Raw genomic sequence first — 57,671 nt, 5'->3', positions numbered from 1 at the left:
GGTAGTCTTGGACGGCAAAAAACGGACGCGCGTAGTTGTACCCGGCGTGCCGAGCATGGTGTCGCAAGCTTCCTCGATGCGCTGCTGCATCGCGGTAGCCAGAGATGCCACGTCCTTATCGTCAAGCGCGATAGCCTCGACCTTAAAACGGACGTGCGAATCGTCGGAGCCTTGGACGCGGGCCTCGACATGCTCGACCATCACGCGGTTGTCGCGCTCGGCAGCAGCCCTGGCGCACGAAGAAAGCGCCGCGAGGGTAACCTCGATATTGCGCTCCCCCGCCGGATGCACGCAGGACGGTTCGCGACGGGCGAACATCAGGCGGAAGAAGCTTACCAGCACGCCGATCGCCACGACGCCGGCGCACGCCGTGACGACGATGCGCGGCAGGGGGTCGCGCATCAGCAACATAAAGCGATACGTATACGGCCCCCAAAACTGGCAGACAAGCGTACCCAGCGCCACGATGGTGGCGGCAAGGTACACGATCGCTAGGGCTCGTTTGAGTACGCGCACGCGGCGCTCCCTTCAAATCTCGGCTCTCGAAATGCAAAACGGTTCGCATCATTATAAAAGAGCCGGGTCCGGTGCTCTACGCACGCGGATCCGGCTCATCTATTCCACGAGGCTTGCATGCTCGCTTCATTATGCCCAGATATGCACGGCTTAACCCGTGCGGGCGCTACTCCTCCTCGAGGGCAGCGATGACCTCGTCGGTCATGTCCATGGTGCTGTAAACATCCTGGACGTCGTCGAGCTCCTCAAGACGGTCGATGAGGCGCTGAACCTTCTTGGCGTCGGCGCCGGAGACCTCGGTCGGGGTGGTCGGGACCATGGTGGTCTCGGAGCCCTTGACCTGGACGCCCTGCTCCTCGAGCGCCTTGGAGACAGCCATAACGTCGTTGGCAGCAGTCCAGACGATCCACTCCTCGCCGGCGTCCTCGTAGTCCTCGCCACCGGCCTCGGCGATGGCCATCATGAACTCATCCTCGTCACCGGCAGCACCGTTGGCGATCATGGTCTCCTTCTTGGCGTTCTCGTCCAGGATCTCCTTGGCGACGACGATCTGGCCCTTGCGCTCAAACTGGAAGGCGACGGAGCCGGAGGTGCCCAGGTTGCCACCAGCGTGGGAGAAGGCGGAACGGACATCAGCGGCAGTACGGTTGCGGTTGTCGGTCAGGCAGTCGACGTAGACGGCGACACCGGCGGGACCGTAGCCCTCGTACACGATGTTCTCGTAGACGGCAGCATCGGCGCCCGAACCAAAAGCCTTGTCGATAGCGGACTTGATCTTGTCCTTAGGCATGGACTGAGCCTTGGCCTTGGCAACGGCAGCGGCGAGGCTGGCGTTGTTCTCGGGCAGCGGGTCACCGCCGAGACGGGCAGCAACGGTGATGTTGCGGCTGAGCTTGGAGAAAAGGGCGGAACGCTTGGCGTCCTGCGCGCCCTTACGATGCTTGGTTGTGGCCCACTTAGAGTGTCCGGACATACGTGTCTCCTATCGGTTTCGACCTAAAGCCCAGCGCAGATGCTCGGGCAATATAAACAAACGTCGTTATGATATACCTACTGGCCTGCGAGATAAACCCCAAAATGAAGGCGTCGTGATGATGCCACCCTTTGGTGCAAAGTAACCTGACCCCAATGCACCAAGTTAGGACCAGAGGAAGTCGCTGCGGGTGACGGTGGCGCCGATGGCGAAGGGCATGCAGGCGATGGCCGGATACAGGTAGCGCATGTAGGTCGACCCGTTGCACGGGCCAATCAGGCACACGGCGAGCACACCCATCAGTGGCACCCAAATCGCCAGCGCACGCCATGAATGACGACGCAGCAGGTAGACCACCGCGGCGATCATGATCCACACATAAGTGGCCGAGCTCATGGTGAGCGAGATAAACGGGATGCGCTGCACCGCCACGCGATACAGGTTGATCAGGTGGTCGCACCAGCGCACAACCTTGCTATCGACCGGATGGAAGTCGAAGTACTTGAGATTGTCGGGACGCGCCATAATCTCGGCACTGCGCGCCGTGCTGTAGACCCACGCATCGCGGGCACTCGGATAAAAGTAGCCGTAATAGTTATTGATGAGCGCCGAGATATAGCACTCGGGATCCTTTTTGAACATCTGGGCCCACACCTCAAAATAGGCCTTGATGTCCTCCTGCGAGGCGTATTCGTTAAAGCAATTTTTGACGGCATCCGACTTATCCGGGTTATAGCGGCGGCCCAGATTCTCGTACTTGAGCACACGGTCGATCACGGCACGCTCTTCGTCGGTCACCAAGCCGTCGCAAGGAGCCTCCACGATGGTGCCGTCCTCCTTAACCGTGGGGTTGACGCCCGAGTTGAGGCCGTCGTGCTTTTGGACGAAACGAGCCGTCTGCTGGAACGGAATCGAGAGGATTTCGCGCTTGGAACCAGGCGTGATGTCGTGCGCCGGCATAAAGACCTTGGTGAAGTACATATTAGAGGCAAGGCAGAGCGCGAGCACCGCGAGAACGCCAACCCAGCGGAAACGCGGGATGGCGCCCGAAGGCGCAGCACCAGTCTGCTTGGCTGCACGACGAGCCACATGCACGTCCCATACGCAAAACGCCGCCGCGATTACGCATGCCGCCAGGGGAAACACCAGACCTCCATTGCGCAGAAACGTGGAACCCATGGCACCCAGAGCGAGCAGCAGCCAGTCGTGGCGCGCAAAGAGCACGGGGGCTTTCTCGCCCGCTCGCTCGACATTGGCATCACGACGGGGCAAGCCACACGCAACGAGCTTGACGGTCTGTACCAGCAGCACCAAGAACGCGTCGGCAAACAGCACGTCTTTGGTGAGCAGCGCCGCGTAGTTAGAGAACATCGGCATAAACGCAAAGAACAGCAGGATCGCACCGCGAACCGGCAGGCTCACGCCCAGTTTGCGCAGCGACGAAATGGAATAGGCCATGCAGGCAGCCGTGATGACAAATTGAGTGCAGGTATAGATGATGAGGCCCGCGTTAGCGCTGTTGAACAGCGAAAGCCCCAGCTGAACGCACGAGCCGATAATGGCCGTGTGCACCACGGGGTGATGTCCGTTGAGCAGCACGTTGGGGTTGAGTAGGCGCAGGTAGTCGCTCGTGCCGTTGGGATAGTTGAACCACTGGCGAATCTGCGCACCCGTATCTCCCATAAAAAGGCCGGGCAGCGAAGCGATGAGCGTGGGCGCCCAGGCGATCATAAGCACCAGGAAGGGCCCGGCAAAGGGATGGACCGAGAGTACGGCGTGAGCCACACGCCATATGCGGCCAAAGTGCGCTTCGGAAAACGGAATGCGCCGAGAGCTCAGCCAATCTAGACACTCAAAGGCAAGGTAGAAGGCAACGATCGCCAGGAGCATCCAGCCCGCGCCGCCAATCCAGGCGCAGATGATGCGAGCTTTGTCGCCAAGGACGATCTCGGCCGAGTCGGTGAGGTCGTAGCTGCGGCCGAACACCATGCAGATGGCGAAAAACAGCGACGGCAGAATGATTGATGGGCGCCAGGTGTCGCCGCGGCCAAAGAACACGTAGCGAAACGGCAGCGTGAGCAGGCAGGCAAGTGCAAGCAGCATGACCGCGTCGGTATGGCCGGCAAACGAGAGGAGTACCTCGTAGCACACGTACAGCATGCCCGAGGCTTTGGGGTCAATCGCCAAGACTGCGTTGCTCGACACCGGCGCGGGATCGATGGAAAACGCCGTGGTCGCCAACAGCGCGAGCAAAAATGCGATGAGCGTCTGCTTGGCGGGGTAGCGCTTAAACCAGACGATGCGAGCGGCATCGCGCGCAGCCGTTGTGGAGAGGTCGGAATCCTTCACAGTCCAAAGAGCCTTTCTAGAAACCTATCAAACTCGGCAAAACCACCACAAAGGTGCCTGTCCCCTTTGTGGTGGTATGTGGTGGTTAGGCGTCGAGGTAGATGCGCTGGGGGCGATTGCGGTGTCGGGCGAAGATAATGAGCGCCAGGCCGGCGATCACGAGCGGCAAACTCAGCAGCTGACCCATGGTGATAACGCCACCCAGCAGATAGCCCAACTGCGCATCGGGCACGCGCACGAACTCGACGAGGAAGCGGACGATGCCGTAACCCATCACGAACACGCCCATAAACGTGCCTTGGGGCAGTAGCGGCTTTTTGCGGCTGAGCACCTGCAGAATGCAAAAGAGCACGATGCCCTCCAGAAATGCCTCGTAGAGCTGGGAGGGGTGACGCGGCATCTCGCCCGCTGCCTCGCCAAAGACCACGCCCCATGGCAGATCGGTCGGCTTGCCCCACAGCTCTCCGTTGACAAAGTTGGCACAACGGCCCAGGCACAGCGCCAGCGGAGCACCGATAACTGCAAGGTCGGCAATGGTCCAGGCGTCGAGCTTATACATGCGGCACACGATGATGCCGCCGATAATGCCGCCGACCAGGCCACCGTGGAAGCTCATGCCGCCCTCGTTGGTGGCAAAGATCTCGAGCGGATGTGCCCAGTAGTAGCCGTCGCCGTAAAAGATGACGTAGAACAGGCGGGCGCCGATGATAAGGCCAAAGACCACACCGACCACGACGCTCGTCAGGTCGTCAATCGTGATGTTAAAGCCCCAGCGACGCTGCGTGCGATACATGACGACCGCCGTGAGCAGAGCTCCGACCACATAGGCCAGACCATACCAGTAAATCGTGATGGGCCCCGCCGAAATCGCGACGGGATCAAGCATATGGTAGAAGTCGTTGAGCATGTCGACCCTCCTACTCCCTACATACAAATGCGGCCGCGGGCCTTACGCTCGCAGCCGCATATTTGGGCGTAACGTCTATGCGGAGTATGCCGTCCGCAGCTTTCGCATCTTAGAACGGCGCGTACTCGTCGTACAGGTCGTCGGTCTCGCCGGAGGCATTGACCTGCTCGACACGGGTAACGCCGGGCACATGCTCCTTCAGGATGCGCTCAATACCCATGGACAGGGTCAGCGAGCTCATGGGGCAGCCGGCGCAAGCGCCCTGCAGCTCCAGTTTGACGACGCCCTCGTCGTCAACGCCCACATACTCCATATCGCCGCCGTCGGCCTGCAGGTTGGGGCGAATCTCTTCAAGAACCTTCTTAAGCAGCTCTTCGTTAACAGCCACAGGGGCTCCTTTCTCACAATTACGCGGGCGCGCCCGCGGACAGAAGCTATGTTACTACAGCCGTGTACCCGCTCACGAGCCGTCCATGCGCGCAGACGCGACTTTCACGAGTAGTCAATTTGGGACGGGGCTCTTTTGGCTGCCTTTTGTTGCCAGCTGGCGTTGCCACGCGCTACTGCTGAGCCTGCCCCTCGGTGCCGATGTGAACATCGACGATAACCTGGCGGTAGCTGATGCCGCAGGAGTCGAGGATGCGGCGGCTGATGCGTCCGTCATCGGTGTCGGCGTACTTGTTGTCCAGGTAGACAACCTCGCCCACGCCCACCTGCGCCAAAATCTTGGCGCAGTCGTGGCACGGGAACAGCGTGACGTAGACCGTGGAACCCTCAAGATCTTTGAGCGAGCCACGGTAGTTGAGCACGGCGTTTGCCTCGGCATGCACCACGTAGTTGTGCTTGTCCTGCAACGGGTCGTCGCTCGTGCCCCACGGGAAAAAGTCGTCGTTGAGCGCCGAGGGCGTACCGTTGTAGCCCACCGAAAGGATGCGGTGGTTGGTGCTGGCGATGCACGCGCCCACCTGCGTGTTGGGGTCCTTACTGCGGCGCTGCGCGGCGATGGCCACGCTCATAAAGAACTCGTCCCAGCTAATGACGTCCAGGCGCTTGCCTGACGAAGTTTGATGAAGATCGTCCGACATGGCAGACACCTCCGTAATCGCAATAGTTTGACCCATTGTAGCAGGTGAAAGGTAGGGCGTTTGTCCCACCGGCGCCCTCACATTTACACGCGGCGGGGCTTTTGGTTGATGCGGTACAGCTCGGCGAGACCCCGCAGCGTCAACGCGTCATCGACCGTCAGGCTATGGCCGACCAGCGCCGCGAGCGGGTCGGCATCGTCGCCGGTAATGACGATGGGCACATCGCCCTCCCCCGCGGCCTTGGTCGCGCGCATCTCGGCGAGCACCATGTCGAGCATGCCGTCGATGCGGGCCACCTCGCCCAGAACCACGCCCGAGCGCATGGCCTCGCGCGTGTTGCGGCCGATGACGTGCGTTGGCGCCGAAGGCTCAACCTGCGGCAGGCGCGCCGCAGCAGCCGAAAGCGAGCGGGCGCCAAGCGCCAGACCCGGCGCGATGACGCCGCCCACAAAGGTACCGCGCGCGTCGATGACCTCGATATTGGTCGTGGTACCCAAGTCGATCACGATACAGGGAGAGCCGTAGACGGCGCGTGCCGCCACGGCATCGGCGATGCGGTCGGGGCCGATCTCGGCCGGATCGTCGTAGTGCACGGGCATGCCGGTCTTGAGGCCCGGCCCCACGGTGAGCACGCGCCCCGTACAAGTGCGGGAAAGCGCCGTCTTCCACGGGCGCTCGAGCGCCGGCACCACGCAACTCAGCACTGCGGCTGCGGGCACAAGCGCACCCGGCATGCCCGCATCGGCCGCCAGTGCGGCCATGACCTGCACGAGACGCATGCGCGCCTCGTCTGCTGTGATGCTCGACGGCGTGGTGATCTCGCACGTCGCAAGCGGACATTCCTGCGCCGCGGCCGAATCCTCTGCAAACAGGCCAAAGCGAATGAACGTGTTGCCCACGTCGACCGTCAATATATATGCGCACCCATTAAGCATCGTCGGCGCTCCTTTCGTCTGCCCAGCAGTATATCGCCTACCCGAACCAGCCATCCCAGGTAGTCATTTTGGGACGGGGCCATTTTAGCTACCCCAATATGTCGGTTGATATTTGCCCCAATCCCAGATAATTCGTCGACTGTCAAAGGGTAGCTAAAATAGCCCCGTCCCAAAATGACTACCTTGCGGCTATACTGATGCGCGGTCGCGCGCGGGCTCACGCGGCGGCCCTTGGTAACCCGACTTCCCGCGCCGTATCCGTAGCGGCGCTCCCGGGGGAAGCGGATATACGCAAAGGAGTTCTATATGAGCAATCCCTCGAACCGCACCTCGATGCGCGGGCAACTCACGCTGCGCGGCGTCGTCATCGGCGTCCTTGGCTGCGTGATCATCACGGCAAGCTCGGCCTACACCGCCCTCAAGATGGGCGCGCTCCCCTGGCCGATCATCTTCGCTGCCGTCATCTCGCTGTTCTTCCTCAAACTCATGGGCAACGCCAGCCTCAACGAGGCCAACGTCACCCACACCATCATGTCCGCGGGCGCCATGGTCGCCGGCGGCCTGGCGTTTACCATCCCGGGCGCTTGGATGCTGGGCTATGCCGACCAGATCAGCTGGCTCGACATGTTTATCGTGGCGCTCGCCGGCACCATCTTGGGCCTTCTGGCAACGGCGCTCATCCATCGCCACTTTATCGTGGACGCCGCGCTGGAGTTTCCCACCGGTAACGCCGCAGCTCAGACACTGCGCGCCACCGAGGCCGGCGGCAAGACCGGCAAGCAGCTCTTTGGCTCCATGGCCATCGCAGGCATCTACAGCGTGCTTCGCGACGCTCTGGGCGTGGTGCCCAGTATGCTGTGCACGCTCAATATCCCCGGCGTGACCTTTGCCATCTATAACTCGCCCATGCTGCTCTCCATCGGCTTTTTGGTGGGCTTCGCCCCGGTTGCCTTCTGGTTTGCCGGTGCGCTGCTAGGTAACTTTGGCATCATCGTGGGCGGCACCGCTGCCGGTCTATTCGACGTTGTGACTGCGCAGGGCATCGTCAAGTCGCTCGGCATGGGCCTCATGATGGGCTTTGGCGTCGCCGTCGTCCTTAAGGACATCCTGCCGCAGGTCACCGGCATCGTCCGCGGTCTTGCCGCCGACAGCTCCACCGACACCGACGAGCAATCGCTCATCTCGGGCTCCCTTAAGCTCGACGCCGGCATCATCGGCCTGGGCGCTGCCGCCATCGCCGTGATCATCGCCATCGTGCTTGACCTTGGTCCCGTTCCGGCCGTCATCGTGACGCTGTTCACCTTTGTCACCACCATCATGAGCGCACAGAGCTGCGGCCAGACGGGCATCGACCCCATGGAGATCTTTGGCCTCATCGTTATGCTCATCGTGGCTGCCTTTGCACAGATTACTCAGGTCAAGCTGTTCTTTATCGCCGGCATCGTAGCCGTGGCGTGCGGCCTTGCGGGCGACGTCATGAACGACTTTAAAGCCGGCGCCGTGCTGGGCACCAACCCGCGTGCGCAGTGGATCGGCCAGGCCATCGGCGGCATCGTGGGCGCCCTGGTCGCCGCAGCCGTCATGGTCGCGCTCGTCACCGCCTATGGTCCGGATGCCTTTGGTCCCGACAAGAGCTTTGTGGCCGCGCAGGCAAGCGTGGTTGCCACCATGGTCTCGGGCATTCCGAGCGTGCCGTGGTTTGCAGGCGGCTTTATCGCCGGCATCGTCATGTACTGGCTCGGCATTCCGGCCATGATGATCGGCCTGGGCGTGTATCTGCCGTTCTACATGTCACTCACGGCATTCCTGGGCTCCTGCGTCAAGCTCGCCTACGACAAGTGGTCCGCCCACCGCGACGCCACCGCTGATCTTTCTGACGAGGAGAGGGCTGCCAAGGACGCCGCCTTCCAGGAACAGGGCCTGGTTGTCGCCAGCGGCCTGCTCGGCGGCGAGTCTATCGTCGGCGTTATCCTGGCATTTGTCTCCGTGGGCCTGAGCCTGCTGGGCTAGGCCCAACAACAACGCGCCAACGCAAAGCGCGGGGTCGGAGCCAATCCGATCCCGCGCTTTTTTGTATCTGCCAAAACCCTCGGCCGTATCCGCAGATGATGCGTCCTCATTTGTCTGCTCGCCTAAACTCCATGGCAGGATAACCGACCTGCCCGCCACGGTGTAGAGTTAAGACAACGGGCGCGTTGCGCGGCCCGTGCCAGAACGAGGTGGACATGGAACTCGACAAACAACAGATCAAGCGACTACGCGAACGCCATCACCGGCGCCACGGCATCCGCCCCGCCCATAGCGAGGCCATGGAGAACGCCGCCCGCTTCCTAAAGCGCGCATTCAACATTCGCGAGGGCCGCGCACCCTACCACGTGATCCGCAAGCGTTTTGTAAACGGGGCGCGCCTGACCGGCTCGCACCTGTGCATCCTCATCATCGCCATGCTCATCGCGAGCATCGGCCTCGATATCGACTCGGACATCGCCATCGTGGGCGCCATGCTCATCTGTCCGCTCATGGGATCGGTCCTTGCCATGGCATACGGCGTCGCCACGCTCGACCGCGAGATTACTGTCGAGGCCATTGCCGGCCTCGCACTGCAGATGGCCTTATGCCTGATCACATCCACGCTGTACTTTAAGCTCTCGCCGCTCGGCACCACCACGGCCGCCATCATCGACAATTCGACACCGACTGTATGGGACCTTGCCGTCGCGCTCGCGGGTGGCTTTGCGGGTGGCCTGGGCAACTCGCGCGACCAGGAACCCGCCACGCTCATCGCCGGTGTGGCCGTAGCGACCGCGCTGATGCCGCCCCTGTGCGCAGCGGGCTACGGCATCGCCATCGCAAGCGGATCGCTGTTTCTCTCGGCGCTTTACGAGTTTGGCATCAACGTGGTCTTTATCGCACTGGCTGCCGAAACCGTGCTACTTCTATTGCGCGTGCCGCTCAAGCGCGACCTGAACGGCGACGGCGTCGTGACCGCCGAGGAAAACGCTGAGGTCGACGAGCTGTCACGCAAAGTGCGCCGCCGCATCATTGTGGGCACGATGATCTTTGCCATCCCCTGCATCGTCATGACGGCGGGTTCTATTGGCTCGGCGCAGGCCGGCGTGCAAGACGGCTACGGCGTCACCGAGACCACACGCGAGCTTGCCGCGGTGCTGCCAAGCTTTAAGGATTACACCGTCGCCGTCGAGACCTCGGCTACCGAGGGCGACAAGGACAGCCTTGTCGAGCGTGAGATTGTCGCCCACGTGACGACAAGCGAGGCGCTCGGGGCACACGACCGCCACGTCGCCCGCAAACTCATCGACCTCAATGTGCCCGAACTCGACCGCGTAGAGTTTGACGTGAAGTAATCCGAGCGCAGGATGGATGCGCACGGGTGCAAGTCACGATGAGGCGCAGGCGCGACAAGAACACGCGCAAAAAGCGGGGCGCAGTTCACGACCACGCCCCGCTCGCTGTTTTATTGCCGTGAATCAACTGTCCACATCGACATCGCCAGACTCCACCATAAACGCCGGTTTGGTGCTCACCAGATAAAAACGGGTCACCTTGGTATCTCTAAATAGGTAGAGCCAACCCTGATCGCGGCGGCGCGAAATATACGCCACGTGGACCGTACCGATTTTTCGCCGTATTCCCTCGTTAATACCAAAATATTGGGGTCGTCCGTACGCTTGAACTGTCCATCAAGGCAGCTACCGTCTTTGTCGACCAGTTGCCACCGATGGTTATCCTCTTCATGAAAGGCCAGAGTTTCCAGACTTGTTTTGTCATCCCGATAGTAACCATCAATGGCAAAGCCTTCGGAAACGCATTCCTGCATATAGGATGTTTCTCGATTTATAGCAAACTGCCCTGCAGCGCCCAGGAGCACAGCCAAGCAAACCACTGCGAGGGCTATCGAGATAGTACGGCGGTTCATGTCAACCAGCCCGATACTTGTTTAACGGAGTGCAAAACATACTTGGTACCTCCGATATCAAAGCAAACGTCACCCGCGGCCCGCCGGCAACTATGTGTTTCTAACATCAAACCATATGGCAACCACTCGCGAGAGGAGTATCGGCGAACGGTGCATTTTTGCGTTCTATTGGGCAAACGTCAACGCGCGCTACAGCTCTTGCTCGACCTATTCAGATCTTGTCGCATACTACCGTAGATCCCCAATGCTTCCGCCCCCGAGTTATTCGGGGCGGCCGCGATGTCGCTCAATCCAGTCCACGGCAAAATTGACAAGCTCGCGCTGGCGCATAAAACGGATCGTCCCGTTACCAAGGGCCGCCGTGTGAACCGGGCATTCACGCTCAAAAGCAGCGCCGATCTCGTCGAAGTCCTCGCCGTCGACAAAAAGTGTGCGGTACTCCTTCCACACGCGCTGGCCGTTTTCCATGATCGCGCTGTGTTCCACACAGTCGTGCTTGCCGGGGTACTGCGCACGGGCATCTGCCAAATGCAGTGACGTATTCTTGTCATAGCCAACGCCCACCAGCAGAACATAGCCGTCCAAATCGTACAGACGCGCGATGGGCGATCCATCGCCAAAGATGTTGCTCAGGTCGTGGTTCTCCGTCAGGAATTGCGCATGCTGGCCGTTTGCCGCCACTGAACGCGCTGGGTGATCGCTGCGAAACGTGCCCGGCCACGTCCGGAACATCTCAGCCACGGCACCCATCGTGTTGGTGGGCGTAATGCGCTTGTCATAGACAGGCCAGTTATCGCGAATCAGCTGCCACCATTCTTGCGGCTCTTGCCAATGGACACCACTCTCGGGGTCCAAGTTTTTCCATGATTGCGTCGGTATCATGATGGTACCGGCCTCGCCCACCATCTGGAGCAGCGCCTCGATCACCGGCTGCGCGCCGCCGCACACATATCCAAGCGCGCTGAGCGAGCAATGGACCATAACCGTCTGCCCTGCGCACATACCGACGGCGGAAAGCGCGTCGAGGATATCCTGCTTAAGCACGATTTGCCGATTCATTACCGTTTCCCCTCTATCCCCACACATCAGTTTCTTTTGCGTCATGCGCCGAAATAGCACACGGGCCATGCGGCGCATGACGCTGCAAATGATACGTTTCCCAATGTTGCCGAGGGATCATTTTTTAGTACTTGAAGAAGCCCTCGCCCGAGCTTTCGCCCAGCTTGCCTTCGTCGAGCATCTTCTTGAGGACGGACGCCATAGCCTTAAAGTTGTAGGGCATCATCATCTTCTTGAGCAGCGGGCTCACCAGGCCCGGGACCTTCTGATACTGCATAACGATGTTGTACGCCGTCTGGATGCCCACGGTGTCGAATACGCGGAACGGGCCCTTGGGAGCGCCGGTGCCGCGCGTCCATGCGAGGTCGATGCTCTTGGGATCGCTCACGCCCGAGACATACAGGTCGAGGCCCGAAAGCAGCCATGGCACCAGCATGGAATTGAGCAGATAGCCGTTCTTTTCCTTGTTGACGGGAAGCGCCAGCATGCGGATGTCGTTGGCAAAGTCGACGAGTTCATCGAAATAGCGCTTGTCGGTTTGGCTTTGGGCCATGACCTCGGTCATGTTGTTCTTCCAGATAGAGTTGGCAAAGTGTAGCGATAGGTACTTCTCGGGGCGGCCGGTGTACTTGGCAAAGGTGCTCGGCAGCAGCGTGGAGGAGTTGGTGACGATGACGGTCTTTTGCGGGAGAACCGGGGCGAGCTTCTTGTAGAAGTCGATCTTTGCCTGGGTGTCCTCGGCCATAGACTCGATGACCAGGTCGGCGTCGGCCACTGCCTTGGCAAGATCGAGCTCCAGCTTGAGTGTGGAGTAGGCGCGCTCAACGGCGGCGAGTGCCGCCTCCCTGTCGAAGGTCTGGTCGCTATCGGCGATACCGGCGCACCACTCACCCGTGCCGTCCGCCATGCCCTCGATAGCAGCGATGTACTCCTCGCGCACATGATCGATCTTGGGCTGGGTGCGGCCGATGCTGCCCTCGCTGCGCAGCCAAATCGTTACATCAAAGCCGCAGTAGGCAGCCTGAAAGGCAATCTGGCTTCCCAGCACGCCGCCGCCGGCAACGCAAACGGTCTTGTAGCTCATGAAACGGTCCTCTCTTACGTAATTCCATAGATGTGTTTTTATTCAACCGTATGGAGGCTACGAGCCGGGGGCTGGTTCTACAAACGGACGCTTTTACGCGGTGAACGGCTACACCTGTTCATTAACTCAGGGCTCCGAGGGCGATTTTTTGTGCCACCGAGACGTCGTTTTCGGAAGTGCGGTGAAAAAATGAGTTTCGTCGACCAGACCGACTATTCTAGCAACAAAACCGCAGGTAACGAGAGCCCAAAAGAGGAGTGTGCTCGGGAGGTTCGCGTTTTTCCCCGCACTTCCGAAATCCGAGTCCGCTGAAGGCGTTAACAAGCCCATTTACGCAACATATGTCCAGCAAAAACGGGTGGTGGCCGGTACGGCTACCACCCGTTTGTCTCATATCTAGCCCATAGCAGGCCAGTTACTTCTTAATGCCACGCCCCAGACGCTCGGCGACCGACGCCACGGCCTCCTCGCTGGCCGGTCCGCAGCTCACGCAGCCATCGTGGGCACGCATCTGGCCGGTGACCTCGTCCATCGCGAGCGGCGCCACCTTCTCGAGCTTAAAGCCCTTGCCGGCGCGCATGTTTTCCTTGGCCACGCTGATCATGAGCTTAATGCGGTTGAGCTGGTTGACCTCGGACGCGCCGGGGTCGTAGTCCACCGCGACGATGTTGCTCTCGGGATGCTGGCGGCGCAGCTCCTTAATCACAGACTTGCCCACCACGTGATTGGGCAGGCACGCGAAGGGCTGCGTGCAGATGATATTGGGTGCGCCGTGATCGATCAGGTCGAGCATCTCGGCCGTGAGCAGCCAGCCCTCGCCCATGTTGTTGCACACCGAAAGAACCGTACGGGCCTTGTCCGCCATGGTGCCGATGCGCTCGGGCGCCTCAAAGCGGCGGGACTTTTCGAGCATCTCCTCCACCGGCGTGCGCATCCAGTCCACGAGCTTAATAAGCGCCTGCATACCAGCGCGCGTGGTAGCAGAGCTACCCAGCTCGTCCTTCTGCAGCTCGGCGTTGCTCATGGAGTACAGGAAGAAGTCGAGCAGGCCCGGCACCACGGCCTCGCAACCCTCGCGCTCGATGACATCGACCACGTGGTTGTTGGCCGTGGGGTGGAACTTGACCAGGATCTCGCCGACCACGCCTACGCGCGGCTTGGTGCCCTCGCCCACAAGCGGCATGGTGTCGAACGCGCGGATGGCCTCGCGAGCAAGCTTGGTGTAGTTATGCCTGTTGAACTTGGGCGCGAGCTTGCGGGCGCGCGCCATGTACTCCTCGTAGAGCGCGTTGGCGGCACCGGGCGTGGCCTCGTACGGGCGGCAGCGGTAGAGCATCTGCATCATCACGTCGCCAAAGAGCACCGCGTACACAGCCTGCTTAAGCAGCGCCGGCGTAATCTTGAAGCCGGGGTTGTCCTCGCCGAGCGCCACGGCCGAAAGCGAGATCACGGGGATCTCGGGATGACCACTCTCGCGCAGGGCCTTGCGGATGAGCGCGATGTAGTTGGTGGCACGGCAGCCGCCGCCGGTCTGGCTGATGACTACGGCGGTCTTGGACAGGTCGTATCGGCCGCTCTCGATGGCCTCCATAATCTGACCGGTCACCAAAATGGACGGGTAGCAGATGTCGTTGTTCACGTAGCGCAGGCCGGCCTCGACGGCGTCGTGATCGGTCGAGGGCAGCAGCTCCAGGTTGTAGCCGGCACCACGGAACACCTCTTTGACCAGGTCAAAGTGGATTGGCGCCATCTGCGGGCACAGAATGGTGTAGCCCTCGTCGCGCATCTGCTCGGTAAAGGGCACCTTGGGCCATGCAGTCGAGGCGCTCTCACGCTGCGCTTCGAACGTGTACTTACGGCTCGCGAACGCAGGGGCATCCGTGGAGGGCGCCACCGGCGCGGCATCGCCCTGCTCGTAGGCCTCACCCGCAGCGGTTGCCTCGGCCAGACGCTCGGCCTCCTGGTCCTTGAGCGCCGCCATGAGCGAGCGGATGCGGATGCGCGCGGCGCCCAGGTTGGACACCTCGTCGATCTTGAGCACGGTGTAAATCTTGCCGCTGGCCTCCAGAATCTCCTGCACCTGATCGGTGGTCAGGGCATCGAGGCCGCAGCCAAAGGAATTGAGCTGGATCAGGTCCAGATCGTTGCGCATCGTCACAAAACGGGCCACGGCGTAGAGGCGCGAGTGGTACATCCACTGGTCGACAACGCGGATTGGGCGCTCGGGCTTCACCAGATGCGCGAGCGAATCCTCGGTAAAGACCGCAAAGCCAAAGCTCGAGATAAGCTCGGGCAGGGCGTGGTTGATCTCGGGGTCGTTGTGGTAGGGACGGCCGGCGAGCACAATGCCGTGGCCGCCGTGGTCCTCGACCCACTTAAGAGCCTCCTCGCCCATGGTCTGGATATCCTCGTGGAAACGGGCGTCGGCCTCATAGGCGGCATTGACGGCGGCATCGATCTCGGAGCGGGTGATCTTGGGTCCGCGCACGCGACCGCGACCGGCCTCGGCGTCGGCCACGCGGTCGACGGCGAGCACCTGGTACAAGCGGCGCTTGAGCTCGGTCTTATCGTGATAGGGCACAAACGGGTACAGGAACTCGATGTTCTGCTCGCGGATCTCGTCAATGTTGAGCGCCAGCGCCGTGGGGTAACTCATGACGATGGGGCAGTTGTAGCAGTTGCCAGCCGTCTGATCTTCCTTGCGCTCCCAGCGCACGCACGGCATCCAGATAAAGTCGACATCGCGGTCGATAAGGTTCATCACATGGCCGTGGCTCATCTTGGCCGGATAGCACACGCTCTCGGACGGCATGGACTCGATGCCCGCCTGGTAGGTCTTCTTGCTCGACTGGTCGGACAGCTGCACGCTAAAGCCCAGGCGCGTAAAGAACGCGTGCCAGAAGGGGTAGTTCTCGTACATGTTGAGCGCGCGCGGGATACCGACGGTGCCGCGCGGGGCCTCGTCGGGACTCAGGACCTCGCGGCCAAAGAGCAGCTCGTTTTTCTTTTTGAAGAGGTTGGGAGCCTCGGTCTTCTGCTTTTTGTGGCCGGCGCCCTTTTCGCAGCGGTTGCCGGTGATGAAGCGACGGCCGCCGCCGAAGTCGTTGACGGTGAGCTGGCAGTTGTTGGAGCAGCGTCCGCAGCGCACGTGCTTTTGCCGCACGGTGAGGCTGGCGATCTCCTCAGCCGTAAGGACGGTCGAGATGCCGTCCGCACCGGCGCGGTCGCGCGCGAGCAGGGCCGCACCGTAGGCACCCATGCAGCCGGCGATGTCCGGACGGATCGCATGCACGCCGGTGAGCTGCTCGAACGCACGCAGCGTGGCATCGGACATGAAGGTGCCGCCCTGGACGATCACCTGACTGCCGATCTCCTTGGGGTCGCGCAGCTTGATGACCTTGAACAGAGCGTTCTTGATGACGGAGTACGACAGGCCGGCGGCGATGTCGCCCACCGTGGCGCCTTCCTTCTGCGCCTGCTTCACGCGGGAGTTCATGAACACCGTGCAGCGGCTGCCCAGGTCGACGGGACTTTGGGCCTTGATAGCCTCGGCCGCGAACGCGCGAACGTCCATGTCCATGGACACGGCGAAGCTCTCGATGAAGCTGCCGCAGCCCGACGAACAGGCCTCGTTGAGCATGATGTGCTCGATGACGCCGTCCTTGACGCGCAGGCACTTCATGTCCTGACCGCCGATGTCCAGAATGAACTCGACGCCGGGCAGGAACGCCTTGGCGCCGCGCAGGTGAGCGACGGTCTCGATCTCGCCGGAGTCGGCCTTGAGCGCCTCGATGAGTAGGGCCTCGCCATAACCGGTGGTGGTCACGTGGCCGATAGTGCAGCCGGCTGGGATGTGGTTGTAGAAATCGGCCATGATGACCTTGGCCGTACCCAGGATGTCACCGTTGTTGTTGCCGTACCAGGTGTGCAGCAGCTGGCCGTCCTCGCCCACGAGCGCGGCCTTCATGGTGGTGGAGCCGGCGTCGATACCAATGAACACGCGGCCGGTGTAGCCGTCAAGCTTGCCCTTGGGGACAACCTCGGTGTCATGACGGTTCTTGAACTTGGCAAAGTCCTCGTCGGTGGCAAAGAGCGGATCCAGGCGCTCGACCTCGGCACCCTGCGTGTCGCCGAGGCTATCGATGGCCTCGATGAGCTGCGGGAACGTGCTGAGCTTGCTGGACTCGTGCGCCATGGCGGCGCCGCTCGCCACAAACAGGTGGGCGTTTTGGGGCACGATGCGGTGCTCCTCGTCCAGGTTGAGCGTGAGGTAGAAGCGGTGGCGCAGCTCGGAGAGGTACTGCAGCGGGCCGCCCAGGAAGGCGACGTTACCGCGGATGGGGCGGCCGCACGCCAGGCCCGAGATGGTCTGAGTCACGACAGCCTGGAAGATGGAGGCAGCCACGTCCTCGGGGCGGGCGCCCTCGTTGAGCAGCGGCTGCACGTCGGTCTTGGCAAAGACGCCGCAGCGGCTGGCGATGGGATAGATGGTGGTGGCGTTGGCCGCGAGCTCGTTGAGGCCGCTCGCGTCGGTGTGCAGCAGGGTTGCCATCTGGTCGATGAAGGCGCCCGTACCGCCGGCGCAGGTGCCGTTCATGCGCTGCTCGATGCCGTTGTCAAAGTAGATGATCTTGGCGTCCTCGCCGCCAAGCTCGATGGCGACGTCGGTAGCGGGGATGAGGGTCTCGACGGCACGCTTGCTGGCGATGACCTCTTGGACAAACTCCAGGTCGAGCCATTGGGAGAGCAGCAGACCACCCGAACCGGTAATGGCGCAGGTCATCTGGGCCGTCGGCAGCACGATCGCAGCGCCCTCGAACAGGTCGCGGGCGCAGGCGCGGACGTCGGTGTGATGGCGCTGGTACTTGGCGTACACGATCTGGTTGTCGTCGTTGAGCACGGCGAGCTTGACGGTGGTAGAGCCCACATCGATGCCCAGGTGCAGGTTGCCGCGGGCGGCCTCGGGGTTGAAGATCGCGCCTTCGGGGGCCTGGGCGGCGGTGGCGGCTGCGGGCTCGGCGGCGATGGCGGGCTCACTAGCGATGGACGTCTCCCCTGCCGTGTTCTTGGCATCGGTAACTGCCTCGGCGACCTTCTCGGCAGCGGCGGTCGCGGCCTTCTGCGCAGCGTCCACCACGGCGGGCGCGGCCTCGCGTGCGGCAGCGACCACACGGTCTTTAATGCCCTCGACGAGTTTGCTCATCTGTTTCTCCTCTTAGTTGTTGGACTCGACGGTTGCGGCGGTGTCGGCCGCGTCCTCGAGCTGCAGATTCAATAGCTTCATGCCGTATTCCGGCACGTTGATATCGATGGGTTGGCCATACAGGTCGCCGGGGCGCACAAAGGCGATAACCGTCATGATGCGCGCCATGGTCTCGGGCGATTCGGAAAGGTCACGCTCAAACCAGCGCTGAATCATGCCGACCTCGGCACTCACGACGTAGGTGACGTAGTAGTCAAAGAACGTGCCCAGCGCCAGGCCCAAAATGCCCGTCTGCGCACGCGGCGCCACGGCCTCACGTGCGGTGTCGATAATCCTTTTAATGAAGGCCTGGTCGCCGCCCGGACCCAGCAGCGCACCGATTAAGTCACGGTTGGCCGCAAGATAACGCAGCAGCTCAACCGAACCGGGCGCCGGCTCGAGCTCGTCAATGTTACGGTAAAGATCGGGCAGCTGAGCTGCGGTGATGAGCTCAATGCGCTCACGAATCTCGGCCAGCAAACCGTCCTCGATTTGATTGATAAAGTCGGGAATATCGCGGTAGTGCGAATAGAACGTGCGGCGCGTAAGGCCGGCGCGCTCGGTGAGCGACGCAACGTTAATGCGCGAAAGGTCGCCGCTTTCGGCAAGCTCGCTGGCAAGTGCCTGGCGAAGGGCACGCTGCGAACGAAGGGACCGGCGATCGCATTTCTCGAGCTGGGACAAGCATCCTCCTTGTTACTCAGTCTGCGCGCTATTGCACAGTGCGAGTATTATTGCACACCGTGTGCATCAACACGTAAAGGCAATATTTGGAATGTGGCAGAGGGACTGTCCCTTTGTCACATCCCGGGGCGGCATTATCGTTTGTCCAAAATGGCATTCGTGAGTAGAATAGTGTCGACGGCAGCCCAAGTTGTAGCTAGCTGGGCAGCGCCGTTGTTTGCATTAGGGGGTCAACGCCTTAGCGGCGGCGACCCCTTCCGTTGCGCTTCGAACGCTGCTTGAGTGCCTCGGAAAGGCCGACAAGCGCCGTGAAGAACGAGACCAAAGCGGTCAGAAGTCTCACGAAATCAATCAAATCGGTCATGGGCATCACCTCCCATCAGATGGAGGGCGCTGCCCGGCACATGGAACTGCCGCCAACAGCAACAATTCTATCAAAGCGCAGTTAGATATGCGAATGTTTGTTCGCATATCTAAAGATCGGAGCTCGGGTATGGCGAAGGAACAGTTCCTTTGCCATACCCGAGCTTGTCGCCGAACTGCTACCTACATTTTTCAAGTTATTCGGCCACGCTGCTGGTTCTGTATAAATGCACCGCCGGGATTATCTGAGAGTTTTTGTCCTTATTTGAGCGCATACATGCCCATTTGCTCACTTACGTCACCGAATCAAACACCATTAGAGGTGTGAATGTTCCTGAGAGGGCATCTTTAGCCATTTAACGACCTCCGACAGGCCGAATAACTCGAAATATGTTGGTGGCGAAAGCGTAACAGCCCTATACGCCAAAAGCCGGCATCTCCCATGTAACAGAGGGGCTGTCCCTTTGTCCCTTATTCAATGATAGTGTGGGAGTTTTGTTTGCGCATGGTGGCGAGCATGTGTTTGGGAACGGCGTGGACCATGCAGCTGCCGATGGTCGCGCTCGCGGCGGCTTTAGCTGCATCGCTAGCGTTTTTGGTCGCGTAGCTGTGGCGGAAACGCTTGAGCATGGCGATGTCGTTTCCGCCGTCGCCATAAACCGCAACCTCGCCCTCGGCAATGCCGTAGTAGCCCGCCAGCCAGGCCACACTCTCGCCCTTGTTGCATGCCACGTCCGTGATCTCGAACATCACCGGATCGAACGGCGCGTTGACCACGCGGTCCGAACGCTCGGCAAGATACGCCTTAAGGTCGCGCTCCAACTCGGGCGAGATCACGCGACAATTGATCTTGCATACATCGTGACGCAAGATATCGCCGATCGACTGGTCGAAATACTGTTCCTCGTGGTACCCGCCACGCGCACGCATACCGCGCATCACGATGCGCTTGATAGGACTGTCCTTTTTAAAGCCCGCCTGGTGCATCTCGAACGAGCCGCTCGAGAACATGCCATCGGGCGTGGAGCAATCAAAGCAAATGTCCGGAAACTCCTTGAGCAGCTCCTCGGTAATCTGCGGATCGATAGTCCAGGTCTTGAGCACCTCTCCATGGCTGTCGCGCACGATGGAGCCGTTAGAGCAGCAGGCGTCAAGCGCCAGCCCCGTAAAGCCATGCTCGCCGATTGGCAACGTCGAGCGTCCGGTCGCGGGAACCACGTACAAGCCAGCCTCGGTCAGCTCGCGAATGGCACGGCGGATGGTCCCGTCTGCCTCGTGCAGGGCGTTCAGCAGCGTTCCGTCTAAGTCACTCGCAAACATCTTGATCATGGGCATGCCTCTCCTTCGTCTGCAAGATATTGTAGACGAGAACGGGCGCGCCCCAAGAGAGACGCGCCCGTCAGGCAAAAGACAACTCTACACCGCGGCGGGGCCGTGCTCGCCGGTGCGGATGCGGATAACTTCTTCGACCGGCTCGACCCAAATCTTGCCGTCGCCGACGGCACCGGTGCGAGCGGCGTTGCAGATGATTTCAACGATACCGTCGACATGCTCATCGGCGCAGATGAGGGTGAACTGCACCTTGGGAATCGTGTTGACGAGCAGCTCGTTGCCGCGCACGTATTCCTTCCAGCCATGTTGCGCGCCGCAGCCCTGCACCTGGTTGATAGTCATGCCGCGAACATCGGCAGCAAACAGTGCGTCTTTGAGAACCTCAAGCTTCTCAGCACGAACAATCGCCGTAATCTTCTTCATAGTGAATTCCTCTCTTCAATAAAAGAAATGAATTGCCATTCAATGACGCGGGTTTTCGAGGTGCCCGAGATTGCCCCGAAAGAGGAGCGCCGCGTACTTCGGTACGCAAGCGACGGTTTGATGGGCAAGGTCGGGCGCCTGGGAAAGCCGCGCGACGGTTTGAACGGCAAGGTGCGGTGCTTGGGGAAGCTGCTAATCGAGTCCGGAGAAAGAAGGATATGCGCTCTCGCCGTGCTGGCTCGCGTCCAAGCCCAGCGCCTCGTCGGCCTCGTCCACACGCAGGCTGCCGTGGAACAGCGCCTTGACCACCGCGGCGATCACCAAGTCGAGCACCAGCACAATAACGACCGTCACCACAATGCCCAAAATCTGCGAGATAAGCAGCGACGCGTCGCCCGTATAGAACAGGCCGCCTTTACCGGTCCACGAAAGCTCCGGCACGCAGAACAGGCCCGTGAGCACGCCGCCCAAAATGCCGCCGATGCCGTGGCAACCGAACGCATCAAGCGCGTCGTCGTAGCCGAACCTCGTCTTAAGATGGCTGATAGCCAGATAGCAGACAGGAGACACGATCAAGCCCATGACCAGCGCCGCCCATGGCTCGACAAAGCCCGCACCCGGCGTGACCACCACAAGGCCCGCGACCAGACCGGTGCTGGCACCCACCAGCGTGGGACGACCGGTATGCACGCGCTCCACGACAAGCCACGAGACCATGCCCGCCGCACTAGCCGTCACGGTATTGAGAATGGCGAGTGCAGCCACGGCATCGGCCTTAAACTCGCTGCCGCCGTTAAAGCCAAACCAGCCAAACCAAAGCAGGCCGGCTCCCAGCGCCACAAACGGGACGTTATGCGGACGGTAGCTCACCATGCCAAAACCGCGACGACGGCCGAGCATTAAGCAAAGGATCAGGCCGGTAAGACCAGACGAAATGTGCACCACGTCGCCGCCGGCAAAGTCGAGCGCGCCGATGATGTCGCCGATAAAAGAGCCATCGCCGCCCCAGACCATGTGGGCGAGTGGCGCATAGACCACGAGCAGCCAAATGCCCAGGAAAGCCGTCATGGCGCCAAACTTAACGCGGCCGGCCAGGCTGCCCGTAACGATAGCGGCCGTGATCATGGCAAACGCCATCTGAAAGGCGATGTTGATGATCTGGGGGTAGACGGCGCCGTCCGCGACGTTGCCCTCGGCCGCCTGCAGCACCTGGTTGAGCACCGGCAGGCACAGCAGCTGGTCAAGGCCCCCCATAAACGGACTCGAGCCGTCGCCGCCGTAGGCCAGCGACCAGCCGGCAACAATCCACAGCACACCGACCAGGCCAATGGCGCCAAAGCACATAAGCATGGTGTTAATGACATTTTTGCGCCTGGACAGGCCGCCATAGAAAAACGCCAGACCCGGTGTCATTAAAAACACGAGCATGGTGCAGATGAGCATAAACGTTGTCGATCCTGTATCGTACATTCGCTCCCCCTTGGTCGCATGAACGTTGTCGGCGCCCATAATGCGGCCGAGGAGCAACTGGTGTAGACCAGATACGGCGTTGTTAAACGCGGCGTTGTCGAATGGAAACGGCGCCGCAATCTTGGAAACGGCGCGGCAACGGACGCGAAACGAACGGGAAATACGCAAGCAAGGGAGCCGTGAGCGCATCCGTCCCGGCTAGCGCCGGAACAGCTCGCGGGCTCGGTCGCGAAGGTCGGTGGCTCGGATGACGCCCTCGTAGCGGTTGATGCGCAAGCGCGGGAAGGCATTGAAGAAGCGCAGGTCGCGTCGGCTGAGCGACACGCTTGGCACCGGGCGGCTCATGCGCTTGCCGGCAAGGCGACGACTGAGCGACGGACGCGGCATGCTCGGCGCGGCACCGGCCACGCGGCGGGCGGCAAGCGCCAGGCCGCGAGCACCATCCGCGATAAACGTCGGCATCGAAGCCTTCTCGCGCAGGGCATCGAGCGCGGCGTCACCCAGCTCGGCCAGCCACGCGTTAACGGCACGGCTACGAATGTGCGTCTGTGCCACCGAGTCAATCGTAGAATCGGGAATACGTTCGAGCATTGAATCCGAGGCATCGGCAAGCGACTCATTGATGCGGTCGGCAAGGTCGGCCCGGACGCGCTCCAGCTGATCAGACAGGCGCCGCCAGCTCGCCAACGAGCACACCGCGTCGACCATCATCGCGACCGCGACGATAAAGGCGGACAGCCGCACAATCAGCACCGGCAGATGGCCAAACAGCCCCAGCAATGCTGGCTCCACTAAGCGACAAATACACAACGCACCCAAGCCAAACGCGCAGGCCCAGTACAGACAGATGCGTCCGTGCAAGTTAAACGGCAAGTGCGAGTAATCCCAAAAGCGAGCGCCCGTTGTTTTTTCCAACAGCACGCCCACGCTGTACTCAATCACGCTGCATACGAGCGCTGCAGCGACAAACTGGCTCGACGCGTCAGGAATTCCGCGCAACAGCAGCCAGCAGGCAATGCCGCCCGCGCCATAGATGGGGCAGCACGGCCCCAGCAAAAAGCCACTGTTGGCAAATCGTCCGTGGTTGAGCATGGCGCAGACTGTCGACTCCCACACCCAGCCGCAAAAACCGTAGAAGGCAAACGAGAGCACCAGCGCCGAGAGCGGACAGGCGGCAAGCGTCGCGCCGTCAAATGCCATGTCGATCGCGGTCCCCACCGTCTACTCTCTCCTCTTTTCGCTCGAATCTTTGCTCGAGCCGTCACTCGAGCCCTCGTTCAAATCGTTCGCGCCGCCTTTGCGCGGCAGACGGCCGGCGATCGTCTCGCGCAGAGCGCACCATTTATCGGCCAGGCACACAATCCATGCCTCGCGACACGTCGGTGGAACCGGTACCAGCGGAAACATATGGCGCACGATGATATTCCGCTCGCGCGGCGTCAGCTCAAAATCCTCTTCGGCACGCGCCAGGGCAAAAAATGGATGCCGAAATCCGTGCAGTCGATGGCTCGGGTCGGGGTCGTGCCAATCGTAGAGAAAGTAGTCGTGTAACAGGGCTCCGCGCAGCAGCGAGGCACGGTCGACCGAAATGCCAGCACGGCCAAGGCGTTCGGCAAAAGACAGGCTCGCCCGCGCCACCGAGGTCACATGTGCATAAACCGTCACGTCACCATGCTGAATAAACTCGTGCGTCAGGCCCAAGCGGCCCGCCTGGGCCAGCTGACGGGCGGCATCGTCGACCTCGCGCGCGATGCTCTTGGCACGAACGGTATCGGACATGCGGCCTCCTTCCAGCGGCTCTCGGCGGCAAGCCACAGCCTGCACGCAATGAATAAAATCATCATGGAACTTATCAGTATGGCATCGGGCAAAACGTTTTGCCCCGCCAGTTGGCGAATTACCGCGCCGCCGTCACATATCAAACGCCAAAATGTGCGAGACTGTCTTGTGCAATTGTGCCGGCCGAGGGAGCGCCGGCGCTCGATTCGCATGGAGTAACCCACAACGATGCTGCTTACGCAAACGACAACGCCCGAGGACGTCAAGGCTCTTAATCGCGCCGAGCTCCCGCAGCTCTGCGGCGAGATTCGCCACGCCATCCTCGAAAGCTCCGCCGCCGTCGGCGGGCACGTTGCCCCCAACCTGGGCGTCGTTGAGCTCACGGTTGCGCTTCATCGCGTGTTTAACTCCCCCATCGACAAGATTGTCTTTGATGTTTCGCACCAGACCTACGCCCACAAGGCGCTGACTGGGCGCGCGTACACTTATATCGATCCGGAGCGTTATGGTGAGGCTTCTGGCTTTGCCAATCCCGACGAGTCCGAGCACGACCTGTTCGCCATGGGCCACACCTCGACCTCGGTGAGCCTGGGCTGCGGCCTGGCGCACGCTCGTGACCTGGCGGGCGATGCGTACAACGTCATCACCATCATTGGCGACGGCTCGCTTTCGGGCGGCCTGGCGTTTGAGGGCTTTAACAATGCCGCCGAACTCGATAGCAACCTGATCATCATCGTCAACGATAACGACCAGTCCATTGCCGAAAACCGCGGCGGCCTGTATCGCAATCTGGCCGAGCTGCGCGCCAGCAACGGCACCTGTGAGCGCAACGTTTTCCGCGCGATGGGACTCGACTACCGCTATCTGGATGCCGGTAACGATGTGTTGGCCCTGGTCGACACGCTGCAGGAGCTGCGCGATATCGATCATCCCATCGTGCTGCACGTCTCCACCGCCAAGGGCAAGGGCTTTGAGCCAGCCCAGAACGACCCCGAGCGCTGGCACCACGTGGGTCCGTTTGACATGGCGACTGGGCGCAAGCTCTGCCCGGGCCATCCGAGCGAGCCTGCGCCGCGCACCTATGCCGACATTACGGGCGAGGCGCTCAGCGCCGCCATCGAGCACGATCCGCAGGTCGTGGGCATCACGGCCGCCACGCCCTACATCATGGGCTTTACACCCGAGCTTCGCGCTGCCGCCGGCAAACAGTTCGTCGATGTGGGCATTGCCGAGGAGCATGCCGTAACCTTTGCCACCGCGCTTGCGCGCTCGGGCGCCAAGCCAGTCTTTGGTGTGTACGGCACGTTTTTGCAGCGCGCCTACGACGAGCTGTGGCACGACCTGTGCCTCAACGACGCCCCCGCAACCATCCTGGTGTTCGGTGCGTCAATCTTTGGCACCACGTCCGAGACGCACCTTTCGTTCTTTGATATTTCCATGCTGGGCGGTCTTCCCAACATGCGTTACCTGGCGCCTTCCTGCATGGAGGAATACCTGTCCATGCTGAGTTGGTCGCTCGATCACCGCGAGCATCCCGTGGCGATTCGCGTGCCGGGCATTGGCTTGGTAAGCCGCCCCGATCTGGCGCCCGCCGAAGACGCCGACTACAGCGCCGTTCGCTACAACATGGTGCGCCAGGGCCGCGATGTGGCCGTGCTCGCGCTTGGCGATTTCTTTGAGCTGGGCGAGCGCGTGGCAAACCGCCTGGCTGCCGAGTACGGCATCGAGGCCACACTCGTCAACCCGCGCTTTGCAACCGAGCTCGACCGCGAGTTCCTCGACAGCCTTGCCGCCGAGCATCGCGTTGTCGTCACCCTCGAGGACGGAATCTTGGACGGCGGCTGGGGCGAGCGTGTGGCGTGTTACCTGGCCTGCACGCCCGTGCGCACGCGCACCTTCGGCATCGCCAAGGGCTTCCCCGACCGCTACGACCCCAACGAGCTGCTCGCTCAGAGCGGCATGACGGTCGAGAACATGGCTGCCGAGGCCGTAAGGCTGCTCAACGAGTAAGAAAACCTCCGCAAGGGAAGCACCCCTGCGGAGGTTTTTATTTCCCCCAACTCAATTATTTCGATCTGTAACATCTAGGACCCGAATTCCCGTCTAACTGTTACAGGTCGAGACAAAACAGCGGGGCAGGCCGCCACATCTGCAAGAACCACCACAAAGGTGCCTGTCCCCTTTGTGGTGGTTTTAGGTCATGGTCGATGCGAAGAATGAATAACCGTTCATACGCGATCTCCTTACTTATATAACGACCACCATGAGCGACCGCGCCGCCCACAAGGCGGCGTCTCAGCTGCAATAACCGACGTTTTCCCAGATAAAACCTGCCAAAATAAACCTGTCCCTATTTGGTAGGTAGAATAACCTATAAGGTAAGTATGTTTCTGAGTTATTTCGTGTTGACCCATTTGAGCGCAATAGGGTATAACTCTACTCAACCGCTAGGGATTTTATTGAGAAAGGTGTTCTACCATGAGCAAGAACCTCTCCCAGCAGGTCGTTCTCGACCGCCGCGGCTTTGTTGCCGCCACCTTCGCAACCGTCGCCGGCCTTGGTCTTGCCGGCTGCTCCGACACCAGCGCCGAGGCCGACAAGGGTTCCGCCGCCGGCTCTTCCAAGAGCTCCGAAAATACCGAGGCTTCCACCACGCTCGACGCCAAGGCATTCGACAAGCTCGTCAACGACGGCCCCAAGGCCGATGACGACGCCATCGCCGCCAGCACCTGGGCCACGGCCGTCAAGGATGCCGGTGTCTTTAAGATCGGTGGCGTTCAGACCTCCACGCTCTTCTCCCTCCTCAACGAGAAGGACGGTCAGACCCGCGGCTTCGACGCCGGTATCGCACAGCTTCTGTCCAACTACATTCTGGGCGAGAACAAGGTCGAGATCACCCAGGTGACCTCGGACACGCGTGAGTCCGTCCTGCAGAACGGCCAGGTCGACGCCGTCTTTGCCACCTACACCATCACCGACGAGCGCAAGAAGCTCATCTCCTTTGCCGGTCCCTACTACTACACCCAGCAGGCCATCCTGGTGCTCGCCGACAACGACGACATCAAGAGCGTCGATGACCTGGCCGACAAGAACGTCGCCGTCCAGTCCGGCTCCAACGGCCCTGCCATCCTGGAGGAGTTCGCTCCCAAGGCCAGCCAGCAGGAGTTCAAGACCGACGAGGAGGCCCGCCAGGCACTCCAGCAGGGTCGCGTTGACGCCTATGTCATCGATAACAACATGCAGCAGAGCGCCCTGGTCCGCGAGCCCGGTAAGTACAAGATTGCCGGCAAGCCCTTCGGCAGCAAGGAGCCCTACGGCATCGGCCTGCCGCTCGATTCCGACGGCGTCGCCTTTGTCAACGACTTCCTTAAGAAGATCGAGGACGATGGCACCTGGACCGAGCTGTGGCAGATCTGCATCGGCGACCGCACGGGCGACACCAATGTTCCCGAGCTGCCCGAAATCGGCGCCTAGGCAATACGCCTAGTAACGGCCACTACGAAACCATACGGAAACGCGCGATTCGCTTTATTGCGCTAAACTGTTTCTTCACTGAGTTGTCGGGGCTTCCGTACACACGGGAGCCCCTTTCCTTATCGGCGGGAGGTCCGCATGAGTCTCTCCGAGCTCTGGTCGCTCTATGGCCAGAACTACATTGAAGCGCTGCTCGCAACCTGGGGCATGACGCTTGAGTCGTTTGCCATCGCCATGGTGCTGGCAGTCGCCGTCACTGTGATGCGCGTGTCGCCGCTCAAGCCGCTGCGCGTCTTTGGCGACCTGTATGTTCAGGTCTTCCGTAACATCCCCGGCATCGCACTGCTCATTATCGTCGTCTACGCATTGCCGCCGCTCAAGGTCGTCCTGCCCTACCGCACCTGCGTTATCGTCGCCACGGTGTTGCTGGGCTCGGCCTTTGGCTCCGAGAACTTTATGAGCGGCATCAACACCGTCGGCGTCGGTCAGGTAGAAGCCGCCCGCTCTCTGGGCATGAGCTTCAACCGCATCCTCGCCAAGATCGTGATCCCGCAGGCACTGCGCTCGAGCGTGCTGCCCATGACCAACCTCTTTATCGCCGTCATGCTCACCACGGCGCTCGGCAGTCAGGTGCCGCTTAAACCCCAGGAACTCACCGGCGTGGTGAGCTATATCAACACGCGCTCGCTCGGCGGTGTCGCCGCGTTCTTTATCTCGGCGCTCGGCTACCTGGGCACGGCCTTTGTGGTGAGCCACATTGGCAACTACATCGATAAGAAGGTAAGGATCCTCCGATGAGCAAGCACTCCTCTCCCGCGCTCACCATGCGCGATGCGCTCTACGAGGCTCCCGGCCCCAAGATGCGCGCCAAGATTCGCATCGGCACCGCCATCTCGCTTGTTGCTGTCACCGCGCTCGCCGTCCTGGTACTGCAGCGCTTTTATGTGACCGGTCAGCTTTCGGTCCACTATTGGTATTTCTTTACGCACCTCACCACCTGGAAGTTCTTGCTTGCCGGCTTTGAGGGCACCGTTAAAGTCGCACTCACCGCCGGCGCCATCGCGCTGGTGCTGGGTCTTGCCCTTATGCTCGGCCGTACCAGCGGAATTAAGCCATTGCAACTGGTCTGCCGCGTGCTCACCGATTTCTTCCGCGGTGTGCCGAGCCTGCTGTTCATCTACTTCTTCTTTTTGGTGCTGCCCCAGTACAAGATTGCGCTGCCGTCGTTTTGGATGCTCACGCTTCCCGTCGCGCTCGCTGCGGCCGGCGTGCTTGCCGAGATCTTCCGTGCCGGCGTCAACGCCGTGCCGCGCGGCCAGGTCGAGGCCGCCCAGGCACTCGGTCTCTCCAAAGCTAAAATCACCTTTAAAATCGTGTTGCCGCAGGCGATTCGGTTTATCATTCCGTCCTTGATTTCGCAGCTTGTGGTCGTAGTCAAGGACACCACCGTTGCCTACGTGGTGAGCTACCCCGACCTCATGCAAAACGCCCGCGTGCTCATTACCAACTACGACGCCCTCGTGTCGGTCTACCTGGTTATCGCGGTCATCTACATCCTCATCAACGTCGCGATCAACAAGGCCGCTGTCTATGTTTCGCACAAGACCGGCGCGACCATCATCCGCTAACGCTTTACCATTTCGAGTCATAAGGAGCCAAGCACCATGGCACAGAGCACCTCTTCCACCGGCAATCAGCCGCTGATCGAGCTCAGACACGTCGATAAGCACTATGGCGATCTGCACGTCCTCAACGACATCAATCTCTCGGTCGACCGCGGCGAGGTCGTCGTTGTGATTGGACCCTCGGGCTCGGGCAAGTCGACCATGTGCCGAACCATCAACCGCCTGGAAACCATCGACTCAGGCGAGATCCTCATCGAGGGCGAGCCCCTGCCGCAGGAAGGCAAGGACCTTGCCCGCATGCGCGCCGAGCTGGGCATGGTGTTTCAGCAGTTCAACCTGTTCGCACATATGACGGTGCTGCAAAACGTCATGCTGGGACCGGTCGATGTGCTGGGCATCTCCAAGGATGAGGCTCGCGAGCGCGCCATGGACCTGTTGAGTCGCGTAGGCGTTGCGGAGCAGGCCGATAAGGTGCCCGCACAGCTCTCGGGCGGTCAGCAGCAGCGCGTCGCCATCGCCCGTTCGCTTGCCATGCAGCCCAAGGCCATGCTCTTCGACGAGCCCACGAGCGCCCTTGACCCCGAGATGATCAACGAGGTGCTCGAGGTCATGGTTCGCTTGGCCCAACAGGGCATGACGATGATCGTGATTACGCATGAGATGAACTTTGCCCGCCGCGTTGCCGACCGCGTCGTGTTTATGGCCGACGGTCAGATCGTGGAAACTGGCACGCCCGACGAGTTCTTCGACCACCCCCAGACCAAGCGCGCCCAGGACTTCCTCAACTCCATCAAGGGCCACTAACCCCATTGCCACGCGGGACTAATTCATCACCAGCGTTTGTCCCGCGTCACCCCTGTGCTATGTCCACCCGGATTCGAAAGCCACACCCATGATCGGAACTCGCACCTCATCGTCCTATACCCCGCACGTCGACGTTGCCCCCGCCGACCGTCCTCTCATCCTCGTCGCGCCGCGTTGGGAAGAGGCAAAGCCGTTTTTAAGCGAGATGCTCTCCCCCAACGAGGAAATCGCAAGCGTCTTTGTCGATGCCATCCTTGCCGCCGGCGGCCTGCCGCTGCAGATGTCTATTACCGAAGACATCGATGTTATCCGTCATTACGTGGAAATCGCCGACGGCATCGCCATTCCTGGCGGCCCGGACGTCAACCCCAAACGCTGGGGCGACGAGCGTCCTTACGATCCCACGCTGTGCTGCGAGATTCGCGACCGTTTTGAGTTTAAGCTGGTTAACGAGGTGCTTCGCGCCAAGAAGCCGCTCTTTACCACCTGCCGAGGCACGCAGCTGCTCAATGTCGCCACCGGCGGCACCCTGTGCATGGACGTGCCGAGCCTGGGCGCGCGCGAGGGCCGCACGCAGTGGCGCCATACCCACGTGCTCAACGACCCTGTGCATCCTGTCGAGGTCGTGCCGGGCTCGCTGCTGGAGCGCGCGGTTGGCGGGCACAGGTTGATCCAGACCAACTCCGCACACCACTGCTGCGTCGATCGTCTGGGTAAAAGCACGCGCTTGGTCGCCAAGGCAACCGACGGCGTACCCGAGTGCATCGAGGTCGAGGGCCAGCCGTTCTGCCTAGGCGTGCAATGGCATCCCGAGTACACCTGGCAGACGCTCGAGACCGACTTTAACCTGTGGAAGTCGTTTGTCGAGGCAGCGGCAAAGGTTAAGCAGGCCCGTTAGTTCACGGACAGCACAACAAATAAGGGCGCCCCGCCGGCCACATGGTCCGACGGGGCGCCCTTTTGCCTATATGCATCCGGCGCGCATCAAAGCTCGCAAGCTCTTATTCAGCCGCCTCGCGTAAGGCCGACATCGTAGCTGTATATTGCTGCTGCAGCGCATGCATCCCCTCGCGAGCGCCGTCAACGGCATCGGCGCCGCGCAGCGCTTCGGTCACCACAACCGCCGGCTCGTACAGATTATCGAATCCCAGGTTCTGGCTCACGCCCTTGAGCGTGTGCGCTGCCATAAACGCACCTTCGGCGTCTCCTGCCGCCATGGCGGCCTCCAGCTTGTCCATGCTCTCGTCATCCAAAAACTTGAGGGCAAAGCGGGCAAGCATTTCCTCGCCCATCAGCCGAGCGCACGCGTCATCATAATTAGCGCCGATCTTCTTATACGCCTCACGCATGGAAATCATGGATTGAAACTCCTTTGGTCAAACTAAATCGTGGGAAACGCGACAACGTCGGCGGGGCGTGCCAACGTCTCGGCAATACGGTCTTGCACCTCGAGCAGACAGTCCAGCAGCAGCGGGTTAAAGGTGCCGCACTTACCGTCCAGGATCATCTGGATCGCCTCCTCGTGCGGGATGGCATCCTTGTACACGCGAACGCTCGTCAGCGCATCGTACACGTCGGCCACCGAAACCACCTGTGCGGCGATGGGGATATCGTCGCCCTTAAGGCCGTCGGGATAACCCTTGCCGTCCCAGCGCTCGTGGTGCCAACGCGCAATCTGGTACGCATATTCCATAAGCGCATTGCCGGCGTGATGGCGGCCCAGCTCATGCAGCATGTCGGCGCCGATCGTGGTATGCGTCTTCATAATCTCGAACTCCTCGGGCGTGAGGCGCCCGGGCTTGTTGAGAATCGCATCGTCAATCGACATCTTGCCGATATCGTGCAGCGCCGAAGCCAAGGCAATCGTGGAGCGCTCCTCGTTGTCGAGGGAGATGTTGTCGCTACGGTGGACCAGGCAGCCAAGCAGTAGCTCGGTCAGCTTCTTGATGTTCGTAACGTGCCTGCCGCTCTCGCCATTGCGAAGCTCCATGACGCCGGCCATGATGTCGATGAGCATGCGGCTGTTCTTGACGCGCTCGTTGTACTGTTGGGACAGCAGGCTCGTCAGACGACGCTGTTTGGCGTACAGGCGGATGGTGTTGCTTACACGGCGGCGCACGACACGGGAGTCAAACGGGCGGTTGACATAGTCCGAAGCACCCAGCTCGTACGCGCGCAGCACCACATCGTCGGAATCTTCGCTCGAGATCATGATGACAGGCAGATTGTCAATAATCGACCGGCGCGACAGATCGCCCAACACCTCAAAGCCGTTCATGCCCGGCATGACAATGTCCAGCAGCACGAGCGACAGCTCATCGCCACACCGGCCTGCATGCGGGCGCTGCGAAGCTTTTCCTCATAATATCGGCGATTGCGCACGCTCGTCAGCACGTCGATGTAGACAAGATCCTCCTCTGCGGCCTCCTGTCCATCAATCGGACGCACCATCAGCAGGACGTGAGGCTCGCCCTCGACCTTCAGAGGGCGCAGGCGAGCGCGGTACTCAACGCCATCGTTGAGCAGCCGTTCCGACACCTCATCGGAGCCTGCCAAGACCTCCAGACCCGACTGGCGCAGACAGGGACACCGATCGCCGGCGAGCAGGCAGTTGGGGTCGCCCTTAATCTGGTCGGCCGACAGCAAACGCACCACGGGGTAGGGCTGAAGCCGCAGACGTTGGGTTTTGAGCACCCTTGTTAACACAGCCGAAACGTCTACGAAAGAAGCCCGTTTGATGATTCGGCCGCTAGAGCCCCAGGATGCCACGGACGGCCTGGGCGGCCGCTGTCGGGCGATCGCGCAGCCCGTTGTGCGCGCCGGGAACTACTACGAGCGGACAATTCAAAAGCTCAGCCGCCGTTCTCGTGCCCGCCTCGCGGGGCGTGCCAATCGAGAGCTCGCCCAGAAACACGGCGGCCACCGTTTTCGATACGCGGACGCCATCCCAATTGGGAACGCAGGTCATAGTGATCTCGTATTCGTTTGCCATGAAACTGCGGCCGTTGCGCAGGGCATGCTTGGCTTCTGCCTCGGTTAACTTGGGGGCTTGAGGGTCCGAATCGCCGATGGCGCCCAGGAAGGCCCTTAGCGCCCTCGAGACCTTTCCCGCAGCAATCATCTCGAGTAAAACCGGGGCCGCACCCAGGCCGGCGCCTTCGTTTGTCACGGCGGGTTCATGCAGAATCGCACGCGAGACAATGGTCGGGTTTGTACGTAGAAGCTCCAGGGTCACCAGCGTACCGGCACTATGCGCGAGCACGTTTGCCGGAGCGCCGATATGCTCGATGACGGCCTGCAGGTCGTCGGCCTGGGCGGCGAGGTCGTAGCGCGCGTCCGCGGCGTCGCCGCTCTCGCCGCAGCCGCGGCGGTCGTAGGCAACTACGCGGCACACTTGGCTGAGCTCGCGGGCGATGCCCTCAAAAAATGTGCCATCGACGCAGGCACCGTGCACGCATATCAAGGCAGGCGCATCCGACGGCACGCCCGACTCGGCAAACTCGCGACAGGCAATCGTAGTGCCCGCATTCTCGACCGTAAAATCCATGTTATGCCCCATCGTCTTGTGCCTTGTTAACACATGAACTGTACCCGACCCGAAACCTTTCATATCGCAGGCATCGAGGGCAGAATGAAAAAACGAAACCTAAGAGCACAAGCCCAAACCAGACTTTGGCGCCGATGCTATGCTTAGGCACAACTGTCCCAAGGAGCATATGTCTATGTCTACGTTTTTAAATGCCAGCCCCATCTTTGGACCGGTGCGCAGCCGCCGTCTGGGCCTTTCGCTCGGTGTCAACATGATGCCGGCATCGGGCAAGATCTGTACGTTTGACTGCATCTACTGCGAGAACGGCCTCAACGCCGAGCGCCCCTGCCATGAGCCGTACAACACAGCTGCCGTGGTACTCGACGCGCTCGAGGCAAAGCTGCGCGAGATGGCAGCCGAGGGCGAGCTCCCCGATGTGATCACCTTCGCAGGCAACGGCGAGCCCACCGCCGCACCGGAGTTTCCGCAGGCCATCGCCGGCGCCGTCGCGCTGCGCGACGAGCTTGCCCCGAACTCCAAGATCGCCGTGCTCTCCAACGGCACGCGCACCGATCGCCCCGAGGTGCACGATGCGCTCATGATGGTCGACGACAACATCCTCAAGCTCGATACCGTCGACCCGACATTTATCCAGCTGCTCGACCAGCCTGTTGGCCCCTACGACGTCGAGCACCAGATCGAGACGTTCGCGAGCTTTGACGGTCACGTTATTATCCAGACGATCTTTTTGACCGGCGAGTATCAGGGCAAGTCCCTCGATAACACCGGCGAAGCGTATGTCGGCCCTTGGCTCGCGGCGCTCGAGCGCATTCGCCCACAGGAGGCGACCATCTACACGGTAGCGCGCGAAACACCGATCGCCGGCCTTGCCAAAGCAGCGCCCGAGGCGCTCGATGCGATCGCCGCACGTGTGCGCGCCCTCGGCATTCCCTGCCAGGTGAGCTACTAGCGCGGCCGCCCGCCAGCAAATCATCCTCAACTGACAGGGTAGCTAAAAAAGCCCCGTCCCAAATGAGCTGGTCTGCGGGTGAGCTATACTAGCTGCAAATGAAAGGAAGTTAGCCATGTATGACAAAGGACCCGTGCCTGGCCGCAACGACGCTTGCTGGTGCGGCAGCGGCAAGAAATACAAGAAATGCCATAGCGCCTTTGATGAGCGCCTCGAGCGCTTGTGGGAAGAGGGCTGGGAGGTTCTGCCCCGCACGCTCTACAAGACTCCCGCCGATATCGAGGGCATCAAGCGCTCGGCAGCCATCAACGTGGGCGTGCTCGATTACGTGGGCGAGCATATCGCCGCAGGCATGACCACCAACCAGATCGACCAGATGATCTACGACTACACCGTCGAGCACGGTGGCACGCCAGCCGATCTCAACTACGAGGGCTATCCCAAGAGCGTGTGCACCTCGATCAACGACGTCGTCTGCCACGGTATCCCCTGCGATGCGGATGTGCTGCACGAAGGCGACATCATCAACGTGGACTGTTCCACAATCTTGGACGGCTACTTTAGTGATTCGAGCCGCATGTTCTGCATCGGCGAGGTCTCGTCCGAGCGTCAGCGCCTGGTCGACGTCACCCGTGCCAGCGTGGAGGCGGGCCTGGCGGCCGTCAAGCCATGGCTGCCGTTGTCCGTTATGGCCGAGGCCGTGCAAAAGACCGTCGAGGATGCCGGCTTTAGCGTGGTGCGCGAGTACGGCGGACACGGCATCGGTAAGGAGTTCCACGAGGACCCGTTTGTGGGCTTTACCACCGAAGCGCCCGACGTGGACACCATCATGGCCCCGGGCATGGTCTTTACCATCGAGCCCATGGTCAACGCCGGAGCGCCCGACATCAAGATTAGCAAGGGTGACGGTTGGTGTGTGCGCACCAAGGACGGTAGCGATTCGGCCCAGTGCGAGGTACAGCTCGTGGTGACCGAGGACGGCTACGAGTTGCTGAGCTGGTAGCCGTGGATGCGCCGGATGCTGACGGGCACGCTCGTCTTGCATCCGGCGTTTTTTTGAACGTTTTGCCTGATAAAACCTGAAAAAATAAACCTGTCCCTTTTTGGTAGGTCAAGCGGAGAGGACTGCTTGTGAACATCCTAGTTTTGCTGCCCGTCAACGACCGTCATCGCGCAATTCTCGAGTCGAGCGCTCCGGGCGAGGACTTTATCTACACGAGCGCCGACGCCGCCACGCGCGAGCAGGTCGCCGATGCCGACGTGATCTTGGGCAACATCGACCCTGCCTTGCTTACCGCATGCGAGCATCTCCAGCTGTTGCAATTGCAGACCGCCGGCTATGACGACTACCTTGCCGCCGGCACCGTGCCGGCTGACGCCAAGCTGTCTTGCTCGATCGGCGCCTACGGTCAGGCCGTAAGCGAGCACATGTTTGCCATGGTGCTGTCAATGATGAAGCGCCTGCCCGGCTATCACGACTTGCAGCGCGAGCATCGCTGGGAGGATTTGGGGCAGGTTACCTCGCTCAAAAATGCCAACGTGCTGGTGCTGGGCGCGGGCGATATCGGCGGCCACTTTGCCACGCTCTGCCGCAGCATGGGCGCACACGTCCACGGCATCAAGCGCCATCCGCTCGTCTACCCCATTGTGTTTGAGGACATGGACGGCATGGATGCCCTGTCTGAGCGCCTGGCGGAGGCCGACATCGTCGCATCCTTTATGCCCAGCACGCCCGAGACCCGCGGTCTGGCGAACGCCAAGTTCTTTGCCGCAATGAAGCCGGGCGCCTTCTTTGCCAACGGCGGCCGCGGTGACCTTGTGGTCGCCGACGACTTGGTTGCCGCCCTGGAGTCGGGACATCTTGCCGGCGCCGCGGTCGACGTCACCGACCCCGAGCCCCTGCCCGCGACAAGCCCGCTGTGGGACGCTCCCAACATGCTCATCACGCCGCATATCTCGGGCTGGTTCCACCTAGAGGCCACGCTCAACAACGTGGTCGACATCGCCGCCGAGAATCTACGCCATCTTCTGGCTGGCGAGACGCTACGCTGCTGGATTGAGCACTAGGTATTACGCCGTTCTAACGAACGGCGTAATGAGCCGACGCTACGAGCCCGTCTGGACGGCAATCTGCCTTTCAATCGTCGGGCATGGCCAGAAGGCCAATGCCCTCCTCTTTCAAGGCACCTTGCTCGCCCAGGCGGGCTCTCGCTGACTTTTTCTCTACCCGCAAAGCTTTAGGGACTCAGCGGCTTGTAATGCCGCTGGCATTCGCCCAGATAAAACCTGCCAAAATAAACATCCCTTTTTGGCAGGTTTTAGAGCTCCACGCTTTCGGCGCCGTTGATATGGAGGTCACGCTCGTAGAAGGCGGTGAGGGCGCGGATGGCGCACATCACATCGCGCACGCCGCCGGTCTCGTAGCTCGAGTGCATGGCCAGCTGCGGCAGGCCCACGTCCACAGCGTGCATACTCGCCTGCATGTTCGACAGGTTGCCCAGGGTGGAGCCGCCGGCCATATCGCTCTTGTTGGCGAAGGCCTGCGTGGGTACGTCGGCGTCGTCGCAAATAGCCTGGAACACCGCGCGGCTAAAGGCATCGGTGCAGTAGTGCTGGTTGGCGGCCTCCTTGATGACGATGCCGCCGTTGAGCACAACCTGGTTGCGGGCGTCGCACTTCTCGGCGTGGTTGGGGTGCACGGCGTGCGCGTTGTCGCAGCTCACGAGCATCGAAGCGGCAAGCGCACGGTGGTACGACTCGTCGTCGAAGCCCAGCGATCCGTTAATGCGGCGCAGCGCGTCGGCCAAGAACGTCGACATGGCGCCTTGCTTGGTCTCGGAGCCAACCTCCTCGTTATCAAAGCAGCAGAAGACCGAAACGTCGTGCACGTTCTCAGCACCCAAAAATGCCTGCAGCGAGGTGTAGGCGCAGGCCAGGTCGTCGAGCTTGGGCGTCGAGATAAACTCGTCGGCCCAGCCCCAAATGCGCGCATCCTGGCGGTTGACCAGGAACAAATCGCGGCACAAAATCTGCTCGGGCTCAACATCCAGCTCATCGGCGATCAGGGCGTCAAAGTCGCCCTGCTTAAGGTCACCAGCGCTAATGAGAGGGCACAGGTCAACGGCTCGGTTGGGCGCAAAGCCCTCGTTAACGCCGCGGTTCATATGGATGGCAAGGCTCGGGATGATGGCGACTTCGCGCTCGGTAGCGAGCAAACGACTCTCGATACGGTCGCCCTCGCGTACCAACACGCGGCCCGCGAGTGCCAGCGGACGGTCGAACCAGGTGTAGTCGATCATGCCGCCGTAGGCCTCGGTGTTCAGGCGCAGCGTCTCGCCCGCGCCGTCGAGCTCGGGCACGGCCTTGACCTTAAACGTCGGCGAGTCGCTGTGCGACGCCGTCAGCTGAAAATGATAGTCACCGGCAACGCCGTCCTCGCCCCACGTAGCGGCCAGGTCCTCGCCCACTTTAAAGGCAACAACGCTCGAGGTATTGCGCTGCGTGTAATAACGCCCGCCCGGCTCGATGTCCCACGCCGCATTCTCGGGCAGGTAGGTAAAGCCCGCCTCGTCGAGCTCGGCCATAATGGTCGCCGCCGTATGGAACATGCTGGGGCATGCCTCGATAAAGTCGATAAGGTCGTTGGCGGCCTCGATATCGTCGGCCGTCACATGCGCGCGCTCGGGCGTTTCCTGATCCGTCATGCTCTCCCCTTTCACTGGGCTGATGGTCCCCTCCAGCATACCCCGCCGCGCCAGTGCCGTGCCTTTCATTCCATGTTTAATCCCGCGCCGCTCGCCAAGTTGAGCCATCATGCCCGCACTCCTTTTGCGACAATTACGCTAACAGGACGAAAGGAGCCGTCATGAAGCCACGTAACATTGCCATCGCCTGCGGTGTCGCAGGAGTCGCCGTCGGCCTTGCCGCTGCCACCGGCATCGTTTATCACAAACAAATCAAGTCTGCCGCGTCACTCAAACGCTTGACCGGCTACGCGGATGGCTATGACCTGTACGCAATCGACATTGCCTACGACTACGATCTTGATCGCATCATCGCCACTGGCGTGCGCGACGACCAGGCCTACATCGATGCCGTGGTGGCACAGGTGCTGCCCGGTGTGCCGGCACATGTCCAGGCGCCCCAGTTTGCCTGCAGCGCTTTTGTCGCCGTAGATGCCGAAGGCCGCGTGCGCACCGGTCGCAATTACGACTTTAAGGACGACACCTCGGCGCTGCTGGTGCGTAATCACCCGTGCGACGGCTATGCCTCCATCGGGTTTGCCGCCCTTAACAACCTGGGCGATAACACTCCGCTTGACTCCGTCGGCGGACGCGCTGCGGCGTTGATGGGCCCGTTTGCCCAGCTCGACGGCGTCAACGAATGTGGCGTGTCCATTGCCGTGCTCACCCTGGATTCCAAACCCTGTGACCAGGACACGCAACGCCCCGTCATCAATACCTCGCTCGCCATCCGTCTGGTGCTCGACCGTGCCGCCACCACGCAAGAGGCCGTCAACCTGCTTTCTGCCTACGACATGCACGCCATGGCCGGACGCGACTACCACTTCTTTATCAACGACGCCGCCGGTGACGCGCGGGTGGTGGAGTGGGATCCGCGCGATCCCGACCGTGCATGCAAGGCGACGCCCGTACGCCAGGTCACGAACTTCTACGCCTGCTATGGTGACGAGGTGCTCCCCAACCAAAAGAACGGCGAGCTGGGCCATGGTAAAGAGCGCGCCGTCGCAATCGCCGATGTCCTCGACGCCCGTGCCGGCGCCCAAGACGAGGCAGTCGCTTGGAAGGCCCTACGCGCTGCGGCGCAAGAGCCCAATCCGGAAGACATCACCAGCAACACGCAGTGGTCGGTCGTCTTTGACAACACCGAGCCCGCTGCCGCCATCACGCTGCGCCGCCACTGGGGCGACGTCGACGCCTTCGCGCTGTAAGGAGCCAGGCCCGTCGACCTTACGCTCGCCTGACGTTGCTTACATTTCTATACGCTTGAGCTAACACGTTTTACCCCTGTATCAACAGTGTGCGGGGGTAAACTTATGCGCATGTTATAACTTGCCCGGAAGGATTCATCATGCTTAGGATCGGTCTTCTTACCAGTGGCGGCGACTGCCAGGCGCTCAACGCCACCATGCGCGGCATCGTCAAAACACTCATGACCAATAGCGAAGAGCCTATCGAGATCTATGGTTTTGAGGACGGCTACCAGGGCCTTATCTACAGCAGGTTCCGCGTTATGACTCCCGCCGATTTTAGCGGCATCCTCACCCGCGGCGGCACCATTCTAGGCACGAGCCGCACGCCGTTCAAGCGCCTGGACATTCCCGAGGCTGACGGCGTCGAAAAGGTGCCCGCGATGGTCCACACCTATCACAAGCTGCAGCTCGACTGCCTGTTTATGCTGGGCGGCAACGGCTCCACCAAGACCGCCAACCGCCTGCGCCAAGAAGGCCTCAACGTTATCGCCCTGCCCAAGACCATCGATAACGACACCTGGGGCACCGAGTTGACGTTTGGCTTTACGAGCGCCATCGACGTCGCCACCAAGTGCATCGACGACATCCACACCACCGCCTCGAGCCACGGCCGCGTGTTCGTCATCGAGATCATGGGCCACAAGGTTGGCTGGATCCCGCTGTACGCTGGCGTCGCGGGCGGCGCGGATGTCATCTTGATTCCCGAGATCCCCTACGACATGGATAACGTCATCAAGACCATTGAGCATCGCATGGAGACTGGCAGCCGCTTTACCATCGTGGCCGTCGCCGAGGGCGCTATCTCCAAGGAGGACGCGGCGCTGTCCAAGAAGGAGTACAAGAAGAAGCTCGCCGAGCGTACGAGCCCGTCGATTGTCTACGACATCGCCAAGGAGATCGAGGCCAAGACCGGTCGCGAGACCCGCGTCGCCATCCCCGGTCACACGCAGCGCGGCGGTCAGCCCGACGCCCAGGACCGCATCTTTGCGACCCAGTGCGGCGTCGAGGCGGCACTGGGCTGCCTACGCGGCGAGTTTGGCTACATGATTGCCCTGCGTGACGGCAAGATGTGCCACATGCCGCTCGAGGAGGTCGCCGGCAAGCTCAAGTTTGTCGACCCCCAGAGCGACCTGGTGCGCGAGGCCAAGGCATTAGGCATCAGCTTCGGCGACGAATAGCCTCGGCCGAAATCCATCCCATCGGGCCCTCCGACCCCGCCCGACGTATTTCGATTTGGCTCCTCCCTTGACTCCGTCAAAGGTCGCCAATCGAAATCGTCGGGCGGGGTCGGAGGGCCCTGCGTTTACATACTCGCCGAGGCTATTCGTCTTCTTGCTGCAAGTGCGTGGGCTGAGATTTTGGGATGTTGCAGGCTCTTAGCTGAGAGTAGCACTGACATTTGTCCTGAAATGGCTGGTCGTTAGGGGTTGCTACCGGTAGTTGCGGTAGGGTTGGAGCAGATTCTAACTAGAAATGGTGGTCGCTACTGGTTGTTCTCGGCATACTCGGCTCATTCGATTACGGTCACCACATGAAAGGAACTGTTATGGATCTTGCGATGGCGCAGCAGCTCGTTGATCGCCGCAAGGCTGCCGGGCTTTCTCAGGAGGCGCTTGCCGCCCAGCTGGGTGTGAGTCGTCAGGCTGTCAGTAAATGGGAGCGCAGCGAATCCTCACCCGATACCGATAACCTTATTGCGCTCGCCGCGCTGTATGGCGTGTCGCTGGATGAACTGCTGTATGGAGAGGCGGTGGATAGCACTGATGACTCGCAGACTGATGATGAGGCACAGAACAGCAACGCCGGCACCAAAGCTCCAGATGGGGCTGAAGAGGCTGAGGCTTCTACTGAGCACGCTGATTGCAGCGATAAGCCACTTGTCGATATTTCCCTCGCGCGCGGCATCCACGTTATTGATCCCAACAAAGGCGAAGAGGTCCATGTTGGCTGGAGTGGCATCCATGTGGCTAACGAGCGCAAGGGTGAAGAGGTCCATGTGGGGCCAGGCGGATTGCATATCGATACGCTAGAGGACGATGGACATAACGTGCATACCAATGACGATGGCACCGTCACCATCGACGGCGAGACGTTTTCCAGCTGGAAGGAAGCACACGACAAGCTCGACCATCATGGCAAGCATTTCCACACCAAGGTCGGTCGTGCGTGGAACAAGTTTCCCTTCCCCGCACTTGTCGCTCTCGCCTATCTGGTGCTCGGCATTGTCTACGGCACATGGGGCATGGGGCTTTTCCTCGTCTTTCTGGTTCCCGTCTACTACGCGATTGGTGACTTCATCGATCGGCGCCACCTGTCTAAGCTGATCGAGGCCATCTACCCGGCAGCCGCCATCGCTTGGTTCCTCTACATGTGGCTCTGTTTGGGACAGCCCCATCCTGCATGGATCATCCTCATCACGATTCCCGTCATAAAGGCGCTCATGCGCTGGTGCCGCAAACAATGGAAGCACCGCAAACAGGCCTAACACGCTCCGACCCACCAGCGCCCAACCACCCCCGCCCTTCTCCTAAGTTGCGGTGAGATAGGGACTGTTTCGAAGTTCCAAAGCGCCAAACAGTCCGTATATCACCACAACTTACAAACAACTGGGTCAGTTCCGGCACGGAGATTAGCATTGAGCTGACCGCGCGCCAAGAAAAGGGCCTATTTACTACGTTTAACTCGAGAGGGCCGACCATACCCGCCTTTTCCGAAAAATGGCAAGCCCTCTACCTGCGGTTTTAATTTCATAATCTTTGTCATGGTCGAGGGTGTGGTAGCAAACGTAGTAGATAGGCCCGTTTTGTGGCATACGACCCATTCAAGCCCAATCTCGAAGGCTAAAGAGAGCCTCTCATCCACGCCTGGGAGCGAAAACCAAATAGAATGAAAGGCAAATGGAAAGCCCGTTTGACGAGCGGAGGACATATGCGCGACGTAGCCGAAAGCGACTGGAAGCTGTTTAAGAAAATGCTTCCTCAATGGCAAGAACGTTATATGGAAAAGCTCATCGCCCAGTACGTTGAGATGCTGAACGGCGACAGCGAAGCGTCCAGTAGATTTTGGGCATTAGAAGAGCGCCTCAATAGAGACAAGCTGTCCTCAGGCGTAATCGCAAACAACATTCGCCGCAGCACAATGCACCGCGAGATAGCCAATTTGCTTATCGACAGCGTGATCACCCTTGACGACCTTGACGGTTTTACCGAGGACATTAAGAGCTATGCGCAACGCTGGATTGGGCAGTAAGAGCACTGAACGACAGACCTCCCCAGCAAAACGGGGCAAACGCTGGGCCACCTAATGGTTGTCCGGCGTTCGCCCAGATAAAACCTGCCAAAATAACCCTGTCCCTTTTTGGCAGGTTACTCGGCGCTCTTGAGGGCGCCGACCATGTCGATCTTGTTGAGCGTTCGGTTGGTGGCGAGGTTGACGATGATCGTAAAGCCGAAGGAAAGCACCACGGCAAGCACGTAGCTCAGCGGCTCGACTTCGACGTCAAAGTACAGCGACGGCATCTGCAGGATGTACGTAAAGCTCTCGGCAAGCAGGCCACCCAGCGGCACGCCCAGCGCGGCACCAATCGCCGTCAAAATCAGCGTCTCCTTGTTAACGTAGTGGTGCACCTCGCCACGACGGAAGCCCAGCACCTTGATAGTCGCCAGCTCGCGTTCGCGCTCCGAGATGTTGGTATTAGACAACGTAAATACCACCACAAACGACAGGCACGCCGCCATAAAGGTCACAAGCACCACGACCGAATTGATAATCGTAAAGTTTGCCTCATAGTTTTCCCAATGCTCGGCGGTACTCGACAGCGTAATCCAACCATCGCTCTTAAGACGGTTGGTAAACGCAATCTGATCGGCCGACGAACCCTTAAGCAGCGCAAGGATGCTGTTGAGGCGCGCGCTTCGACCGAACGCGCGCTCGTAGGTGCTCTGCGTCATATAGAGCGTGTTGCCCAGATAGTTAAGCGAAATGTCGCTGACCTTGACCTTGGCGACGTTGAGTGACGAATCCTGGACATGTGCTGTGTCACCCGGCTTGATCCCCAGCACCAGTTGAGAGCTCTTGCTCAAATACACATCCCCGTCACGCAGGGCGAGCGGTTCTTTGGACTCGTCCTCGAGACACACGTAGTCGTCCAGGTCGTCCGTGCGGTCATCGGGCACCACGATCAGCTGCACGGTCTCGCTCTTGCCGCCAAATGTAAAGGTGACGTTGTCGGTCATAATCGGCAGCGTCGAAGTCACGGTCACGTTGGAATCCTTGGCTGCACTGCGCTCATCCAACGCCGCGCACGTCTGCGAAAAATCGTCGGGATTGGCGACCGCCAGCAGGTCATAGCGTGTGATGTGGCCGTACTGCTTGGGCGACAGCGCGACCGACGTATCACGGATGCCCATACCGCAAATCACAAGCGCCGTGCAGCCCGCAATGCCAAAGATGGTCATAAAGGCACGCTTTTTGTAGCGGAATAGGTTACGTGCAGCGACCTTATTTAAGAAGCCCATGCGGCGCCAGATAAAGCCGATGCGCTCGAGCAAGATGCGCGAGCCGGCGCGCGGGGCCTTGGGGCGCATGAGCGAGGCCGGGGTCTCGGCCATCTCGTGGCGGCAGGCGATAATCGTGGCGCCCACCACGCCCACGGCAAACAGCGCCACCGAAACGATCGAGGACACGATGTCGTACGAAAGCAGCATCTGGGGCAGCGAGTACATGTCGTCGAATACCGTAAACAGGAACAGCGGCAGGCCCACAAATCCAATGATGTTGCCCAGCACGCCGCCAATCAGGCAAGCCCACAGCGCATAGTCCACGTATTTGGACAGGATACGCCCGCGTGAATAGCCGAGTGCCTTGTACAGACCGATGAGCGTGCGCTCCTCCTCGACCATACGCGTGGCGGTGGTGAGGCTGATGAGCACAGCGACGATAAAGAAGATGAACGGGAAAACCGTGGCGATGGCCTCGATCGAGGAGCTATCGCTCTCGACGCTCGAGTAGCTCGCGATGTTGCCGCGGTCCTGGATGTACCAGCTGCATTCGCCAAGGTCGGAAATCTCGGCGCGGACATCGGCAAACTGCTGGTCGGCGGCGGCACGGCGCTGGTCCAGGTCGGCTTGCGCCTGCGCACGCTCCTCGCTGCCCTCGGCCATACGATCGATGTTGTCCTGTTCAATCCCAAAGAGCATATTCGCTTGGCGCTCGGCCGCATCCAAACTTGCCGGCGTATCGACCGTCAACTCTTGAGCACGTGCCTTTTCGCGTCCGTCGCGGATCTTATCGATATTGCCCTTGACCTCGTTAATCTTTGTCGTGTAGGCATCCGAATAGGAATTGAGGCTCTTAGCTCCCTCGACGTTCACGTGAACCGCGGAGTAGGAAGAAGATGTCGCGGCATCCTCGCTCACATAGAACTTATAGTCCGCAGCCGAAGCAGCGCGAAAGGCATTGACGGTCGAGTCGGAGCTCACATCGGTGGGGTCGAGGACCTCAGCCGTAATGGTGTAATCGCCTGCGGCGAACTGGTCCTTGGCACTTTGATTGGACGAGCTCGCGTCATTGGCGGCAAAACTCACGGTATCGCCGAGCTTTTTGCCCGAAGCCTTCAAAAAACGCGAGGTCACCGCGACCTCGCCGGCACGCTCGGGCAAATTGCCGCTCACCAGCACCGGCTGATCGATATTCTCCCTGGAAAGGCTCTGGACGACCACGCGCTCGCGCGTTGTACCCACGGCGGTGTAGGCGGTCTCGGTGTAGATGCCCTCGGCTGTCTCGACGCCGTCGACCTCTTGAATGGCCGCAAGATCGTCGCGCGTAAGGCCATAGGTCGACTGCACGTTAATGTCATAGACATTCTGCTGGTCAAAGTAGGCGTCAACCGAATCGCACAGGTCCTCGCAGCCCGCCTTAAGGCCACACATCACGCTCACGCCAAGCGCCGTGATGACCACGATGGACAAGAAGCGCTTAAGACTGCCTCGGATTGTGCGGTAGATGCCACGGCGAAACACCGTCGGCACCATGTCGTTTGAACTTTGGGCAGTGCGGTAGGTCGCGAACTCTCGGTCGCGACCGACGTGCTCCGTATCACGGTTTTGGCTGTTTTGGCGATCCTGGTCCATGGGCGCTACCACTCGATCGTCTCGATAGGTACAGGATTTTGCTGGACCGTCTCGCTCTCCACGCGGCCGCTCTTAAAGCGGATCAGGCGATCGGCCATGGGCGCCAGCGCGGAGTTGTGGGTGATGATAATGACCGTAATGCCTTGCTTGCGACAGGTGTCCTGCAACAGCTGCAGAATCTGCTTGCCGGTTTTGTAGTCGAGCGCGCCCGTGGGCTCGTCGCAAAGGAGCAGCTTAGGGTTCTTGGCCAGCGCGCGGGCAATGGACACGCGCTGCTGCTCTCCTCCCGAAAGCTGCGCGGGAAAGTTGGCGAGGCGCTCGCCCAGGCCGACCTGGCAAAGCGTTTGCTCGGCATCGAGCGAATCGGGGCAGATTTGCGCCGCGAGCTCGACGTTTTCGAGTGCCGTCAGGTTGGGGACCAGATTGTAGAACTGGAAAACAAAGCCGACGTCGGCGCGGCGGTATTCCACGAGCTGCGCCTCGTTGGCGGAGCTCACGTCGCGCCCGTCCACCGTCACGTTGCCGGAGGTCGCCGTGTCCATGCCGCCCAGAATGTTGAGCGCCGTGGTCTTGCCGGCACCCGAAGCACCCAGAATGATGGCGAGCTCGCCGCGCTCGACCGTAAAGCTCGCGCCGTCGAGCGCGTGGATGCGGGCGTCGCCCTCGCCGTATGCCTTGATGACGTCTTTGAATTCAATATAGGCCATCGATTAATTCCCATCTGGTCGGATAACTCTTTAGTATTACCCATTTCCCACCCACCAAAAAGGGACAGGCTCATTTTGGCAGGTTTTATATGGGGGAATGGCGGGTGTGGGCGAGGCATTGAGGCTACCCAAGTCAACCATTTGACCCAAGCCTCGCCCACCGCTATGATGCCGCTTCGGAATGAATGTCTCCGCTGGGTGCGCTAGCTAAGCTGTCGCGTCACCCTAAACCGCCTTGTTGCTGATGACTTCTGCTGTTACGTGGTGCCTCCTAGGTATCACGCCGCGGCAGGAGTCTTTTTTGTTTTGGAGGAGAAGTGTCAGAAAGCAGCACATCGAGCAGGATTAAACGCCTGGTCAACACCTATAGCGGCATCGTGCTTATGGGCGCTGCCGGAATCCCCGTCGGCATTATCGTTGGCGCCATCTGCGCGCTCTTTGGTCGCGTGCTTCTGGCGATTGGCACCTTCCGTGACGAGCACATCACTCTGCTCCTTCCCCTCCTCGCCCTCGCGGGCATTGCCATCGTGTTTGCCTACCGCACTTGGGGCAAAGGCACCGAACGCGGCATGAGCTTAGTATTCGACGTAGGCCACGGGCGCGAAGACGCTATCTCCCCGCGCTTGGTGCCGCTCATTATGCTGAGCACGTGGGGAACGCACCTCTTTGGCGGCAGCGCGGGACGCGAGGGCGTGGCCGTGCAGATCGGTGCAACCGTCTCACATTGGATCGGCCGACGCTTGCCTTTCCGCGACCCCGGCAACACGTTTTTGCTTATCGGCATGGCCGCCGGCTTTGCCGGACTCTTTCGAACGCCACTTGCAGCCACGGTCTTTGCTATCGAAGTGCTGGTCGCAGGACGCATGGAATACCGCGCGCTGTTTCCCGCGCTTACGGCCTCACTCGCAGCAAGTATGACCTCCGGCGCCCTAGGACTCGAGAAGTTCGAGGTCGCCGTTACCGCCTCGTATGCGCTCGACCTCCCCGGTCTTGGACGGCTAGCGCTGTTGGGTATCGCGTTTGGTATGGTAGGCGGCGCTTTTGCCTGGTGCCTTGCCCATGCCAAGACCCTTGCAGCGCGGCTGTTCCCCAACCCTTACATACGCGTTGCCGTTATGGGCCTTGCACTGTCGGCGATTCTGTTCGTACTGTGGCAGGGGCGATACTGCGGCCTTGGCACAAACCTGATATCGGCAGCGCTGGACGACAACGGCAAGATTGCCATCATGCCTTGGGACTGGGCGCTTAAATTCGCGCTCACCATCGCCACGCTTGCCGCAGGATATCAAGGTGGTGAGGTAACGCCGCTGTTCTCCATCGGAGCAAGCCTGGGTGTCGTGCTCGCCGGAATTCTCGGCATGCCCGTCGAGTTCTGCGCCGCGCTGGGCTACGCCGCCGTCTTTGGCGGCGCCACCAACACGCTGCTCGCGCCAATCCTTATCGGTTGCGAGGTCTTCGGTTTCGGTAATCTGCCGGCGTTCTTCATCGTCTGCGTTGTGGCTTACCTATTCAACATGGATAAGTCCATCTACGCCCTGCAGGAGCGGGCGTAGATCGATGTCCAGGCAGGTGGTCTCAACCGGAAACGGCGTCCCACTCTGAGGCTGTATTCCGGGGCACGGTTTCCGCTCGGGACGCCATTCGGAAAGCGCATCCCGCTTTATAACAGAATTCCGGAACGTGGTTTCCGTCTGAGCCTCCATTCGGAAAGCGTGTCCCGTTCTTTCACGGCATCTTGGCTATGCAAAGTGCTCGAGCGTTACTCCTCGTACGCGCCCTCAAGCCGCAGCAGCCACTCCTTGCGGTCAAGGCCGCCAGCATATCCGTTGAGCGAACCATCGGCGGCAACCACGCGATGGCACGGCACAATAATCGAAATGGGATTACGCGCGACCGCGGCCCCCACGGCACGGGGAGACACAACGGGTGCCTCATTTCCCGGCACACGATGTCGAGCCGCAACACGCTGGGCGATCTCGCCATACGTAGCGACCTCGCCACGCGGAATTGAAAGCAGCTCGTACCAAACTTCACGCTGAAACGCCGTGCCAATCATATGCAACGGCGGCGTAAACCGAGGCTCCTGCCCCGCAAAATAAGCATTCAGCCAAGCCCAGGAACGCTCAAGCACCGAAGAAGCCGCACCATTTGCCGGACTCACCGAAGACATCCCACCGGCACCAGAAACCGCATCGGCACCTTCAACACGCTCCGCATCCTCTTTGAGCAGCGTGGAGCCAAAGTGCTCCTGTCCCTCAAACCAAAGCCCCGTCAGACCGCGGCCATCAGCGGCAAGCAAGATTTCGCCCAAAGGCGAAGCAAACGTCGTCGTGACCACCAGCGGCTCCTTTCAAAACTCCGCAACATAATACCGCGAATTGTGCAGACAACCCCAATCGACCCCAAAGTCACCCAAGGCAGCAGGTGCGCGGCGCCGCAGCTGCCGGCAGCGCTCCGCAGTCCCCAAAGGCGGCAGGCGCGAAGCGCCGAGGCCGCCGCCCGGACCAGGGCCCGCAACAACCACGTGCCCCCACATCAGCCCAGCGGCCCCAACCAACAACGGCCCCATCGCGGAACACGCGCAGCAGCGTCACCGCAGGCGGGGGCCGGGCTTGGTTTTCAGAACACTCCGCAGACCAGTGTGGCGCCTTGTCCGCGGCTCCGAAGGAGCAGGACAAGGCGCCACACATGGTCGAGGACGTTCTGAAAACCAAGCCCGGCCCCCGCCGGACAGGTCAACCTACTCGCAGAGCAGCTTAGCGATCTGGACGGCGTTGGTTGCCGCGCCCTTACGGATTTGGTCGCCGCAGCACCAGAAGGTGATGCCACGTGCGGCCTCGGGGTTCGAGATATCACGGCGCACGCGACCGACCCAGATCAGGTCCTGGTCGGAGGTGTCCATCGGCATGGGGAAGCGATCGCGTGCATCCTCGGCACCCAGATCGTCAACCAGCTTGACGCCCGGAGCGGCGGCAAGCGCAGCACGGGCCTCCTCAACCGTAATGTCGCGCTCGAACTCGAGCGTAATGCTCTCGGAGTGCGAGCGCAGCACGGGCACGCGCACGCAGGTGCAGTTCACGCGCAGCTCGGGCAGGTGCATGATCTTGCGGCCCTCGTTTTGCAGCTTCATCTCCTCGGAGGTAAAGCCCTCTTCCTTGACGCCGCCAATCTGCGGAATCAGGTTGCTCGCCAGCTGGGCGGCAAATGCACGCGGCTCGGGAATCTCCTCGCCACGGCCCAGAGCGGCCAGCTGAGCCTCGAGCTCGGCCATACCGGGAGCGCCAGCACCCGAAGCTGCCTGATACGTGGACACGATCATGCGCTTCACGCCGGCGAGCTGATGTAGCGGCCACGTAGGAACCAGACCGATGATGGTCGCGCAGTTGGGGTTGGCGATCAGGCCGTGGTGCCACTTAATGTCATCGGCGTTAATCTCGGGCACGACCAGCGGCACCTCGGGATCCAGACGGAAGGCGTGGCTGTTGTCGACCACAACGGCACCGCGCTTGACGGCCTCGGGCAGCAGCTCCTTGGCGATATCGTCGCCGGCAGCGCCGAGTACGATGTCGCAGCCCTCAAAGGCCTCGGGGCAAGCCTCTTCGATCACAACCTGCTCGCCGCGGAACTCAACGGTCTTGCCCGCAGAGCGCGCGCTCGCCAGCAGCTTGAGCTTACCGACCGGAAACTCCTGCTCGTTGAGGCACTCGAGCATCTGGGTGCCCACAGCTCCCGTCGCGCCCAAAATAGCAACCGTGTACTGTTTCATGCTTCCCCCTTTAAAGGTTGTGGCTATCGCCCGCACGCCAAGCAGGCCGGATATTCTTGCCCAGTTTATACAAGAACGGGGCGGATACAAAACCCGCCCCGTCGAAACGAAACCGAAACGAAACGCCCCGCCGTAGATTTTGAGACATAACCCAAAAAATCTACCGAACAGTCGCTACTTTTTGAGCGCGGCCAGAGCGGGATCGACCGGCGCAGGAGCCTCCAGGTCGGAGACCTTCACAATGCCGTTCTCGTCGGAGAAGGCTCGGTAGATGGTCTGAATCGCCAGGTCAAAGTCCTTCTCCTCGACGCCGATAATGATGTTGATCTCATCGCAGCTCTGCGAAATCATACGCACGCTCACGCCCGCCTGGCCAAGCATGCCAAACAGATGGCCCGAGATACCTGCACGACCGCGCAGGTTACGACCGACGGTAGCAATAAGTGCCAGACCCTCAACGACCTCGATCTCGAGCGGCTCGACTTCCTGTTGAATGTCGCCCACAAGCGAGTACAGCGAATCGTGCACATCCTGCTCCTGCACCACGGCGCCAAAGCGATCGACGCCGGTGGGCATGTGCTCAACGGAAACGTCATAGCGCTCGAACACCGAAAGCGCGCGGCGCATAAAGCCGACGCGGGGCTTGGTGCGGTCGCGGGCCACATTGATGGCGACAAAGCCGCGCTTGCCGGTCACGCCGGTAATGATGGGCTCAGCCGCGCCCTCGTCAGCCGTCTCGCTAATGATGGTGCCGGGGTCCTGCGGCGCATTGGTGTTCTTGATGACCAGCGGAATACCCGCCTCACGCACAGGAAACACAGCCTCCTCGTGCAGGACGCTTGCGCCCATGTACGAAAGCTCACGCAGCTCCTCGTAGGTAACGCGGGCGATGGGCTGCGCCTCGGGCACAATACGCGGATCGGCAGAATAGAAGCCCGAAACGTCGGTCCAGTTCTCGTACAGATCGGCGCCCAGGCACTTGGCCAGAATCGAGCCGGAAATATCGCCGCCGCCACGATCGAGCAGCTTGATCTGACCCTCACGCGTCGCGCCATAGAAACCGGGCATAACAAAGCCGCCCTGCTGACCGTACTCCTGCACCAGCTCGGAGGTGCGGTTCATGCTGAGCGTACCATCGTGATGGAATGCAACGACCGTCGCGGCGTCCAGGAACGGCAGGCCCAGGTACTCGGCCATCAGGCGAGCGGTGAAGTACTCGCCGCGGCTCACAAGCTCCTCAGTGGAGTAGCCACCGGAGCGAGCACGCTCGGCAAAGGCCGCAAACTCTTCGCGGATGGGATAGGTGAGCTCCAACTCGTCAGCGATATCAAAGTAGCGCTGGCCAATGTCCTCGAGCAGTTCCTCGCACGACACGTGGTACTTAACGTGCGCGTTAACCAGGTAAAGCAGGTCGGTCACCTTGGTGTCGCCCTTAAAACGGCGACCGCAGGCAGAAACCACCACAAAACGGCGGGCAGGGTCGGCATCGACGATGGCCTTGATCTTCTTAAAGTGTTCGGCGTCGGCGACCGACGAGCCGCCAAACTTGGCAATCTTAATCATGGGCTGGAGGTTACCTTTCTAAAAAGCCTCTGCGAACCTATTTTGCGCGCTCTGATACCATGGTTTCACCGATTGGGACCAAGGCATCCGAGGAGCAGTGTTATATGGGAACTTATCATAGTACACGAGGACGCACTTTATCGTGCTCAAGTAAGGTGGCAATCCGTACTGGCATCGCTCCCGACGGGGGTTTGTTTGTCTCGGACGAGCTCGGCACCCAGCAGGTCGATATCAGCTCGCTTGCAGATAAATCGTACTTTGAAATCGCTCAAGATGTGTTGGGAATGTTACTGAATGATTACACGGCCGAAGAAATTTCGGCGTGTGTCGACGAAGCATACCGCGGCACGTTCGCGAGCGAAGAGGTTACGCCGCTCGTCAAACTCGATGCCGCACCGGGCGCCGACGCCCCTCAGACCTATGTGATGGAGCTCTTTGGCGGCCCCACGAGCGCCTTTAAGGACGTCGCCCTGCAGATGCTCCCCCGCCTGATGGCCCGCACCTCCGCCAAAGAAGGCGGCGCCGAGCGCATCATGATCGTCACCGCCACGTCAGGCGACACGGGCAAGGCCGCACTCGCTGGTTTTGCCGATGCTCCGGGCACGGGCATTACCGTCTTTTATCCCGAGGGCAAGGTCAGCCGCGTCCAGAATCTGCAGATGTCCACACAGGAGGGCGACAACGTCGCCGTCTGCGGTATCCGCGGCAACTTTGACGACGCCCAGAGCGCCGTCAAACGCATCTTTGCCGATAAGGAGCTGGCCGAGCGCCTGGAGGCCGCCGGCACGGTGCTTTCGAGCGCCAACTCCATCAACGTCGGCCGCCTGGTGCCGCAGGTCGTCTACTACTTTGCCGCCTATGCGCAGCTGCTGCGCGCCGCCGCTATCGAGGCTGGCGACGCCGTAGAGTTCTGTGTGCCGACCGGCAACTTTGGCGATATCTTGGCCGGCTACTACGCCAAGCGCATGGGTCTGCCCGTCGCCAAGCTCGTCGTGGCGAGCGACAAGAACAACGTGCTGGCCGACTTCCTGGCCACCGGCGTCTACGACCGCAACCGTCCGTTCTTCACGACCATCTCGCCGTCGATGGACATCCTTATCAGCTCCAACCTGGAGCGTATGCTCTACTTCCTGTCCGATGGCGACTGCGAGCTCGTTGCCGGCCTTATGGAGCAGCTTGCCCAGACCGGCCGCTACGAGGTGCCCGCCGAGCTGCTGGCCAAGATCCAAAGTGTGTTTGGCTGCGGTTGGGCCAGCGAGGACGAGGTCCGCACTGCCATCAAGAGCTGCTGGGACGCCAACGGCTACGTGATCGACCCGCACACCGCTTGCGGCTATCACGTCTTTGAGCAGGTCGCCCCCGCCGAGGGCGCCAAGGTCCGCGTGCTGCTTTCGACCGCCAGCCCCTACAAGTTCCCGCGCGCCTGCTGCGACGCCCTGGGCCTCGACGTTCCCGAGGACGACTTTGAGGCCATGCGTGTGCTCGAGCAGGCCACCAACACGGTCGCCCCGACCCAGCTCGCCGAACTCGAATCCAAACCCGTCCGCTTCGAAGACGTCTGTGACGTCGATGAGATGGCCAACTACGTAGAGTCTGCAGCAAAAAAGATGACTACCAACTAAAACCCCTTATAAGGCGCCGGCGAAAGCCGGCGCGCCTTCTTCCATCAGATAGCCCCCGGGATGATGACGAACGCGCACAGCGTGCCTGGTTGTTTAGTTCGTCGCGAGTTCCGCACGCAAAGGAAAGCACTTAATGTGCTTTCCGTCTTGCGCAGGACTGCCCGAGCAGCGAACTAAACAGCCAGGCACGCCAGGAGGACTCACATGATCAAAATCACCGTCCCAGCAACAAGCGCCAACTTGGGTATTGGCTACGATACCCTCGGCATGGCCGTCAGCCTCTACTCGCACTTCACCTTCGAGCGCGCCGACAAACTCACCATCACGGGCTGCCCCGAGGAGTTCCAAAACGAGAATAACCTGGTCTATGTGAGCTTTGTCGATGCTCTGGCCGTCTGGGGCGAGCCGGCATTCCCCGTCGCTATCGACATTCAGACCGACGTGCCCGTCGCCCGCGGCCTGGGTTCCAGCTCCACCTGCGTCGTCGCTGGCATCATGGCTGCCGCCGCGCTGACAGGCCACACCGTCGACCGCGCCGAGCTCGTCCGCATCGCCACCGAGGTCGAAGGCCATCCCGATAACGTCGCCCCCGCTATCCTGGGCGGCGCCGTCTGCTCCTTTACGCCAACCGATTCGCTTCCCCAGTGCCTGCGCTATGAGGTGAGCGATCGCTTGCGTTTTATTACCGTGATTCCGCCCTACGAGGTGCACACGAGCGAGGCGCGCAAAGTCGTGCCGCAGGAGATTCCGCTCTCCACCGCCGTGTGGCAAATGGGCCGCATCGCCGGCATGACGCGCGGCCTGGAGACCGGCGACCTGGACCTTATTGCCGCCGCCAATGACGACCGCATCCAGGAGCCCTATCGTCGCCGCTTGATCCCCGATTACAACGCCGTGCGCGACACCTGCCTGAACGGCGGTGCCAAGACCATCTGGATCAGCGGTTCGGGCTCAACCCTCATGGCCGTAACCGATGACACCATCGTAGCCAAGTTCCTGCAGGTCAAGCTGCGCGAGCAGTTCCCCAAGTGTGATACGCATATTCTGACGTGCGACACGGAAGGCGCCCAGATCGAATACCTGTAGTCGCCGTCCCGTATACTCGCCGGGGAGGCCAGGGGCTTTGCCCCCAAATCGTCCTCGGACATGGCAGGACCCCCGCTGCGCACTTCGTGCGGCGGGGGTCCTGCCGTCCTGCGGAAAGATTTGGGGGCAAAGCCCCTGGCCTCCCCTACGTTCACTTCGCTGGCGGCGGCTACAGGGACCTACACTCTGTAAAAGCGCCGGGCTGATAGTTGCTTTTTATTGGTAGGGGCTCTTGCTAGGTAGGGACACTTACTAGTGACAGGCTTCGCCTGTGCGCTTGGTTTACGCTGCGCTGGTTTCTTTGTATTCGAAGACTGGTTCTAGGAGGTCTTCGATGTTGCAGTGGAGGGCTTTTGCTATGGCTCTTACGCTTGTTACCGAAGCTTCATTGATGTTTCTCTGGCGCTGCTCGTACATTTGGATTGAGCGGAGTGACACACCCGATTCGTATGCCAGATCTTGTTGGGTTTTCTTGAGCCTCTTTCTTGCTAACGCAAGTTTGGTTTGCCTGGACGCTTTTTTCGCCATATCGCAGACGAGGCGAGTCACGCGTTCCTCCGAGGCTTCGTGCCAGGGGTAGTACAGACTGCGTAGCACATCGAATGGAACGACATGCAGCAAATCTTCGAAAGACTCCCCTAGGCGCCACTGAAGGTATGCCAATATCCAGCCTGTCCAATATTCCGGTGTCTTTTCGAATCGGTAGGTTCGATTTGGCATCGGCCTTGATTGATAGCCGGACCTTTCGGCAATGAGCGCGAACAGCTCAACGCCCGATTTTCCCGACACTACCCATGCGTTGCCGCGTTCGAACTCGCGGGCTACGCCGCTCAGGCAAAAGAGTTCAGCAACTTCCGATCCTTCTGCCCCATAATCGTTAACGGCATAGTCAAAGCAGTCGCCGAGGTTGTTCATTGCATCCTCGAGGTAGTAGACGGGGTATGTCCTACTCGGCCCACAATCCGTTAACTCTTGGATCATTCAAATCAACCCTCCCTGCCATCAAATCCCTAATGTCGACACCCTCGGTGTCAAATCCGTTTACCGTATCCAGGTACTTACGTCGAGCGTTCTGTTCTCGCTCAAATCGTTTGGGATAAAACTCAGCTCCCGAGGCCTGCTTCCAATCGCGAAACCTGATCGCCGAGAACGCGCGCTCACTCATAAGCGCATATTGAATGCCCAAATCCCCCAAAAACATAATGCGCTGCAATTGCCTGAGCGAAATCATGCCGTTAACGAACTGTCTTGCAAACGAAAAGTAGGAATCGTCAGCGCGATAGCCTCGAATAACGTCATAGGGAGAAATATCAATCAGGCAGTTGTCCAGCAAATACCGAAGTCCTTCGCGTGCCAGCGGCGTCGAGACATTAAACTCCCGGTTGTCGGCCAAAATCGCAAGCCAATTGAGGATTGAGAACTCCCCAGACTCTAAATCCAAGACCGAAAGGCCATCTAAATCAAGCTCATATCGATTGGCAATGCCATCAGACTCGGTCCGGCATGCCCATTCCATTGCCATTTCCTCATGTGGTGTGCAATAAAACCCGCGCCCATAGTCATTGAATTGCCTGCATTTATCCAACGATGGATGCTCGACAACAACCTCCGACCCGTGCCAAAGCTCCATATCGACCTCCTAAAAATATCACCCCAGTGATAGTTTACCAATAACTATCACTGGGGTGATATAGATGAGAGCTTTTGAGGGGCTGCAGCCTTACTAGAGGCAAGCCTCGGCGATGCGCTTTTTTAGTTCGTCGATGCCGGTGCCGGTCTGGGAGCTCGTGATGATTACGTTCTCGGCCGGGACGTTGAGCTGCTTCTTGATGGCCGCTGCCTGACGGGCCTGCTGGGTACGGCTGAGCTTGTCGGCCTTGGTGAGGCAGACGATAAAGTTGAACTCGTTGCCCTGCAGGTAGTCGATCATATCGTGATCGAGCTTGCTGGGGTCGTGGCGAATGTCCACCAGCGACACAACCAGGTTAAAGCTGCGCTCGGAGTCAAAGAAGTCGCCGATAAGCTCGGCCCAGCGGTCGCGCTCGGCCTTGGAGCGACGGGCGAAACCGTAACCCGGCAGGTCCACAAAGTGTACGTCGTCGGCCTCGAAGAAGTTGATGTTGCTCGTCTTGCCCGGCGTGCTGGAAACCTTGACCAGGTTCTTGCGGCCAAAGAGCTTGTTCATAATCGACGACTTGCCCACGTTGGAGCGGCCGACAAAGCTCACCTCGGGGCAGGTGGACTCGGGAATCTGCGAAACCTTGCCGTAGCTGGCGACGAACTTGGCAAGCTGGTAGTTAATGGAATCGGCCATGGACACTCCTTGGTCGTAGGTTTTTACAAAACGGGCGTGCTATTGCGCGGCGGCGATACGACGAACGATGTCAAGCGTGATGCCGCTCGCGGTGCGAGCGTACTCATCCAGATCGAACTCGCGCTCGCAAAACGCGTCATATGCCTCGTCGCAATTATCGCTGATAGCGCGCAGCACCAGGCAATCGACACCATTCTTGGCTGCGATGTGCGCAATTGCCGCGCCCTCCATCTCGACGCAATCGGCATGCGTTGCCTCAATCGCAGCGTTACGCATGGCGTCACCCGTAACAAAGCGGTCACCCGTGGCGATAGTGCCACACAGGAACTGCTTGGGGTCCTTCTCCGCAGCCGCCACATCCAGCGATACGTCCACAAACCCATGCTCGGCAAGCACGGCGGCGGCAACATCAGCCAACGCCGGCGTCGAGACAAACTCCTCGAGCCCCGGCGCCGACTCGGCGATGAGCGCCGTGTCGGTATCGAGATAGCGCAGGCACTTGCCTATAACCACGTCGTTAATATGTAGTTTAGGGTTTAGGCCTCCCGCGATACCCGAAAACACAACGGCCTGCGGGGCGTATTTGCTGATGAGATGCTGCGTTGCGGCAGCGGCGTTCACGGTACCCATGCCAGCGGTCGTGGCGACCACCGTCAGACCGTCAAGCTCGCCGCTCACAACGGTCAAGCCCGCCTCCTGCGCCTCATGTGCGCCACTCAGCTCTTCTTTAATCTGCGCAACCTCTTTTTCGAGCGCACCGATGATTGCGATGGTAGGCATACCATCCCCCAAACCTGTGAAAACTGCTTATCCACGGTATGGTACCAGCATTTTGGCTCTTTCACTTTTTACGAAGTCGCTAGGCCAACGAGGACCGCACATCATAGAGCGCCTTTGCAATCGCGGCCACGGTTGATTTCCGATCTCAGCCGAACACATTGAGCAAATA

The 57,671-nt window shown here is 60.5% G+C and carries 50 protein-coding genes (1 of these 50 running past the window's edge); 18 read left to right on the top strand and 32 right to left on the bottom strand.

Annotated features, from left to right (window positions below):
- The 7 genes from DXC90_RS00245 to DXC90_RS00215 form a co-directional block, all read right to left on the bottom strand.
- Nucleotides 1–516, bottom strand: partial view of a hypothetical protein gene (locus tag DXC90_RS00245; protein WP_117734267.1) — the 5' portion only. Its footprint begins 30 nt before the window's first position; only the first 516 of its 546 coding nucleotides appear in the window; its start codon is at nucleotides 514–516; its stop codon lies off the left edge, out of view.
- A gap of 166 nt (nucleotides 517–682) precedes the next feature.
- Nucleotides 683–1,489 carry a YebC/PmpR family DNA-binding transcriptional regulator gene (locus DXC90_RS00240; protein WP_117734266.1) on the bottom strand — a complete coding sequence of 269 codons (807 nt, stop codon included), beginning with the start codon at nucleotides 1,487–1,489 and terminating at the stop codon, nucleotides 683–685.
- 165 nt (nucleotides 1,490–1,654) lie between these two features.
- Complete coding sequence (locus tag DXC90_RS00235; RefSeq protein WP_233502084.1) at nucleotides 1,655–3,838, bottom strand: DUF6020 family protein; 2,184 nt, start codon at nucleotides 3,836–3,838, stop codon at nucleotides 1,655–1,657.
- 85 nt (nucleotides 3,839–3,923) lie between these two features.
- Nucleotides 3,924–4,745, bottom strand: coding sequence for a prolipoprotein diacylglyceryl transferase (lgt, locus tag DXC90_RS00230; protein WP_117734265.1), 822 nt, complete (start codon nucleotides 4,743–4,745; stop codon nucleotides 3,924–3,926).
- A gap of 109 nt (nucleotides 4,746–4,854) precedes the next feature.
- Nucleotides 4,855–5,133 (bottom strand): NifU family protein, encoded by a 279-nt coding sequence (locus tag DXC90_RS00225; RefSeq protein ID WP_099432127.1) that lies wholly within the window; start codon nucleotides 5,131–5,133, stop codon nucleotides 4,855–4,857.
- A gap of 172 nt (nucleotides 5,134–5,305) precedes the next feature.
- Entirely contained in the window at nucleotides 5,306–5,830 is a 525-nt protein-coding gene (locus DXC90_RS00220) for a dCMP deaminase family protein (RefSeq protein ID WP_099432128.1), read from the bottom strand.
- 83 nt (nucleotides 5,831–5,913) lie between these two features.
- Complete coding sequence (locus tag DXC90_RS00215; protein ID WP_117734264.1) at nucleotides 5,914–6,765, bottom strand: type III pantothenate kinase; 852 nt, start codon at nucleotides 6,763–6,765, stop codon at nucleotides 5,914–5,916.
- Nucleotides 6,766–7,071: 306 nt separating this feature from the next.
- Between DXC90_RS00215 and DXC90_RS00210 the strand changes: the two genes are divergently transcribed.
- A complete protein-coding gene (locus DXC90_RS00210; protein WP_117734263.1) occupies nucleotides 7,072–8,775 on the top strand; it encodes an OPT/YSL family transporter in 1,704 nt (567 codons plus the stop codon).
- A gap of 215 nt (nucleotides 8,776–8,990) precedes the next feature.
- A complete protein-coding gene (locus tag DXC90_RS00205; RefSeq protein ID WP_117734262.1) occupies nucleotides 8,991–10,130 on the top strand; it encodes a DUF389 domain-containing protein in 1,140 nt (379 codons plus the stop codon).
- A gap of 194 nt (nucleotides 10,131–10,324) precedes the next feature.
- On the opposite strand, the gene DXC90_RS00200 is transcribed toward DXC90_RS00205, so the two are convergent.
- From DXC90_RS00200 to DXC90_RS00155, 11 genes are all read right to left on the bottom strand, one after another.
- Nucleotides 10,325–10,702: a hypothetical protein gene (locus DXC90_RS00200; RefSeq protein ID WP_117734261.1), complete on the bottom strand. Its 378-nt coding sequence runs from the start codon at nucleotides 10,700–10,702 to the stop codon at nucleotides 10,325–10,327.
- 261 nt (nucleotides 10,703–10,963) lie between these two features.
- Nucleotides 10,964–11,761 (bottom strand): aminoglycoside N(3)-acetyltransferase, encoded by a 798-nt coding sequence (locus DXC90_RS00195; RefSeq protein WP_117734260.1) that lies wholly within the window; start codon nucleotides 11,759–11,761, stop codon nucleotides 10,964–10,966.
- Between the two features lie 124 nt (nucleotides 11,762–11,885).
- Nucleotides 11,886–12,845: a 3-hydroxyacyl-CoA dehydrogenase gene (locus DXC90_RS00190; protein WP_117734259.1), complete on the bottom strand. Its 960-nt coding sequence runs from the start codon at nucleotides 12,843–12,845 to the stop codon at nucleotides 11,886–11,888.
- A 415-nt stretch (nucleotides 12,846–13,260) separates the two neighbouring features.
- Nucleotides 13,261–18,048: a 2-hydroxyacyl-CoA dehydratase gene (locus DXC90_RS00185; protein ID WP_117734258.1), complete on the bottom strand. Its 4,788-nt coding sequence runs from the start codon at nucleotides 18,046–18,048 to the stop codon at nucleotides 13,261–13,263.
- Between the two features lie 12 nt (nucleotides 18,049–18,060).
- On the bottom strand, nucleotides 18,061–18,771 hold the full coding sequence (locus DXC90_RS00180) for a TetR/AcrR family transcriptional regulator (RefSeq protein ID WP_117734257.1): 711 nt from the start codon (nucleotides 18,769–18,771) through the stop codon (nucleotides 18,061–18,063).
- Nucleotides 18,772–19,009: 238 nt separating this feature from the next.
- Nucleotides 19,010–19,135, bottom strand: a complete 126-nt coding sequence (locus DXC90_RS09795; protein ID WP_255413356.1) for a hypothetical protein — start codon at nucleotides 19,133–19,135, stop codon at nucleotides 19,010–19,012.
- 470 nt (nucleotides 19,136–19,605) lie between these two features.
- Nucleotides 19,606–20,463 (bottom strand): HAD-IIB family hydrolase, encoded by an 858-nt coding sequence (locus DXC90_RS00175; protein ID WP_117734484.1) that lies wholly within the window; start codon nucleotides 20,461–20,463, stop codon nucleotides 19,606–19,608.
- A gap of 87 nt (nucleotides 20,464–20,550) precedes the next feature.
- Nucleotides 20,551–20,889 carry a P-II family nitrogen regulator gene (locus tag DXC90_RS00170; protein WP_117734256.1) on the bottom strand — a complete coding sequence of 113 codons (339 nt, stop codon included), beginning with the start codon at nucleotides 20,887–20,889 and terminating at the stop codon, nucleotides 20,551–20,553.
- A gap of 192 nt (nucleotides 20,890–21,081) precedes the next feature.
- Entirely contained in the window at nucleotides 21,082–22,359 is a 1,278-nt protein-coding gene (locus tag DXC90_RS00165) for an ammonium transporter (protein WP_117734483.1), read from the bottom strand.
- Nucleotides 22,360–22,557: 198 nt separating this feature from the next.
- On the bottom strand, nucleotides 22,558–23,577 hold the full coding sequence (locus DXC90_RS00160; protein WP_233502083.1) for a putative ABC transporter permease: 1,020 nt from the start codon (nucleotides 23,575–23,577) through the stop codon (nucleotides 22,558–22,560).
- A 3-nt stretch (nucleotides 23,578–23,580) separates the two neighbouring features.
- A complete protein-coding gene (locus DXC90_RS00155; protein ID WP_117734255.1) occupies nucleotides 23,581–24,138 on the bottom strand; it encodes an HD domain-containing protein in 558 nt (185 codons plus the stop codon).
- Between the two features lie 228 nt (nucleotides 24,139–24,366).
- Here DXC90_RS00155 and DXC90_RS00150 point away from each other — a divergent pair, with 228 nt between their 5' ends.
- The 6 genes from DXC90_RS00150 to DXC90_RS00125 all read left to right on the top strand — a co-directional run bounded on the left by DXC90_RS00150 (nucleotide 24,367) and on the right by DXC90_RS00125 (nucleotide 30,939).
- Nucleotides 24,367–26,148 carry a 1-deoxy-D-xylulose-5-phosphate synthase gene (locus DXC90_RS00150; protein WP_117734254.1) on the top strand — a complete coding sequence of 594 codons (1,782 nt, stop codon included), beginning with the start codon at nucleotides 24,367–24,369 and terminating at the stop codon, nucleotides 26,146–26,148.
- A 468-nt stretch (nucleotides 26,149–26,616) separates the two neighbouring features.
- On the top strand, nucleotides 26,617–27,612 hold the full coding sequence (locus tag DXC90_RS00145) for a glutamate ABC transporter substrate-binding protein (RefSeq protein ID WP_117734253.1): 996 nt from the start codon (nucleotides 26,617–26,619) through the stop codon (nucleotides 27,610–27,612).
- 138 nt (nucleotides 27,613–27,750) lie between these two features.
- The gene (locus DXC90_RS00140) at nucleotides 27,751–28,410 is read left to right on the top strand and encodes an amino acid ABC transporter permease (RefSeq protein ID WP_117734252.1); all 660 of its coding nucleotides are present in this window, start codon (nucleotides 27,751–27,753) and stop codon (nucleotides 28,408–28,410) included.
- Nucleotides 28,407–29,240, top strand: coding sequence for an amino acid ABC transporter permease (locus tag DXC90_RS00135; RefSeq protein ID WP_117734251.1), 834 nt, complete (start codon nucleotides 28,407–28,409; stop codon nucleotides 29,238–29,240). The genes DXC90_RS00140 and DXC90_RS00135 overlap by 4 nt, the downstream gene beginning before the upstream one ends.
- Nucleotides 29,241–29,276: 36 nt before the next feature.
- Nucleotides 29,277–30,041, top strand: coding sequence for an amino acid ABC transporter ATP-binding protein (locus DXC90_RS00130; RefSeq protein ID WP_117734250.1), 765 nt, complete (start codon nucleotides 29,277–29,279; stop codon nucleotides 30,039–30,041).
- 88 nt (nucleotides 30,042–30,129) lie between these two features.
- Entirely contained in the window at nucleotides 30,130–30,939 is an 810-nt protein-coding gene (locus tag DXC90_RS00125) for a gamma-glutamyl-gamma-aminobutyrate hydrolase family protein (protein ID WP_117734249.1), read from the top strand.
- 103 nt (nucleotides 30,940–31,042) lie between these two features.
- Here the strand turns inward: DXC90_RS00125 and DXC90_RS00120 are convergent, their stop codons facing one another.
- From DXC90_RS00120 to DXC90_RS00105, 4 genes are read right to left on the bottom strand one after another with little or no spacing between them, the layout of a single operon-like run.
- Nucleotides 31,043–31,399, bottom strand: coding sequence for an Hpt domain-containing protein (locus DXC90_RS00120; protein WP_117734248.1), 357 nt, complete (start codon nucleotides 31,397–31,399; stop codon nucleotides 31,043–31,045).
- Between the two features lie 23 nt (nucleotides 31,400–31,422).
- A complete protein-coding gene (locus DXC90_RS00115; RefSeq protein WP_199406576.1) occupies nucleotides 31,423–32,346 on the bottom strand; it encodes an HD-GYP domain-containing protein in 924 nt (307 codons plus the stop codon).
- Complete coding sequence (locus tag DXC90_RS00110; RefSeq protein ID WP_147326590.1) at nucleotides 32,316–32,735, bottom strand: hypothetical protein; 420 nt, start codon at nucleotides 32,733–32,735, stop codon at nucleotides 32,316–32,318. The genes DXC90_RS00115 and DXC90_RS00110 overlap by 31 nt, the downstream gene beginning before the upstream one ends.
- A gap of 55 nt (nucleotides 32,736–32,790) precedes the next feature.
- Nucleotides 32,791–33,588, bottom strand: a complete 798-nt coding sequence (locus DXC90_RS00105) for an alpha/beta fold hydrolase (RefSeq protein WP_158550183.1) — start codon at nucleotides 33,586–33,588, stop codon at nucleotides 32,791–32,793.
- Nucleotides 33,589–33,763: 175 nt separating this feature from the next.
- On the opposite strand from DXC90_RS00105, the gene DXC90_RS00100 reads away from it, so the two are divergent.
- The 3 genes from DXC90_RS00100 (at nucleotide 33,764) to DXC90_RS00090 (ending at nucleotide 36,607) form a co-directional block, all read left to right on the top strand.
- Nucleotides 33,764–34,540: a radical SAM protein gene (locus DXC90_RS00100; RefSeq protein ID WP_117734244.1), complete on the top strand. Its 777-nt coding sequence runs from the start codon at nucleotides 33,764–33,766 to the stop codon at nucleotides 34,538–34,540.
- A gap of 115 nt (nucleotides 34,541–34,655) precedes the next feature.
- Nucleotides 34,656–35,543 (top strand): type I methionyl aminopeptidase, encoded by an 888-nt coding sequence (gene map / locus DXC90_RS00095; protein ID WP_117734243.1) that lies wholly within the window; start codon nucleotides 34,656–34,658, stop codon nucleotides 35,541–35,543.
- Between the two features lie 128 nt (nucleotides 35,544–35,671).
- On the top strand, nucleotides 35,672–36,607 hold the full coding sequence (locus DXC90_RS00090; protein ID WP_117734242.1) for a D-2-hydroxyacid dehydrogenase: 936 nt from the start codon (nucleotides 35,672–35,674) through the stop codon (nucleotides 36,605–36,607).
- 251 nt (nucleotides 36,608–36,858) lie between these two features.
- Here the strand turns inward: DXC90_RS00090 and DXC90_RS00085 are convergent, their stop codons facing one another.
- Entirely contained in the window at nucleotides 36,859–38,244 is a 1,386-nt protein-coding gene (locus DXC90_RS00085) for a M18 family aminopeptidase (RefSeq protein ID WP_233502082.1), read from the bottom strand.
- Between the two features lie 161 nt (nucleotides 38,245–38,405).
- Here DXC90_RS00085 and DXC90_RS00080 point away from each other — a divergent pair, with 161 nt between their 5' ends.
- The 4 genes from DXC90_RS00080 to DXC90_RS00065 all read left to right on the top strand — a co-directional run bounded on the left by DXC90_RS00080 (nucleotide 38,406) and on the right by DXC90_RS00065 (nucleotide 42,782).
- On the top strand, nucleotides 38,406–39,491 hold the full coding sequence (locus DXC90_RS00080; protein WP_117734241.1) for a carcinine hydrolase/isopenicillin-N N-acyltransferase family protein: 1,086 nt from the start codon (nucleotides 38,406–38,408) through the stop codon (nucleotides 39,489–39,491).
- Nucleotides 39,492–39,631: 140 nt separating this feature from the next.
- Entirely contained in the window at nucleotides 39,632–40,711 is a 1,080-nt protein-coding gene (locus DXC90_RS00075) for a 6-phosphofructokinase (protein ID WP_117734240.1), read from the top strand.
- Nucleotides 40,712–41,079: 368 nt separating this feature from the next.
- Complete coding sequence (locus tag DXC90_RS00070) at nucleotides 41,080–42,018, top strand: helix-turn-helix domain-containing protein (protein ID WP_117734239.1); 939 nt, start codon at nucleotides 41,080–41,082, stop codon at nucleotides 42,016–42,018.
- Nucleotides 42,019–42,461: 443 nt separating this feature from the next.
- Nucleotides 42,462–42,782, top strand: coding sequence for a multidrug transporter (locus DXC90_RS00065; protein WP_117734238.1), 321 nt, complete (start codon nucleotides 42,462–42,464; stop codon nucleotides 42,780–42,782).
- A 116-nt stretch (nucleotides 42,783–42,898) separates the two neighbouring features.
- Here DXC90_RS00065 and DXC90_RS00060 read toward each other — a convergent pair whose 3' ends face one another.
- Both DXC90_RS00060 and DXC90_RS00055 read right to left on the bottom strand, forming a co-directional pair.
- A complete protein-coding gene (locus DXC90_RS00060) occupies nucleotides 42,899–45,664 on the bottom strand; it encodes an FtsX-like permease family protein (RefSeq protein ID WP_233502081.1) in 2,766 nt (921 codons plus the stop codon).
- A 5-nt stretch (nucleotides 45,665–45,669) separates the two neighbouring features.
- Nucleotides 45,670–46,371: an ABC transporter ATP-binding protein gene (locus DXC90_RS00055; protein WP_117734237.1), complete on the bottom strand. Its 702-nt coding sequence runs from the start codon at nucleotides 46,369–46,371 to the stop codon at nucleotides 45,670–45,672.
- A gap of 317 nt (nucleotides 46,372–46,688) precedes the next feature.
- Between DXC90_RS00055 and DXC90_RS00050 the strand changes: the two genes are divergently transcribed.
- Nucleotides 46,689–47,924, top strand: a complete 1,236-nt coding sequence (locus tag DXC90_RS00050) for a chloride channel protein (RefSeq protein ID WP_199406574.1) — start codon at nucleotides 46,689–46,691, stop codon at nucleotides 47,922–47,924.
- 206 nt (nucleotides 47,925–48,130) lie between these two features.
- Here DXC90_RS00050 and DXC90_RS00045 read toward each other — a convergent pair whose 3' ends face one another.
- From DXC90_RS00045 to DXC90_RS00035, 3 genes are all read right to left on the bottom strand, one after another.
- Nucleotides 48,131–48,709, bottom strand: a complete 579-nt coding sequence (locus tag DXC90_RS00045) for a methylated-DNA--[protein]-cysteine S-methyltransferase (RefSeq protein WP_233502080.1) — start codon at nucleotides 48,707–48,709, stop codon at nucleotides 48,131–48,133.
- A 402-nt stretch (nucleotides 48,710–49,111) separates the two neighbouring features.
- A complete protein-coding gene (locus DXC90_RS00040; protein WP_117734235.1) occupies nucleotides 49,112–50,137 on the bottom strand; it encodes an aspartate-semialdehyde dehydrogenase in 1,026 nt (341 codons plus the stop codon).
- A gap of 174 nt (nucleotides 50,138–50,311) precedes the next feature.
- A complete protein-coding gene (locus DXC90_RS00035) occupies nucleotides 50,312–51,700 on the bottom strand; it encodes an aspartate kinase (protein ID WP_117734234.1) in 1,389 nt (462 codons plus the stop codon).
- A 104-nt stretch (nucleotides 51,701–51,804) separates the two neighbouring features.
- On the opposite strand from DXC90_RS00035, the gene thrC reads away from it, so the two are divergent.
- A complete protein-coding gene (gene thrC, locus DXC90_RS00030) occupies nucleotides 51,805–53,322 on the top strand; it encodes a threonine synthase (protein WP_117734233.1) in 1,518 nt (505 codons plus the stop codon).
- A gap of 204 nt (nucleotides 53,323–53,526) precedes the next feature.
- On the top strand, nucleotides 53,527–54,408 hold the full coding sequence (gene thrB, locus DXC90_RS00025) for a homoserine kinase (protein WP_117734232.1): 882 nt from the start codon (nucleotides 53,527–53,529) through the stop codon (nucleotides 54,406–54,408).
- A 282-nt stretch (nucleotides 54,409–54,690) separates the two neighbouring features.
- Here thrB and DXC90_RS00020 read toward each other — a convergent pair whose 3' ends face one another.
- From DXC90_RS00020 to mtnN, 4 genes are all read right to left on the bottom strand, one after another.
- A complete protein-coding gene (locus tag DXC90_RS00020) occupies nucleotides 54,691–55,323 on the bottom strand; it encodes a helix-turn-helix transcriptional regulator (RefSeq protein ID WP_117635680.1) in 633 nt (210 codons plus the stop codon).
- 31 nt (nucleotides 55,324–55,354) lie between these two features.
- Nucleotides 55,355–56,038 (bottom strand): DUF3990 domain-containing protein, encoded by a 684-nt coding sequence (locus DXC90_RS00015; protein ID WP_117635679.1) that lies wholly within the window; start codon nucleotides 56,036–56,038, stop codon nucleotides 55,355–55,357.
- A 93-nt stretch (nucleotides 56,039–56,131) separates the two neighbouring features.
- Nucleotides 56,132–56,722, bottom strand: coding sequence for a ribosome biogenesis GTP-binding protein YihA/YsxC (yihA, locus tag DXC90_RS00010; protein ID WP_006234871.1), 591 nt, complete (start codon nucleotides 56,720–56,722; stop codon nucleotides 56,132–56,134).
- Nucleotides 56,723–56,761: 39 nt separating this feature from the next.
- Complete coding sequence (mtnN, locus tag DXC90_RS00005) at nucleotides 56,762–57,502, bottom strand: 5'-methylthioadenosine/S-adenosylhomocysteine nucleosidase (RefSeq protein WP_117734231.1); 741 nt, start codon at nucleotides 57,500–57,502, stop codon at nucleotides 56,762–56,764.
- Between the last annotated feature and the right edge of the window lie 169 nt (nucleotides 57,503–57,671).

This window comes from Collinsella sp. TF09-1AT (genome assembly GCF_003436895.1).
Lineage (GTDB): Bacteria > Actinomycetota > Coriobacteriia > Coriobacteriales > Coriobacteriaceae > Collinsella.
The sequence above is the reverse complement of the archived record's forward strand: the minus strand, read 5'-3'. Positions and strand labels throughout refer to the sequence as shown.

Bases quoted from the DNA above. Each gene is read 5' to 3' on its own strand.
- DXC90_RS00065 (WP_117734238.1), top strand. From the start codon at position 42,462: ATGCGCGACGTAGCCGAAAGCGACTGGAAGCTGTTTAAGAAAATGCTT.
- DXC90_RS00125 (WP_117734249.1), top strand. From the start codon at position 30,130: ATGATCGGAACTCGCACCTCATCGTCCTATACCCCGCACGTCGACGTT.
- DXC90_RS00215 (WP_117734264.1), bottom strand. From the start codon at position 6,765: ATGCTTAATGGGTGCGCATATATATTGACGGTCGACGTGGGCAACACG.
- map (WP_117734243.1), top strand. From the start codon at position 34,656: ATGTATGACAAAGGACCCGTGCCTGGCCGCAACGACGCTTGCTGGTGC.
- DXC90_RS00040 (WP_117734235.1), bottom strand. From the start codon at position 50,137: ATGAAACAGTACACGGTTGCTATTTTGGGCGCGACGGGAGCTGTGGGC.
- DXC90_RS00175 (WP_117734484.1), bottom strand. From the start codon at position 20,463: ATGATCAAGATGTTTGCGAGTGACTTAGACGGAACGCTGCTGAACGCC.
- lgt (WP_117734265.1), bottom strand. From the start codon at position 4,745: ATGCTCAACGACTTCTACCATATGCTTGATCCCGTCGCGATTTCGGCG.
- DXC90_RS00060 (WP_233502081.1), bottom strand. From the start codon at position 45,664: ATGGACCAGGATCGCCAAAACAGCCAAAACCGTGATACGGAGCACGTC.
- DXC90_RS00200 (WP_117734261.1), bottom strand. From the start codon at position 10,702: ATGAACCGCCGTACTATCTCGATAGCCCTCGCAGTGGTTTGCTTGGCT.
- DXC90_RS00035 (WP_117734234.1), bottom strand. From the start codon at position 51,700: ATGATTAAGATTGCCAAGTTTGGCGGCTCGTCGGTCGCCGACGCCGAA.
- mtnN (WP_117734231.1), bottom strand. From the start codon at position 57,502: ATGCCTACCATCGCAATCATCGGTGCGCTCGAAAAAGAGGTTGCGCAG.
- DXC90_RS00130 (WP_117734250.1), top strand. From the start codon at position 29,277: ATGGCACAGAGCACCTCTTCCACCGGCAATCAGCCGCTGATCGAGCTC.
- DXC90_RS00145 (WP_117734253.1), top strand. From the start codon at position 26,617: ATGAGCAAGAACCTCTCCCAGCAGGTCGTTCTCGACCGCCGCGGCTTT.
- DXC90_RS00150 (WP_117734254.1), top strand. From the start codon at position 24,367: ATGCTGCTTACGCAAACGACAACGCCCGAGGACGTCAAGGCTCTTAAT.
- DXC90_RS00055 (WP_117734237.1), bottom strand. From the start codon at position 46,371: ATGGCCTATATTGAATTCAAAGACGTCATCAAGGCATACGGCGAGGGC.
- DXC90_RS00185 (WP_117734258.1), bottom strand. From the start codon at position 18,048: ATGAGCAAACTCGTCGAGGGCATTAAAGACCGTGTGGTCGCTGCCGCA.
- DXC90_RS00120 (WP_117734248.1), bottom strand. From the start codon at position 31,399: ATGATTTCCATGCGTGAGGCGTATAAGAAGATCGGCGCTAATTATGAT.
- DXC90_RS00140 (WP_117734252.1), top strand. From the start codon at position 27,751: ATGAGTCTCTCCGAGCTCTGGTCGCTCTATGGCCAGAACTACATTGAA.
- DXC90_RS00170 (WP_117734256.1), bottom strand. From the start codon at position 20,889: ATGAAGAAGATTACGGCGATTGTTCGTGCTGAGAAGCTTGAGGTTCTC.
- DXC90_RS00085 (WP_233502082.1), bottom strand. From the start codon at position 38,244: ATGACGGATCAGGAAACGCCCGAGCGCGCGCATGTGACGGCCGACGAT.
- thrB (WP_117734232.1), top strand. From the start codon at position 53,527: ATGATCAAAATCACCGTCCCAGCAACAAGCGCCAACTTGGGTATTGGC.
- DXC90_RS00105 (WP_158550183.1), bottom strand. From the start codon at position 33,588: ATGGATTTTACGGTCGAGAATGCGGGCACTACGATTGCCTGTCGCGAG.
- DXC90_RS00190 (WP_117734259.1), bottom strand. From the start codon at position 12,845: ATGAGCTACAAGACCGTTTGCGTTGCCGGCGGCGGCGTGCTGGGAAGC.
- DXC90_RS00210 (WP_117734263.1), top strand. From the start codon at position 7,072: ATGAGCAATCCCTCGAACCGCACCTCGATGCGCGGGCAACTCACGCTG.
- DXC90_RS00195 (WP_117734260.1), bottom strand. From the start codon at position 11,761: ATGAATCGGCAAATCGTGCTTAAGCAGGATATCCTCGACGCGCTTTCC.
- DXC90_RS00155 (WP_117734255.1), bottom strand. From the start codon at position 24,138: ATGTCCGATACCGTTCGTGCCAAGAGCATCGCGCGCGAGGTCGACGAT.
- DXC90_RS00075 (WP_117734240.1), top strand. From the start codon at position 39,632: ATGCTTAGGATCGGTCTTCTTACCAGTGGCGGCGACTGCCAGGCGCTC.
- DXC90_RS00020 (WP_117635680.1), bottom strand. From the start codon at position 55,323: ATGAACAACCTCGGCGACTGCTTTGACTATGCCGTTAACGATTATGGG.
- DXC90_RS00070 (WP_117734239.1), top strand. From the start codon at position 41,080: ATGGATCTTGCGATGGCGCAGCAGCTCGTTGATCGCCGCAAGGCTGCC.
- DXC90_RS00080 (WP_117734241.1), top strand. From the start codon at position 38,406: ATGAAGCCACGTAACATTGCCATCGCCTGCGGTGTCGCAGGAGTCGCC.
- DXC90_RS00240 (WP_117734266.1), bottom strand. From the start codon at position 1,489: ATGTCCGGACACTCTAAGTGGGCCACAACCAAGCATCGTAAGGGCGCG.
- yihA (WP_006234871.1), bottom strand. From the start codon at position 56,722: ATGGCCGATTCCATTAACTACCAGCTTGCCAAGTTCGTCGCCAGCTAC.
- DXC90_RS00015 (WP_117635679.1), bottom strand. From the start codon at position 56,038: ATGGAGCTTTGGCACGGGTCGGAGGTTGTTGTCGAGCATCCATCGTTG.
- DXC90_RS00135 (WP_117734251.1), top strand. From the start codon at position 28,407: ATGAGCAAGCACTCCTCTCCCGCGCTCACCATGCGCGATGCGCTCTAC.
- DXC90_RS00165 (WP_117734483.1), bottom strand. From the start codon at position 22,359: ATGTACGATACAGGATCGACAACGTTTATGCTCATCTGCACCATGCTC.
- DXC90_RS00100 (WP_117734244.1), top strand. From the start codon at position 33,764: ATGTCTACGTTTTTAAATGCCAGCCCCATCTTTGGACCGGTGCGCAGC.
- DXC90_RS09795 (WP_255413356.1), bottom strand. From the start codon at position 19,135: ATGACCGATTTGATTGATTTCGTGAGACTTCTGACCGCTTTGGTCTCG.
- thrC (WP_117734233.1), top strand. From the start codon at position 51,805: ATGGGAACTTATCATAGTACACGAGGACGCACTTTATCGTGCTCAAGT.
- DXC90_RS00205 (WP_117734262.1), top strand. From the start codon at position 8,991: ATGGAACTCGACAAACAACAGATCAAGCGACTACGCGAACGCCATCAC.
- DXC90_RS00220 (WP_099432128.1), bottom strand. From the start codon at position 5,830: ATGTCGGACGATCTTCATCAAACTTCGTCAGGCAAGCGCCTGGACGTC.